This is a genomic window from Acidiferrobacter sp. (assembly GCF_054609335.1).
This window is the reverse complement of record NZ_JBTRWP010000007.1, coordinates 1-57671: the sequence shown is the minus strand read 5'-3', so window position 1 is coordinate 57671 and position 57671 is coordinate 1. Positions and strand designations below refer to the sequence as shown.

The 57671-nt window shown below is 57.9% G+C and carries 38 protein-coding genes, 1 tRNA gene and 2 pseudogenes (1 of these 41 running past the window's edge); 19 read left to right on the top strand and 22 right to left on the bottom strand.

Annotation, left to right across the window (positions count from 1 at the left end; all coding sequences use genetic code 11):
- From ACYCTF_RS03015 to ACYCTF_RS03005, 3 genes are all read left to right on the top strand, one after another.
- A protein-coding gene (locus ACYCTF_RS03015) for an AAA domain-containing protein (protein ID WP_461284532.1) crosses the window boundary here: on the top strand, window positions 1-4281 show its 3' portion. It extends 261 nt beyond the left edge of the window; only the last 4281 of its 4542 coding nucleotides appear in the window; the start codon falls outside the window, past its left edge; its stop codon occupies window positions 4279-4281.
- Window positions 4282-4339: 58 nt separating this feature from the next.
- Complete coding sequence (locus ACYCTF_RS03010; protein ID WP_461284531.1) at window positions 4340-4489, top strand: EAL domain-containing protein; 150 nt, start codon at window positions 4340-4342, stop codon at window positions 4487-4489.
- 660 nt (window positions 4490-5149) lie between these two features.
- Entirely contained in the window at window positions 5150-5716 is a 567-nt protein-coding gene (locus ACYCTF_RS03005) for a hypothetical protein (protein ID WP_461284530.1), read from the top strand.
- Window positions 5717-5785: 69 nt separating this feature from the next.
- Here the strand turns inward: ACYCTF_RS03005 and ACYCTF_RS03000 are convergent, their stop codons facing one another.
- The 7 genes from ACYCTF_RS03000 to ACYCTF_RS02970 all read right to left on the bottom strand — a co-directional run bounded on the left by ACYCTF_RS03000 (window position 5786) and on the right by ACYCTF_RS02970 (window position 9534).
- Window positions 5786-6010 (bottom strand): hypothetical protein, encoded by a 225-nt coding sequence (locus ACYCTF_RS03000; RefSeq protein WP_461284529.1) that lies wholly within the window; start codon window positions 6008-6010, stop codon window positions 5786-5788.
- Between the two features lies 1 nt (window position 6011).
- Window positions 6012-6434, bottom strand: a complete 423-nt coding sequence (locus ACYCTF_RS02995; RefSeq protein WP_461284528.1) for a hypothetical protein — start codon at window positions 6432-6434, stop codon at window positions 6012-6014.
- Window positions 6431-6595 carry a hypothetical protein gene (locus ACYCTF_RS02990; protein ID WP_461284527.1) on the bottom strand — a complete coding sequence of 55 codons (165 nt, stop codon included), beginning with the start codon at window positions 6593-6595 and terminating at the stop codon, window positions 6431-6433. Before ACYCTF_RS02990 ends, ACYCTF_RS02995 begins: the two co-directional genes overlap by 4 nt.
- A 411-nt stretch (window positions 6596-7006) precedes the next feature.
- On the bottom strand, window positions 7007-7411 hold the full coding sequence (locus tag ACYCTF_RS02985) for a type II toxin-antitoxin system MqsA family antitoxin (protein ID WP_461284551.1): 405 nt from the start codon (window positions 7409-7411) through the stop codon (window positions 7007-7009).
- 2 nt (window positions 7412-7413) lie between these two features.
- Complete coding sequence (locus tag ACYCTF_RS02980) at window positions 7414-7710, bottom strand: type II toxin-antitoxin system MqsR family toxin (RefSeq protein WP_461284526.1); 297 nt, start codon at window positions 7708-7710, stop codon at window positions 7414-7416.
- A gap of 238 nt (window positions 7711-7948) precedes the next feature.
- Window positions 7949-8191 carry a 3'-5' exonuclease gene (locus tag ACYCTF_RS02975; protein ID WP_461284550.1) on the bottom strand — a complete coding sequence of 81 codons (243 nt, stop codon included), beginning with the start codon at window positions 8189-8191 and terminating at the stop codon, window positions 7949-7951.
- Window positions 8149-9534 carry an ATP-dependent helicase gene (locus tag ACYCTF_RS02970; protein WP_461284525.1) on the bottom strand — a complete coding sequence of 462 codons (1386 nt, stop codon included), beginning with the start codon at window positions 9532-9534 and terminating at the stop codon, window positions 8149-8151. Before ACYCTF_RS02970 ends, ACYCTF_RS02975 begins: the two co-directional genes overlap by 43 nt.
- 6 nt (window positions 9535-9540) lie before the next feature.
- Between ACYCTF_RS02970 and ACYCTF_RS02965 the strand changes: the two genes are divergently transcribed.
- The 12 genes and pseudogenes from ACYCTF_RS02965 to ACYCTF_RS02910 all read left to right on the top strand — a co-directional run bounded on the left by ACYCTF_RS02965 (window position 9541) and on the right by ACYCTF_RS02910 (window position 26952).
- The gene (locus tag ACYCTF_RS02965; protein ID WP_461284524.1) at window positions 9541-9825 is read left to right on the top strand and encodes a hypothetical protein; all 285 of its coding nucleotides are present in this window, start codon (window positions 9541-9543) and stop codon (window positions 9823-9825) included.
- 180 nt (window positions 9826-10005) lie between these two features.
- On the top strand, window positions 10006-10203 hold the full coding sequence (locus tag ACYCTF_RS02960) for a hypothetical protein (protein WP_461284523.1): 198 nt from the start codon (window positions 10006-10008) through the stop codon (window positions 10201-10203).
- A 52-nt stretch (window positions 10204-10255) separates the two neighbouring features.
- Window positions 10256-10696 carry a hypothetical protein gene (locus ACYCTF_RS02955; RefSeq protein ID WP_461284522.1) on the top strand — a complete coding sequence of 147 codons (441 nt, stop codon included), beginning with the start codon at window positions 10256-10258 and terminating at the stop codon, window positions 10694-10696.
- Between the two features lie 32 nt (window positions 10697-10728).
- The gene (locus tag ACYCTF_RS02950; protein WP_461284521.1) at window positions 10729-10896 is read left to right on the top strand and encodes a hypothetical protein; all 168 of its coding nucleotides are present in this window, start codon (window positions 10729-10731) and stop codon (window positions 10894-10896) included.
- Between the two features lie 746 nt (window positions 10897-11642).
- Window positions 11643-12592, top strand: a pseudogene (locus ACYCTF_RS02945) (IS110 family RNA-guided transposase).
- A gap of 143 nt (window positions 12593-12735) precedes the next feature.
- The gene (locus ACYCTF_RS02940) at window positions 12736-13965 is read left to right on the top strand and encodes a hypothetical protein (RefSeq protein ID WP_461284520.1); all 1230 of its coding nucleotides are present in this window, start codon (window positions 12736-12738) and stop codon (window positions 13963-13965) included.
- Between the two features lie 24 nt (window positions 13966-13989).
- The gene (locus tag ACYCTF_RS02935) at window positions 13990-15492 is read left to right on the top strand and encodes a DUF2779 domain-containing protein (RefSeq protein WP_461282703.1); all 1503 of its coding nucleotides are present in this window, start codon (window positions 13990-13992) and stop codon (window positions 15490-15492) included.
- A gap of 177 nt (window positions 15493-15669) precedes the next feature.
- Window positions 15670-16986: a hypothetical protein gene (locus ACYCTF_RS02930; RefSeq protein WP_461282702.1), complete on the top strand. Its 1317-nt coding sequence runs from the start codon at window positions 15670-15672 to the stop codon at window positions 16984-16986.
- Between the two features lie 176 nt (window positions 16987-17162).
- Complete coding sequence (locus ACYCTF_RS02925) at window positions 17163-18983, top strand: hypothetical protein (RefSeq protein ID WP_461282701.1); 1821 nt, start codon at window positions 17163-17165, stop codon at window positions 18981-18983.
- On the top strand, window positions 18944-21628 hold the full coding sequence (locus ACYCTF_RS02920) for a helicase-related protein (RefSeq protein WP_461282700.1): 2685 nt from the start codon (window positions 18944-18946) through the stop codon (window positions 21626-21628). The genes ACYCTF_RS02925 and ACYCTF_RS02920 overlap by 40 nt, the downstream gene beginning before the upstream one ends.
- Window positions 21629-22201: 573 nt before the next feature.
- Window positions 22202-23470, top strand: a complete 1269-nt coding sequence (locus ACYCTF_RS02915; RefSeq protein WP_461282699.1) for a metallophosphoesterase family protein — start codon at window positions 22202-22204, stop codon at window positions 23468-23470.
- The gene (locus ACYCTF_RS02910) at window positions 23467-26952 is read left to right on the top strand and encodes an AAA family ATPase (protein ID WP_461284519.1); all 3486 of its coding nucleotides are present in this window, start codon (window positions 23467-23469) and stop codon (window positions 26950-26952) included. The genes ACYCTF_RS02915 and ACYCTF_RS02910 overlap by 4 nt, the downstream gene beginning before the upstream one ends.
- A gap of 817 nt (window positions 26953-27769) precedes the next feature.
- Here the strand turns inward: ACYCTF_RS02910 and brxL are convergent.
- From brxL to ACYCTF_RS02855, 11 genes are all read right to left on the bottom strand, one after another.
- Window positions 27770-29860, bottom strand: a complete 2091-nt coding sequence (gene brxL / locus ACYCTF_RS02905; protein WP_461282696.1) for a BREX system Lon protease-like protein BrxL — start codon at window positions 29858-29860, stop codon at window positions 27770-27772.
- Between the two features lie 5 nt (window positions 29861-29865).
- A complete protein-coding gene (locus tag ACYCTF_RS02900; protein WP_461282695.1) occupies window positions 29866-32394 on the bottom strand; it encodes a PglZ domain-containing protein in 2529 nt (842 codons plus the stop codon).
- 13 nt (window positions 32395-32407) lie between these two features.
- Complete coding sequence (locus tag ACYCTF_RS02895) at window positions 32408-34018, bottom strand: coiled-coil domain-containing protein (protein WP_461282694.1); 1611 nt, start codon at window positions 34016-34018, stop codon at window positions 32408-32410.
- 3 nt (window positions 34019-34021) lie between these two features.
- Window positions 34022-35830 (bottom strand): DUF262 domain-containing protein, encoded by a 1809-nt coding sequence (locus ACYCTF_RS02890; RefSeq protein WP_461282693.1) that lies wholly within the window; start codon window positions 35828-35830, stop codon window positions 34022-34024.
- A 3-nt stretch (window positions 35831-35833) separates the two neighbouring features.
- Complete coding sequence (pglX, locus tag ACYCTF_RS02885; RefSeq protein ID WP_461282692.1) at window positions 35834-39841, bottom strand: BREX-1 system adenine-specific DNA-methyltransferase PglX; 4008 nt, start codon at window positions 39839-39841, stop codon at window positions 35834-35836.
- 10 nt (window positions 39842-39851) lie between these two features.
- Entirely contained in the window at window positions 39852-42572 is a 2721-nt protein-coding gene (locus tag ACYCTF_RS02880) for an ATP-binding domain-containing protein (RefSeq protein WP_461282691.1), read from the bottom strand.
- A gap of 2 nt (window positions 42573-42574) precedes the next feature.
- Complete coding sequence (gene brxC, locus ACYCTF_RS02875) at window positions 42575-46216, bottom strand: BREX system P-loop protein BrxC (protein WP_461282690.1); 3642 nt, start codon at window positions 46214-46216, stop codon at window positions 42575-42577.
- 28 nt (window positions 46217-46244) lie between these two features.
- Window positions 46245-46820: a BREX protein BrxB domain-containing protein gene (locus tag ACYCTF_RS02870; RefSeq protein ID WP_461282689.1), complete on the bottom strand. Its 576-nt coding sequence runs from the start codon at window positions 46818-46820 to the stop codon at window positions 46245-46247.
- Window positions 46801-47589, bottom strand: coding sequence for a BrxA family protein (locus ACYCTF_RS02865; protein ID WP_461282688.1), 789 nt, complete (start codon window positions 47587-47589; stop codon window positions 46801-46803). The genes ACYCTF_RS02870 and ACYCTF_RS02865 overlap by 20 nt, the downstream gene beginning before the upstream one ends.
- Window positions 47590-47591: 2 nt before the next feature.
- Window positions 47592-48092, bottom strand: a complete 501-nt coding sequence (locus tag ACYCTF_RS02860; protein WP_461282687.1) for a BrxE family protein — start codon at window positions 48090-48092, stop codon at window positions 47592-47594.
- Window positions 48093-48154: 62 nt separating this feature from the next.
- Window positions 48155-49069 carry a WYL domain-containing protein gene (locus ACYCTF_RS02855; RefSeq protein WP_461282686.1) on the bottom strand — a complete coding sequence of 305 codons (915 nt, stop codon included), beginning with the start codon at window positions 49067-49069 and terminating at the stop codon, window positions 48155-48157.
- Window positions 49070-49255: 186 nt separating this feature from the next.
- On the opposite strand from ACYCTF_RS02855, the gene ACYCTF_RS02850 reads away from it, so the two are divergent.
- Window positions 49256-49477 carry a hypothetical protein gene (locus ACYCTF_RS02850; RefSeq protein WP_461282685.1) on the top strand — a complete coding sequence of 74 codons (222 nt, stop codon included), beginning with the start codon at window positions 49256-49258 and terminating at the stop codon, window positions 49475-49477.
- Window positions 49478-49526: 49 nt separating this feature from the next.
- Here the strand turns inward: ACYCTF_RS02850 and ACYCTF_RS02845 are convergent.
- From ACYCTF_RS02845 to ACYCTF_RS02835, 3 genes and pseudogenes are all read right to left on the bottom strand, one after another.
- Window positions 49527-50058: pseudogene (locus ACYCTF_RS02845) on the bottom strand (transposase).
- Window positions 50051-50311: a transposase gene (locus ACYCTF_RS02840; RefSeq protein WP_461282684.1), complete on the bottom strand. Its 261-nt coding sequence runs from the start codon at window positions 50309-50311 to the stop codon at window positions 50051-50053. The pseudogene ACYCTF_RS02845 and the gene ACYCTF_RS02840 overlap by 8 nt, the downstream one beginning before the upstream one ends.
- Before the next feature lie 18 nt (window positions 50312-50329).
- Window positions 50330-50596 carry a hypothetical protein gene (locus ACYCTF_RS02835; RefSeq protein WP_461282683.1) on the bottom strand — a complete coding sequence of 89 codons (267 nt, stop codon included), beginning with the start codon at window positions 50594-50596 and terminating at the stop codon, window positions 50330-50332.
- 752 nt (window positions 50597-51348) lie between these two features.
- Between ACYCTF_RS02835 and ACYCTF_RS02830 the strand changes: the two genes are divergently transcribed.
- The 3 genes from ACYCTF_RS02830 (at window position 51349) to ACYCTF_RS02820 (ending at window position 56708) form a co-directional block, all read left to right on the top strand.
- A complete protein-coding gene (locus ACYCTF_RS02830) occupies window positions 51349-54369 on the top strand; it encodes a RelA/SpoT domain-containing protein (protein WP_461282682.1) in 3021 nt (1006 codons plus the stop codon).
- A gap of 299 nt (window positions 54370-54668) precedes the next feature.
- On the top strand, window positions 54669-55499 hold the full coding sequence (locus ACYCTF_RS02825) for an HNH endonuclease (RefSeq protein WP_461282681.1): 831 nt from the start codon (window positions 54669-54671) through the stop codon (window positions 55497-55499).
- Window positions 55500-55575: 76 nt separating this feature from the next.
- Window positions 55576-56708, top strand: a protein-coding gene (locus tag ACYCTF_RS02820; protein ID WP_461282680.1) for an IS3 family transposase whose coding sequence is annotated in 2 segments (ribosomal slippage) — window positions 55576-55837 and window positions 55837-56708 — 1134 coding nt in all. Because the reading frame shifts where the segments join, the coding sequence is not laid out codon by codon here.
- Window positions 56709-57549: 841 nt separating this feature from the next.
- On the opposite strand, the gene ACYCTF_RS02815 is transcribed toward ACYCTF_RS02820, so the two are convergent.
- A tRNA-Asn gene (locus tag ACYCTF_RS02815) sits at window positions 57550-57625 on the bottom strand.
- Between the last annotated feature and the right edge of the window lie 46 nt (window positions 57626-57671).

Here is a 57671-nt window from a genome sequence, read left to right as displayed (position 1 = left end):
CCCAATGGCCCCCTTCCGCATGTTGATGAGGTGGTTTTTGGGCACCAGATTACGCAAATCACGCAGGGGAAGACATCCGCTGAGTGCCTTGCGCTTGAGGTGCGGTTGCGAGGTACCGTCAGTCGCAGTTTGGAGACCTACGCGCAAATTTGGTCAGCTTGGGCTGAAGGAGAGAAACCATGCCGCAAGACCATTGGGCTCTATGGCGACCTCTTTGCCATCAAGCACCAACTTGAGTCGGCGGAAACCGCCAAGCCGCACGAGATGGTGTGGGGTGTGGGTGTGTCCTCTTGGAAACTTCCCTATACCGAGAAGTCTAGTCCAACCGTCATCCCATTTCAGTATCCTCTGCTGACTCAGGCAGTCGAGTTGACACTAGAAGCCGAGAGCCTCGCTCTTGTACTTAGGCCCAGGACAGTCGGTGGCCCTCGGCTTGAGTTCGATGCGTTTTCCGCAAGCCAGGTGCTCGGTACCGCAGACGTCGAAAAGGTGGCCCGAGACGCTCTCACTAACGGTTCGGACCGGCCAGTGAGCCCCTTTGACCCGGGCAGTTATGAGCACCTACTCAAACTCATTGCAGGGAACATGCACGAAAGGGGCCGCTATGTGGCAGGTGCGGAGAGTTTTCCGGAAGCAGGAGATGACTTGGTAGTATCCGACGCGTGGGTGCTCCTAGTCCGACCACGCTCGAACAATTATCTGCACGAGGATATTGAGCGCCTTAAGGAAAAATTAGTCTCCGGTGTTGAGATTCCCGTCGGCCCCCTGGCTCTTGTGACACCACCCTCAGACGAAATATCCACTTACGAGCCTGTGCACTTCCGCGGTTTGTCTGGAGGGTACGGTAGTCACGGGAGAGGTAATGTCAAAGAACTCTTCTTCCCGCTGCCCTACAACCATGAGCAGGTGACTATCGTCGAGCAACTCGAGCGGTCTTCTGGTGTCGCGGTCCAGGGCCCGCCAGGGACGGGTAAGACTCATACGATTGCGAACATCGTTTGCCACTATCTGGCTACTGGGAAAAAGGTTCTCGTCACAGCCAAGGGTGAACAGGCGCTGAAGGTGCTGCAGTCAAAGATTCCAGAAGGCGTACGTCCCTTGACCGTCGCATTACTCGCAGGCGATCGGGAGGGTATGCGACAGTTCCAGGCTGCGGTAGAGGCCATTATCCATGACGTGTCTCAGCTAAACCCCGAAGTCGTCCGCTCGAATATTGAGAGGGAAAGCAGCGCCATCGACAGGGCCCATACAGAACTCTCGGCCATTGACCGTCGTGTAGACGAGATTGCCCTATCACAGCTCTCGGAAGTGGAAGTTGACGGCATACCCATGCGGGCTCAAAAGATGGCCGGGCTGGTCATATCGGGTGCCGAGCGGTATGCGTGGTTCGACGATGAAGTATTTTTGGACGCGGCGTTCGCGCCACCGTTGTCTGGCGCTGACGTGGTGGCCCTGCGCGGAAGTCGACGAAGTTTGGGGCAAGACATCGTTTATGTCTCGGCGCGCATCCCGTCAAGTTCAGCCTTACTCACCGCGACCGATATTGGACAGCTGCATCAGGTTCTTGTGGATATGCACGCCATCAAGAGCGAAGAAGAAGCGGGTAGCTTGCTGGCGCTTCGTACGACTTCGCCGGAAGTGCTTACGGACGTCAAAGCATTACTAGCCGCTATCGAAATTGCGGTGGTTCTGGTTCGGGAACTGGAGGATACGGGTGAAGCCTGGACGGCCAAGCTACGCAGAAAATGTGGACAAGCCACATTCGCAAGCGAGCGACAGGCTCTGGAAGCTCTATTTGCTGAAATTGATGTTCTTATCAAGGCTCGGGGCGAATTCCTGAAGCGACCCGTCCAGGCCCCTAAGGCCACGCTCGATATGGCGAAGGCGCGGGAGGCTATTGAGCGTGGTGCGGAATTGGGAAAACCCTTTGGCCTGTTCGATATCGGAGCCGGGAATGCCAGGAGGTGTCTCGACGCGATACGCGTTGTCGGGCGCCCCCCCATTTCAGCAGATGACTGGAAGCATGTTAAGCGCTACATCGACCTGCACGAGCAGGCGCTTTCGCTTAGTGTGCGCTGGAACGAATTGTCTGAGCTGCTTTCGGTGCCACAATTCGCGGGCGGCGTGTCGGCGTTACGGCAAATCGAGTTGATTTCGGCTGATGCACAGAAGGCCCATTTGTTGGGAACTTACTATGATGTACACCTCCCTGTTTTGGCAGAAAAGGTTTTTGCTAAACCCCCGATGCAACAGCTCAAGGGCACGAGTGCTGACTTGCGCGAGGTACGAGATCACTTACGCCGCCATCTGATGCGCGCGGACTTGGGTCTCGCCGCGACACAGCTTGCCATACTGCAAGAAAAACTCGCGGGTACTTCTGGGCCGATTTCAGAGGCGTTGCGGATTTTTGCAGATGAGGAGCTTGGCAGCTCGACATTACCGGTCGAGCGGATTGTTGCCAAGTATTCAGAACTTGTCAGAGAGGTACGTCGGGTCGAATGTCTTACGTATGACCTCGGTGTGGTCAATGAAATGGCGACGCGCATTGAGCGGGCGGGGGCTTCGAAGCTCGGCATTCGGGTGAGAACAGAACCTGTTCATGCGTCTGGGGAGGACTATGTGTTTCCTGTGACGTGGCGCGATGCGTGGAACTGGGCGCAGGTCAGGACGTATCTCGACACCATTGAGGCACGCGAGGAACTCCGCACGTTGGCCGCGCGTCGCCAGGATCTTGAGCGCAGACTTGCCAAGCATTACGAAAGCCTAGTGTCAGAATCGGCTCGGCTTTCCACTAAGCTCGGGGCATCACCGAAAGTTCTGTCCGCCCTCGAGACTTACAGGACTGCCGTGCGGCGTATCGGTATGGGCACAGGTCCGAACGCCATTCGACACCGCCGTGATGCCCAAAGAGCGATGTTGGATGCCCAGGGCGCAGTGCCATGTTGGGTCATGAGCCATGCTAAGGTCTCTGAGACGCTACCCGCACAGCTCGGGTGCTTTGATATCGTGATTGTCGACGAAGCAAGCCAGTCGGACCTTTGGGCCTTGCCTGCTGTTCTGCGCGGCAAAAAGATTCTGGTAGTCGGCGATGACAAGCAAGTTTCCCCGGATGGCGGGTTTATTGCATCTGCTCGCATTCAGGAGCTTAAGGACAGATTCTTGAGCGAGCAGCCCTACGCGGCGGTACTTACACCGGAGAAATCGCTTTACGACCTTGCGTCGACCGTCTTCGCGGCGAATAAGGTAATGCTGCGTGAACATTTCCGATGTGTCTCCCCCATTATCGCGTTTAGCAACCGCACCTTCTATGATGGCTTTATTCAACCCCTACGCATTCCTAAGGCATCCGAGCGGATCGACCCGCCGCTGGTGGACGTTTACGTCGAGGACGGTATTCGTGGTGTCAAGGACGTAAATCGACCGGAGGCCGATTTTATCGCCAAGGAAATCGAAGCCATCCTCAAGGACCCCCACTTAGCTGGACGCACCCTGGGCGTGGTGTCCCTTCTTGGGCCAGACCAAGCAAAACACATCGACACCGTTGTACGCCAGTGCTGCGACGCGGCGGAACTTCTGCATCGCCAGTTCGAATGCGGAGACGCGCGGTTTTTTCAGGGTAGTGAACGGGATATTATGTTTCTTTCAATGGTGGTCGGCCCTACGAACTGCAAGGCAGTGTCCGGGAACATGTTCGAACAGCGCTACAATGTTGCGGCGAGTCGCGCTCGCGACCGTATGTACTTGGTCCGGTCGGTCCAACTATCGGAGCTGTCTCACGCGGACAACCTCCGCCGCAGTCTTTTGGAGCACTTCAGCAAACCGCTCGACCCGCCAGACCCGCCCGAAGAATCGTCCAGCCTCATTGACCTGTGCGAATCTGGCTTTGAAAAGGAGGTCTATTCTGAGCTCTTCCAGCGGGGTTACCGGGTCGTGCCACAGGTCAAGGCGGGCTCATTTCGTATCGACATGGTTGTCGAAGGGGCCAATGATGTGCGTCTTGCGATTGAATGTGATGGGGACGAGTTCCATGGACCCGACCGTTGGGCCGCCGACATGAGTCGCCAGCGCGTTCTGGAGCGGGCGGGCTGGATATTTTGGCGCTGCTTTGCATCCACTTGGTCCATGCGTAAAGACGAGGTGCTGCAAGAACTGCTGGGCCACCTGACGAGAATGGGCATCGAGCCGCTTGGGAGTTTGGAGCAGATACCGTCGCTAGTGGAGTACCGCACTTGGAATTCTCTCGTCACAAAGGAGCAGGCGAACTATGCTACAGGCGCTTGATGAGGCGATTGGGTTCTCATAATTATGATGGCGTTTCAGGTTTTCGTGTGGGTAAAGGGTGGTCGAGGCCATCGCCCGCATGGCCGCCGATCTCCATATCATCACCATTGCCGAGAGCATAGAGAGCGCTGCAACGGCCGCTTCAGTGGCCGCCCTCGGCATCTCCTGGGGGCAGGGCTATCATTTCGGGCGGCCGGGGTGGGAGTGAAGAGGGGGCGGACCGGCTCGTAGTCCTCGCTGGTCACTGGTCGATACCGATCCTTGTTGCGGTCCTGCGCAATGAAGGCCTTCGGCACAAGACCACGTCATCGCTTCTGAAATTGGCCCAAACGCTGTCCACCGAAGACCGACCGACTCGGCGATGTGCGAAGACCGCCGCTCCGCCCATTACGGGTAAGGGCGCGGCCACGGAATAAGGGCATAGGATTGACGATTGGGTTGTCCACAAATTCTGTGGATAGGTCTGGGGACAAAGATCGGCCGGCCCGGTCACGACGCTGTCATGGCCACCTGATCAAAAAAGCAGCACGGGATCAGGCATCCGTCTCGACGACGTAGGGAATCACCTCCAGGATGCCCCGCCGCAGCAACCCCAGGAACGTCGCCGCATCGTAAACCAGAACGCCATCTTCGTCCCCGGGCGACGCGCCCAGATAACGGAGCCGTACATGGCGCCCGTCTTACCCGGCCCAAAGCAGCACATCACCCGTGCGGGTGTCGCGATACAGTTCCAGAAAAGGGGGTTCCATAGGGGTATTGTGGGCCCCGCGGGCTTTTTGGCAACCCCGGATTTAGGAGGGCCATCGGCCGTGAGGCCCGGGCGTCCAAGTGATATTATCAGGCTAACGAAACACTCCATCCGGATACCGTGAACGAATCCGACCTTTTTGCTCTCCCATTCCCGGGCCTCTGGGTCCTGGCCTATGAGGACGAGGATCCCTTGGCGCTCTCCGTGCTCGAGCGGCGCGTGGCTCTCATGCAGGCCCATGACCCCGCCATACCGGATCATGACCGGTGCGGCAAGCGGGCCCATAAAGAAGAACTGATGGCGATGCCGCTGTTTTCTCTTGTGGCCCGCAGCGAACGAGACTCGCTGGCGGCCTCTGTCTTTACGCGGCGCATCTTCAGCCTCAAGAACCTATGTTTTACGGAAGCCCTGAATCTCGGCAAGACCGAAGCCGAGGCCAAGATCCTGGTCCGCACGGTCGTCGGTGGCAGCGCCGAGGAAATTCAAGAGAAGGCGGCGTGCGGCGAGCTTGAGCGGGCCGTGGATCGTCTTCATGCCTTGGCGGAGCGCTCGCCGGCCCGTCCTGCGCAAAAGCGTACCCCCAAGCACGCCCACAAGGGTGCCCACCCCTTTCGAAGGCGGAAACGACAGAAAGAGAAAGGCGACGGCGACGAAGCGCTTGACCAGGAAATCAACGGCAACCGGTGATCACCAACACGAGGAGGCGTGCGATCTCTATGCCCCTTATCGCCTATCGTGGGAAGGAAGGGCGGCGCACTAAAACCACGCTGGCCCGACGTCCGCCAGTAGCAGGCACATATTGCCGATAAAGAAAGCCAGCGCCGAGGCCTCGGCGCTGGCCAGCAGTTTATGCGAGATGCGCAACACACGGCTGTGAGTGCGCTTCTCCTGCCTCAGAAGAGACAGCCCCTCCAAAAGCAGGCCACCGCTCCCAAAAACATTCAGGGCCGCGCCGACAACGCGGACAAAGTGCCAGGACATGCTATGCGTCCTCGTGCGTGTCCGGCTGCGCGGCTGGCACGGGTGTCGTAGACGCGGGCGTCAATCCGTGAGGAGAAAGGGACGGCGCGGCGTCGGGCTGTGCGCTTGTTCCCTTCCGAGGCCGGCCAGCGCGAGACCCGGGCGCCTTTTTGGGCTTCTTGCTCAGTTTGGTGCCGGGCATCATGGCCTTGATGTCGTGGTCGAGCAGCACCGAGCAGGTATCGCCGTCCTCGTTCCGTAACACGCACTCATAGCGCTCCCGTATCGCAGTGACGCGCAGCTCGTCTTTGCGCCAGTGGCCGTCCGGGTTACGATAGAGCACCTTATCATTCACCTTGATGTCGCCGGGCAGGGCAAACGACTTGACCGCGACGATGTCGTTCAGCGTTACCACCAGGGGTGCATCGGTATTCCCTTCGCTCACCAGGTGATAGTCGCGGCGCGGGACCACAGTCTGAAGGCGTAGGGGCTCTGGCTTTCGCCATCGACCTCCACGACCGTGTGGGGTACGGGACCGTCGGGCTCGAGAATCGTGTGCACGCGCCCGGCGTGTGTAAGAACAATCAAAGCGACATCGTCCAGCATCAATGGCCCCTGTCGAAAAATGAGAAAGGGTAGCGGTACAAACCCAGCATAAAGGATTGCCGGGAAACGCAAGCGGCGAATGGCGCCCAATAATGTTGGTCATTCGCCGGATCATGATCATTTTCGCGAAAAGGTCCGCTGATACCCCGGTCAACGTTGGGGGAAATCCTGGGATCCCGACGGCGTACCGGGATACGGAAATACGCAAGTCGGCGCGGGAATTGTCGCGAGTCGAGGTCTTCCGGGCAGTGCGGTCAGGCCGTTGCGGCATACCATCTCTCCTATACCCTCCAAGAGGGGGGCTTCAGGAGTATCGGCGTCGGGGGAAATTGAGCGCATTTCAGTTTTCTTCGGGCATAAAAAAGGCCCCCAAAACATCGGGGGCCATAGGCCATTCGGCCTATAAGAGAGCTAAGTCTTGTCCCGGACCTCACCTAAAAGGTCCGGGTGATGGTCCAAGACCTTCAAGAGTTTCACTAGCGCCAAGGATGGTTTGGTCTTGCCGTTTTCGTAACGCGAAAACGCATTGACACCGCCGCCAAAGATTTCCGCCGCTTCTCGTTGACCCAGCGCCAGCTTCTTGCGTACGCTAACAATAAAGGCCGGATCCACGATCGCGGCATTGACCTGTTTTGCGAAGATACGCATCTCTTGCATGACGCGCTCCGATTCCGTCACACCCAGAATCGATTCCGCGCATGCGGGGCAAAAATCCCCCTCCACGTCGGGAATGACGGTCGATTCCCCCTTGTACGTATAGGGCAAGTCCCGCGTGTCGTGGATCAGTTCGGCCGCCCCACATACCGGACATTTCATCGTCATAGCTCCTTGAAGGACACGATCAGCACATCATCAATGACCGTCAGTTTCAGATACACATCGCCCACCGTAGTCTTCGGTCGATAGACGTCCTGCCAAATGCGATGATCCGCATGCGTCGTCATGCTCTTGTGAAAGTCGGCAGGCGTAAGCGCCCTCACCACCGCCAGCATGCCGGCCAAATCCAACCCCAAATCACCGGCTCCCGATCGGGCCGCGTACGTGGTGCTCACCTTGCCCGCCTCCAGTAAGGTTTTTACGACGGAGAGCGGGCAGTGTGGGCTGCGTTTTTCCATGGGCTAACACTAACCTAATGGGTTTCAATTGGCAAGTAGGTTATAAACCGTGCGCCCCGACCACCCCGGCCCCCATCCGTATAGAAGACATACCTTACAGGGCCAGACGCGTCCGCTACGCTACCGCCACGGGTGCCCACGCTGCGCGGGGTAACGGGCGCGAAAGGGTGGCTTTATCCGCGCTGCGGGCGTGCCAGCCACTCGCGCCCTTAGGGTTCGGTACGACGAGGGGAGGAGGTCAATCACTTCCTAGGGCTTCGCGTATGGCCAATAGCACCGCCTCGAACCGGCTCTCGACCTCGAGAAAAAACGGCGAGCGCCGACGAACCTTGATCTGGCCGTAGAGGTGTCGCTCCTGGGCAAACGTGACGACGAGCCGCTGGCGCGCCCGGGTCATCGCGACATAGAACACGCGCCGCTCTTCGTTCGGGTCATCGGCTAGGAGATCCCGGGTATCGCAATCGCGCCGCCCAAATACCAGACCGTATCGAACCCCAGTCCCTTGGCGGCATGCACGGTCATGAGCCGCACCACGTCCCTGTCCGCGGTGTGCACGTCCGTCTGCAGGGCCAGGTCATCAAGAACCGCCTGCCAACTGGCCGCCTGCTGGCGTAAGTCGTCGACGAGATCAGCCAAAAGCCGCACCCGCAAGGCGCATTGCTCGAGATCGTCTTCGAGGAGCTTCTGGCGCTGGGCGGCCCCGCCTGAGTTGGTCGCGAACTTACGGGCCAGTGCCCGCTCCTTGTCGGCCGTCAGCGGCGGCAGGAGAAATCGCTCCCACAACGCTACCAGGTATTCCCGGGTATCGCGGGGCGGAATGCCGCCCCAAGGACCGCGTGTAACTAGACGCGCCTCATCCAAGGACTGAGGGAGCCCGCACGTCCCGAAATATTCCACGCGGAACAAGAGATCCCGCAGGGCGGTAGCCTTCGGTTTCCTCCCGGCCAGACGCGAGACCGTCTCCCAGGCGCCATCCGGGCCGAGCGTCTCCATAAACGCCTTGTCCGAAACCCCCCAGCCGCCGGCCGATAGAATCCGCTTCCAGGCGGTCGTGTGGTCGCGGTCGCACAGCACCCGCGCGAGCGCCAACGCGTCAGCCACGTCCCGATGCTCAAAGAATCCGAGGTCACCCACGACGGCGTAAGGGACACGGGCGCGGACGAGCGTATCCTCGAGGAGGTTCTTCAGGGTGCGCTTGCGGTACAGCACCGCCATCGTCCTCCACTCCGCGCCGGTGTCGTGGGTCTTGGTGATCTCAGCCGCTACGTCGCGTGCCTCGTCATAATCATCCAGGTATTCCCGCCCTTCGGGACGGAAGGTCCCACCGCCGGCCTTCGCAGCCACCATGTCGGAGACCGAGAGACGTTCCGGCATCGCCCGAGCGCAGCCGTTCGCGGCGTCCACGATGGCCGGTGTCGACCGGTAGTTGCGAATGAGATCCACGACCGTGGTCTCGGGGTCGCGTTTCGAAAATGCGCGCATCATGCGGATATCGGAGCCCCGAAAACCATAAATGGGCTGTCGATCGTCCCCACAGACCGCGAGATTGCGGTGGCGCGCGGCCAGGATGTCGAGGATGGCGTTCTGTACGCTGTTGGTGTCCTGGAACTCGTCGACCTCGAGGTGGGTGAAACGCCCGGCGCGTTGACGGGCAAAGTCGGGGTAATCGTGCAGCAGTCGCGCGCCCACGGTGAGGAGGCCGTCGAAGTCCACGGTATTCAGCGCCAGGCACGCATCGTGGTAATGGTCCCAGAGCGCCAGGATGTAGGCGGCTGTGGTGCCAGGGTCTGGGGACCAACGCCGCGCCTGTATCTCGAGACGCAAGGCCTCTTGGCCGCGGGCAGGTTGCGCTACCGGAAGGCCGACGAGACGCGGGTCGGCGAGGACTCGGACGGCACGGTCGCGCCTTTCGGGCAAAGGGAGATCATCGATTCCGTGATCCAGGGGATCCATCCGCGCATCTATGGTCAGCTCATGAAAGCGGCCGCCCGGATGCCGCAGGATCTGGAAGACTTCTGGGAAGAACCATACGACAACTATCCTGACACAGGGGGGCTACGTACTGGCTCCTTATCCGGGATATGGGATATGCATGCCAAAGAGCGCCTCCTGTGACGCCCGCAGTACCCACCACGACGCCTATTTGCTGGCGCTGGCAGACGCTGCTGGGTTGGAGCTACAATACATCGGCAACGAAGGCTGGCCACGCTGCTTTCCCGGGTACGAAACTGAAGCGCGTTATTTGAAGCTTAGAAAGAGTCGATTGAAAGTTCGCTGTGTCGAACGGGGTTGGCTGTGGATATAACGGGCTTGAAGGATGCTGCACAACTGGACTCTTTCACACGGACCGTTAGTCAATACGGTACCCAGGCCATTCCGAGCAACCCTTCTGAATGGATAACCGCGATTGCACAGCAAAACGGCATCGATACGGAGGATCGTATCGCCAAAGGGGCTTTGCTCATAAAGGCATTAATCGATAAAGGCATGTGACCAACTGACGATGTTCTCCGAAAACGATCCTCACCTTAATTGGCTTCTACGTATGCAGACCAATGCTGATTATTTGAGCATCGAGCTCATGCAAGCGGGGATGGCCTACGCGATTTGGGCGCGTAACGCCTATGTCGGTATCTGGCTCCCGGAGGCTCAAGGCTTTTTGATCTCGCGCTACAAGATGGACCCAACGCCGTTTCTGTTCGTTGAATACCATTGGGACACTGGCGAACCATTTGGCACCGCCAAGCCATTGCGCGCACTTGAAATCTGCCCGTTACCGCTGCCGCCGGAGACTGCATACTATGACGAAGGACAGAATGCGGTCGTGTGCGCTTGGCTCGACGCACTAGAAGAACGTCATCCGCCACTTCCAGGCTGGGATTCGGTCGGCCAACGTCGTCAGGGTGCGGTAAGGTGGGCGCAACGGCAAGAGGAAAACCGGATGAAACGGAGGCGGGTCACACGTCGATCATCGGAGCAGAAGTAACCTCAAAATCGGACGAGGCCTATAATCACTTCATGGCCATCAAATCGACCACATTCGGATGTATTGAACTCTCCGGCAAGGAAGCCAAGTGGCTTCCACGTCACATGATTGAAGACAAGCTTAACTTGGCCGCGAAGGCTTCGCTCGCTCACGGTCAGGCGGTACTGGCTCGTATTGCCTCAGTTTATTCAAGCCTTTAATCGCCAGTAACTCGGTCGTCTCTTCAAGTGCATAACGGCGTTAATTTGAATCTTCTGATCGTGAGCCACGTTCCCGGTCTTCGGGATTTGCAAACGATGGTCAGATCGACCGCGCATTAGTGAACAGGTTTAATGCCGCGTTGCGTTCGAAAAATTGTGACTCAAGAGATCGGAGCTGATTCTGTATTCTCCATGCCCAATCCATATTGTCATAGTCGAGCCATGTTCCGGGATAACTGTCTCAAATACGACCATGGGTGTATCTCAACGCATAAAGTCCAAGGTTATAATCACGGCGCTGCTTTTTAGGGCGGCTTCCCCTGGACCGCAGGGCTAGCCCACTCTCGAATGTACAGAAAATGGCTGTACCTATTGGTTCGAAGGACACGCTTTATCTTGGCAATGCCGCATAAATCTCTCGATGTCGGCTTGTTTCGCCCTACATCCGAAGAATACGTCGCGCAAACATTCCCGCTTGACCGCCAAAGTGCGACTCCCGAGCATTAATAATGCGAACCGCATCATCGTATTGCCATAACTGGGCATTTGTTCGCTGCGCGCCAGGGAGATGGTATGAACGCCTTCCGTTCTGATGCCAAGGGGGCGCGGGCTACAGGATAAGGGCCCTCGCTATTCCGAACGGCATCCCTGTGCCAAAGTCGTGTGCATGTTGTCATCGCGACAGGTGGAGGGCCCCGAGGAATCGTATAACCTACGGACTGGATGTGGCCAAACAGGTCTTTCACATGTACTGGGTAGAGCCTGACACGGGTAAGATATGTAACCGGCGATTCAGTTGCCCCCAGCTGATAGAGTTTCTCTCCCACGCTGCCCCAGCGCAAGTGGCGCTTAAGGCGTGCTGGCCGAGGCACTTCTGGGCACGCAAACTCAAGGCCATGGGTCACGAAGCGGTGTTGCTACACGCCAAATGCATCCGTTCGTGCAGAACAACAAGACCGATACCACGGACGCGCGCGCCATCTGGACGCCTGTCCAGCAGCCAGGGATGCGCACCGTAGCCGTGAAGACAGAGGACCAACAGGCGGGCTTATGCACCGCATGCGCTCGCAGCTCCACAAGTTTCGTACGGCGCAGATCAATCAGCTGCGCGGGTTGCTTTACGAGTATGGCATTACGATCAAGGGCGGACGCCGGGCCGGACTCGCGGACACCTGCGCGCATCAGGCGGAATGTGAAAACATCGTACCGGCCTTCTTGTGGGAAGCGGTCAACGAGCCGCTGGCGCGATGGAAGACACTCGATCAGGAGAGGCGACCGATCGAGCACCGGATCAAGCGCTCAACAGCAGAATGAGGGCGCCCGCGTGATTGGCGATATCCCGGGTGTCGGTCTGCTCACCCAGACGGCATGGGTCGCCACGATGGGTGATCCCAAGACCTTTAAGTCGGGTCGCGAATTCGCAGCGTTTCTTGGGCTCGTGTCCCGTCAGCAAGGGACTAGTGGCCATCTTCAGTGGGGCCACTCTAGCCAACGCGGCGATACCACTCCGCGGGGGCTGGTGATCCCGGGTGCGCGTTCGGTGCTGGTCAATGCCGAGGAAAAGGGCACTTAAGTTGGGGAACTTGCTAGGCGGCGGCCTGACCATGTCGCGGTCGTCGCGCGGGCCTTCAAGATTGCACGCACGGCTTGGGCGATGCTCTCGTGTGGGCCAATCCATGCCCATATCGGGGTATGACGCGCCTTTGGGCCACCGTGGTCCGGGCCTTCCCATGCGACATGGCTTGTCGCAGCTAGGGCCTATGATGGGTCGTATCTAGGGACGCGGAAAGCCATCGCGGCCGGATGATCCAATCATGGCGATTGCAAAAGGGGGGACCTATGACGTGCGAAGTGGTGGTCATGAACAAACGGGGTATTGCGCTCGCCGCGGACAGCGCGGTGACGTTGACAGACGGCGACAGCAACAGGAATAAGGTCTATTACACGGCCGAGAAGCTTTTTTGTCTGTCCCCGGATCTGCCGGTGGCTATCATGACATACGGTCCGGCCGACATCATGGGCGTGCCGTGGGAGACGGTCGTCAAGGTCTATGCGCAAAAGCTCGAGGGGCGGCGCTTCGATACCTTGGCCGAGTATGCGCAGGATTTCCTCGCGTTCATCGAGGGTGCCGACTGGCTCTTCCCCCTACAGACGCAGACGCGCTGGCTGCAGAGCCTCGTCTACAACTTCTGGAAAGACTTCTATGTAGATGAACTGGAACGGGTGCTGGCGGAAGAAGAAAAAGTCAGCCCTAAGAGCAAGCTCAAAAAGCTCGCGGCGATCATCAAGGAAGACCATGAGGACTGGGAGCGCTTTCCGGATCTAGTGGGTCTGGACCCGGGCTATGGCCAGCGTGTGCGGGAAACCTTTGCCGAGGCCCTGAACGAGGCCGAGGCGGATCTCTTCGAAGACTTCTCCTTGACGCCAGCCCTGGAAGATGCGTTGCGTAAAACCGTAGCGTTCATGTATCAGAAGCAGTGGTTTCATCGGAAAGATCATGGCCGCGTCGTGATCGCCGGCATGGGGGAGACCGAACCGTTCCCCGTCTTGCTCGAGTACGACATTGGGACCTTGGCCGCGGGCAGGTTGCGCTACCGGAAGGCCGACGAGACGCGGGTCGGCGAGGACTCGGACGGCACGGTCGCGCCTTTCGGGCAAAGGGAGATCATCGATTCCGTGATCCAGGGGATCCATCCGCGCATCTATGGTCAGCTCATGAGAGCGGCCGCCCGGATGCCGCAGGATCTGGAGGATTACGACGACGAAGACGAACCCGAAGAGCTCGAGGAGAGGGTAAAAGCGTTCTCCCAGTTGGCGCACGAGGAGGTTCTGCGGCCCTATGCGAAGCCTCTTCTTTCGGCGGTGAGCGCGCTCCCGCGCCAGGATCTGGCCAAGATGGCCGAGTCACTCGTGAATCTAACCGCGTTTTTTATGCGCATGTCAGTCGATGAGGAGCAGACGGTTTCAGAGCCGGTGGACGTGGCCCTGCTCTCGAAGGGCGATGGGTTCATCTGGGTCAAGCACAAGGATGTGCGGGGCCTTGCCTACGATCGATCCATTTGCGCCTGAAGGGTGCGAGAAGAGGGGGAGGGTATGACGCGCGTCTTCGGCTTGTCCAAATCGAAGTTGATGGCGTTCCGGCAATGCCCGCGTAGGCTCTGGTTGTCTGTCCATAGGCCGGACTGCGTGCCGGCCGATGACACGAACGAGGCGGTTCTGGCGACGGGCACAGACGTGGGCGTCATCGCCCGCCAAGGCTGGCCGGACGGCCTCCTGATTGCCCCCGACGGGCCGCTGACCGAGGCCTTGAGTCAGACGCAGACAGCGCTTGCGGCGCGCAAGCCCTTGTTCGAGGCTACCGTGCAGCGGCACGGGGTGCTGGTGCGGGCCGATGTCCTGGTGCCAACGCCGCGGGGCCCGGCCTTTGATCTCATCGAGGTGAAGTCGTCGACCCGCGTCAAAGACTACCAGCTCGAGGACGTCGCCATTCAATCGCAGATTTTCGCGGCGGCGGGCGTGCCCTTGAGGCGCCGGGTGTTGCAGTACATCAACAACGCGTTCGTCTATCCCGGGGGTGGGCGTTACCACGAGGTCCGGCCGGATGGAAGTCGCAATAGCCTCTTTGCCGCGGAGGACGTGACCGAGGCCGTGGAGTCTATCCAGGCCGAGGTCCCGGGGTGGATCGACGTGGCCCGGCGGACGCTTGCGGGCGCCATGCCGGATGAAACGGATGGATGCAACGATCCCTATCCCTGTCCCTATCAGGCCTTCTGTCACGCGCAGGCGCCGGAATACCCGCTCTCCTGTCTGCCCCGGATCCGGGCGGAGGCGATCGCCGCCTTGGCTGAAAAAGGCTACAAGGATGTGCGGGACATCCCGGCGGGGGTGCTCACCGTCCCCGCTCACGAGTGGGTGCGGCAGGTGACCTGCTCCGGTCAACCCGAGCTGCGCCCCGGGGCTCGGGCCGCCCTGGCGGTCCTCGATTACCCCCGCTATTACCTGGATTTCGAGACGATCCAGTTCGCCGTGCCGATCTGGCCGGGCACGCGTCCCTATGAGCAGCTGCCCTTTCAGTGGTCCTGCCATGTCGAGAAAAAGGATAAAACACTCACCCATCAGGAATTCTTGGATCTCTCGGGTGAGGCACCGATGCGGACCTTTGCGGAATCCTTATTGACGACCCTCAAAACTGCGGGCCCCATTCTTGTTTATAACCAAGCCTTCGAGGGCCGCATTATTCGGGAATTGGCGGCGCGGTTTCCTGATCTTGGCGCAGCGCTGACGGCGCTCCTCCCGCGCTTAGTGGATCTCTTACCCTTGACTCGCGCGCACTACTACCATCCGGATATGAAAGGGTCTTGGTCGATTAAAGCGGTGTTGCCCACTATTGCGCCTGATCTCGATTATGCGACACTGGATGGCGTGCAAGATGGCGGTCAAGCGCAGCAAGCGTATTTGGAAGCGATTACGTCCGAGACACCCACGATCCGCAAAAACGCCATTGAACGTTCGCTGAAGGCTTATTGCGAACGGGATACCGAGGCTATGGTGCGGTTGGTGAGGTTTTTGCGGGCAAGGCCGGGCGTCGCACCATGACAAGTCCTGAAAATCGATTGAGAGGCTCATCTGAGCCGGGTTTTTGATGAGAGGCATGAGGATTGTGCTTCCCAACAGCCATATAGAGGAAGCGCTGGCGCGGAGCGTGTCCGTCGTGATTGTTCGTTGTGGCTGCGGCTTTTGGAATAACTCACACAGATTCATAGAGGGGGTAAGTTGACAGAACCAATGTGGGGCCTGATGGCACCGGCGACAGTTGCAAGCGAACGGCGTACGCGCACCCTGGGCGTTGGTGAATGTATCCGATCATTCAATGATCTGGCTGTGCCAGGCATGGGTGGCGTTTGGTTCGGCAAGCAACTATTACTGGCCACTCTGGGTATTGCCGTTACGGAGCGCGTACGAGCAAAAGGAAAGTCGGTACACAATATCGAGACCGCCAATGCGGTTGAAGCCCTTGCTTGTCGGCTAGCGTTAGACCGCAATGGGTGGCAATCCGACAGCCGTCTGCGCGGTGTTACTAAAATGCGCGGCAAGAACGATCTCGCTTTTTCTGCGGTCCGCAAGCCCAGTTTTTATGTCACACAGCCTATGCGCATGGCTACCGGGCAAGCGCTGCTGGCGCTGGGCCTAGTTGAGAGCAACGGAAGGCGCTTTAATTCTTTTATTTGTTCTGGCCCTGGCAATGAGTTCCTTGAAGCGGCGTGCGCCGGTTACAATCCTTGCCATTATAGTAAAAGTATTCTCGACTATCTCGTTGACTGGAGCTTTGGCAACTTTGCCGTCGCTAGCCACAACCATAATCTCGCGAAAGCACTATCTCCACTCGAGCCGTTAGCTAAGGAAGCTCGCGATATTTTGAGGGAGCGGCTGATCCAGGGCGACGAGCGGGGCAGTCAGATAGATAGTCGACGTCGCGCCACCCTATCTTGGGTCGAGTCTGTGCGTAATGCGCCACACCAAAGGCTTACCTGGAAGAAGAAACCGGTGTCCATTGACGAAGATCACTGGCGCGATCTAGAAGCCGGTGCCTTGTTCTTCCAGGTCCGCGATACCACGATCAGTATATTGGACCTGCTTGAGGAGCACATTGGAAGCCTAAACCAACAAGTTCTGCGTTTAGTTGGCCCCTTACCAGTCATTATTAAGTCTAGCATTATGGTTTTGCGCGATTACGCCAAACGGTTTCTAGAGAAGCAGCATCCAGACGAACTGGCGAACGCTTTTTGCAGGGAATGCACAGACACTGAAGATCGGCGCTTGGTTGCCTGTCTAGTGGCCCGTGATGAACGAGTGCTTCGTCTCCGGGATCATGTTGTGTTGCCTGGACCTGCCTTTCGAGGCAGGTCAGCTCCGAAGTCTGGGGGGGAGCCATCGACGGTCGAGGAAAGCCCGATAAACAGCGCTGGCACCATAAGTTGGCCAGACGGGATTTCCTACCGCGTGCATAACCTATTCCTTCTCAACAAAGATCTATGTGGTGAGCTTTCCACATGGCTTGATGCCACGTCTGTTATTGCAGGAGGTGAGTGATGGACTCACCTCTCTCGTTAAGTCAACACTTTGAGCCGCCAGAGGGCTTTAGAGGCTGTTTTGGATGGATGTGTGGTTACTCCGCCGATAGTACGTTTCTAGACGATGCGGCCGAGCGGTTCACGCGGCTAACCCGTGCGCACCGCGCCCATGGTGGCCAGGCTGCATTGGCGCTTATGCTGGATCCAGGAAATCTGCCTATCTCATTCGTTGATGTCCCCGGTGTGATGCACCTTCCTATCAAAAACCCTAACAATAAGCCATTCGTGCTCTTACATGCCAAGGTCGCGGTCTTAGGGTTTGCCCATGAAAGCGATATCGGGCGGTGGCAATTGCGCCTGATTATTTCGACGGGAAACTGGACCAGGGTGACGCTAGAGGATAGCCTTGATCTAGTCTGGAGAATTGATCTCCAGGACGAGGAGTTGAATGGTCTGAACGACTCTGTCCGACAGCGTTGCGCGGACGTTAGTGCTTCCTGGAGGTTGATTGAATGGCTCCGTGAGTACTTCGATACTCGGATTTTGCGGGCCGTGCCGCCGAAACATGAGGGTACCGAGTCAATACGCAACATGGACCTAGTGGAATCGTGGATTCAAAAGGCCGTTCAGAAAAAAGGATCCGCGAAAGCGCGAGTCTTTGATAATCGGAAGACATCTCTTCTTGCGCAATTGCCCGCATTGATCGCGGCCACTGGCGTTGTATCTAGGCGCAATTATATCGCGATGGGTTCGGGGTTCTATGAGACTGCACCGGATCAGGATGGCATGCCATCGGTGCTGGCCGAGGTCATGGATGTTCTTAGGAACGAGGAGAACGATTTCGTCGTGTTGACGGAGTCTCCGGAAATGGATGTGTTTGTAAACCCAGCGGCCTGTCAGGTCATTGCGAATTCCCGGGAAGCGTTAAGTGCCGCGGGCTTCGTCGTCCGGCCTGCCGCTATCCCATCCTTTTTTCCTGAAAAAACACCGCCGTTTTTGCACGCAAAATTTATCTTTAGTGCCCATCAACGTCAAGACTCAGCACTTTGCAATAGCGCTTGGTTGTACCTGGGTTCAGGTAATCTTACTCGTCCTGGACTGTGTAATAGGGCTTCGGCAAATGGCGGCAATCTGGAAGCCGGTGTGGTATTTGCGCCGCAAGCTCTGCGCTGGGAGCCTGAGCGAGGGCTCGATGTTGGGAAGGTGGTGACTAACCTCTTACCGATTCAGTGGACCACGGATCTTTCGGGGCCTGACGCCGTTCTAAAGGCGGGCGACGACATAGTTGAACGGGGTATTGAGTTTATCGCGGCGCCCGTGGCTTGGCTGCTGTGGTATGAGACCCTGGATATGTGTTGTTTGCGGGTGCCGGATGGGGCAGAGATAAGCTTTGATGTGCTGGGTTCCGACGGGGTGTCTTGTCAGACAGGAGCGCCTGGCCAATTTTTGTGGGCTGACGCGCGTCCGCGGGAGGTGCAGTTACGTTGGCAGACCCATGAAGGGAGCCACCAAAGCCTAGTCCCGGTGCTAGATAAATGGGGTCGTTTCGCGGCCACAGAACTTCCAAAGATTGATATCGAACAGGCGTGGTGGTTGTTGGCCAATTTTCCCATGCTGCCGGATGATGAAGACCTACCACTGAATGATGATCAAAATGTTTTTGTGGCGTCGGGTCGCGAGTCAGCCGCATCAGCACCGGCAGCGACTTATCCGATACGAGAGATGATGCGCCTAATCGAGAATGTGGCTACTAAACAAACCGCGGTCCGGCAGGTTGACTGGAGCGTCTGGTGTGTACGCCTGGAGCAGGTACTTGTTCAAGCTTCCGATAGTTTAACATTGAAAGTATTCTTGGAATCCGGTATCAACCCCTTGAGCCCACTGTGGGAGGCGCCTTTTCGTCCGGCGTTTGCTGAGAGTAACGATACGCCAGAGGGGCAACGATATGAGGCGGCACTACATATGGTAGAGCATGAATGGAATGTGATGTCATTGAAGAAAATCGGAGAGATGTGATGAGCCGAACATTTCAGGGCTGGGAGAGGGTCGCTGCGAATTTGAGGCGCTATGCTGACGAGCAAGACGCGCTGGCTAAACGACGGGGCGAAAGCGTCTGTAGACTGAACCTGGGACAGCGAGCCAGCCTTCGTGCGATAGCGGATCGCGTTCCGAAAAATGGGCTTGTTGTCGCTGATGAGGTCGGGATGGGGAAAACGCGTATTGCGGTAGAACTTGCCCGCAGCGTAATTGAAGCTGACGGCCGTGTAGCAATTCTTGTTCCACCGGGTCTGGGTTACCAATGGCGTGACGAACTCCATGATGGCAAGGTGGAAGCACCGCTGATACTGCGCAGCTTAAGGCAATATTTGGATGCCTGGAGATCAATGGAGATAGGGGGGCAGGAACCATGGTTTAAGAACTCGGTAGTCCTTATCTCCCACGCGTTCACAAATTGGCGACTCGGCCCAGATTCTGCTCCGTGGCGATGGGCACTCTTACCAGAGTTTTATGCACAATGGCGCCAAAGTACACAGGGGCGCTTGCCTCGGTCCTACCATGATAGCGAGGTGCTAGAGGACGAAGGAGTGCGTAATGCGGCGCGAAGTATCTGTAATGTCGTGCGATTGAGTGGTAGGGAAAGCTTGGCGTATCAATGGGCTGCAAAAATTGACGAGGAAACCCCTTGGCCCGGGGCTCTGGATGCGGAGGCCTATGGCCGCGAACAACAATTACGCCACCATTTGGAACGCGTGGTGGGGTTGGGGCTGGGGATATTCGATTTAGTTGTCATTGATGAGGCCCATAAGAACCGCGGCGAAGACAGTAGCCTGTCACGCTTACTGGATCGCGTAGTTTTAACCTCTGCTTGTGCTCGCAAGGTGGGCGTGACGGCAACACCTATTGAGCTGGACGTAAACCAATGGCAACACACCTTAGGACGCATCGGGATTAACGAAAGCTCGCTCGCTATCATCAAGCGGGCGACTGAGGGGTACGCTCAATCGGTTAAATATGTCCGCCAGTGCCCGAGCAGCCAAGAGACGCGAGAACGTTACAGAAATGTGGCGGCCGTTTTTCAGGCGGCACTATCGCCGTTTCTGTTGCGTCGTGACAAGCGCGAAGATCCCGTCGTCCAGCTGTTTGCGCAACGTACGGGTTTGCCCATGACAGAATATCGACGAGAAACCGCTGTTACCGTAGAAACGCTGCGCTTGCCGTTTGCGTGGAAACAGGCGGTATGCGCGGCAGAAGCGTTGTCTGCTGTCACACATCTTAAGGAAGATTCTGTTGCTAAGCGCTTACGCCTGACCCTGGCAAACGGTCACGGTCTATCGGCTTTTATGGACCAAGTGGTGGATGATGAAGCGCAGAATCTCCCCACGGGAGCCGAAGCGCCTTTAGACAAGGCGATGCCTGTAGAGACAAAGCACGGGGCGCGTGTTAACTGGTGGCTTAAGGTTATGCGAAAGCCATTTGGTAAGGGTGTGGATCCGTTATTTGACCACCCGGCCATTTTAGCGGCAGTGAACAAAATTGAACAGGTAACGGGGCGAAATGAGAAGGTCCTCGTATTCGGCCGCTTTACGCGGCCACTCCGCGCGCTGGTAGACCTCCTCAACGCAAGAGAAATGTTGCGGTGCCTAGATGCTGCCCGGCCTTGGCCGCAGGCCAAGATGCATGAGGATGATGGGCTCGGTCACCGCGAAGAAAGCGCGCTCAGGGCAGCCCTTCAGCAGTTAAACTGCAACGACTCAATTGAAGGAATTGCGAAGAAATTGGCCGCGCAGTATGGGCGAATCGAGAGCCAGAGGAGGAAAGAACGCCGGACCCTCATCGCCGATATTGGTGAGGGGTTTAGGATACAGGATCCCGGGAAGCTCATGACCGGTCTCTTTGCGGCTTTCCAGGAATCGGCAAAAAGAAGTAAGGACGAAAGTGGCCAACGGCATCCGCTGACGTTGGTAAGTAAGGCGATATCGGAATTGATAAGGGGAGTCGATGTTTCGGCGCCCTCCGATCTGGCGGGCGCCTTTACTCAGCTTGTAGAGGCATTAAGAGACCGTGAAGAAGACGACAAAAAGGCTGACGATGAATACAGTGAGGGGGATGTAAATCAATTGTGGGCTCAACTCGAAGAACGGCTGCACGAAGAGTACAACCGGCCAGAAGGCGGCTTTGCGCGTCTGATGTTCGGTGGCACAAAGGCCGAGTCGAGGAGGGTGTTACAACTCGCCTTTAATCGGCAGAACAGTTTCCCTAAAGTACTCGTTTCCCAATCGATGGTCGGCCGCGAAGGACTTAATCTTCATAAGGCTTGTCGGACTGTGATTCTGTTACATCCAGAGTGGAATCCTGGCGTAGTCGAGCAGCAAATCGGACGGGTTGATAGGGTTAGTAGTTACTGGGCCGCGCTAATGACCGCAGCTGAGAGGCATGCGTCCGCTGATGAGATACCGAGGATTGAAGTGTGCCCGGTGATATTTAAAGGGACATATGATGAGCTTCATTGGAAGGTGTTACAGGCTCGATGGGACGATCTGAGGGCACAGCTGCACGGAACGATTATTCCTGCAGGGCGGGAAAATAACGGCGTGCCCAAGGAGATTATAAACGAAATTAACAACGCAGCCCCGAGTTTCTCGCCGGTTGGTAACAGGTGAAACGTCTTGGGAATTATGGCTGGGCTGTTGTGGGCGCAAGCCATGGACGAGATGTTGCCTCCAAACAATTGGGGTGAACGTGATCCTGATAACGCTTGGAAATCAAGGAGGCAATATGATGAGAAACGAGCATCGCTTATGGATTTTGCGAAAACAATGACGTTCCGTCAAAGCGCGCGTCGTGGGTCTTTGGGAGGTTTCGTTCTTGTGGACAAAGCCCACTAATGAGCCCTGAGATGGGGGCGAAAAGGATGCGGTGTTCCCAAAAGCCAGGGCGACAAAAAGGGTAATCCGCTCGCTGCTCTGGACCACTTTTGCTGCTCGAAGCGCGGATGACATCCCAGAGCAGCTTAAACAAGTTGTCCAAGCGGCCTTCCTAAAATCAGTACAATGACAGGGGGGAATAATAGGCCTCAGTAACATGAGCCACAGTGATGTATCGGCGATGGGTTTCGATTGCGTCGAGGAGGCATACAATCAAGCAGATTCTTATTCTGCTGAAACTCATGCCGGTAGCGAATTCATCGCCATAGTAGATAGAGTGGCTGAACTTCATCGATTGAAGGAGTAAGCATGCGTTTTCTTCACTGTGCCGACCTGCACCTCGACAGCCCGCTGCGAGGCCTCGAGCAATACGAGGGGGCTCCCGCCCAGGCGATGCGCCAAGCCACGCGCCGCGCGTTCGAAAACGTCGTCGACCTTGCCATAGAGCGCGAAATCGATTTTCTCCTCATTGCTGGCGACATCTTCGATGGCGACCTTCAGGATTTCAACGCAGGCCTCTTTTTCGCGAACCAGCTGCGCCGACTAGGCGACGCCGACATCCGTGTCTTCATCGTGCGCGGCAATCACGATGCCCTCAGCAAGATCTCGAAATCCGTCCCGTACCCCGCCAACGTCCATGTTTTCAAGGCGACCCAACCCGAAACGGTGACCATTGATGTACTTGGGGTGGCTATCCATGGCCAGAGTTTTGCCACCGGTGCCGTGACCGAGGATCTCTCGGCCGCTTACCCCGATGCCGCTCCCGGCGTTCTCAATATCGGCATTTTGCACACGGCGCTCGCCGGCCGCGAGGGGCACGAGTCTTACGCACCCACGACGTCCGAACGCCTGGCGGCCAAAGGTTATCACTACTGGGCCCTCGGTCACGTCCACACCCGCGAGATCGTTCAGAAAGATCCTTGCTGGATTGCTTTTCCGGGGAATCCCCAGGGACGCCACGCTCGCGAACTGGGTCCCAAGGGATGCCTGATTGTCGAGGCAGATGAACAAGGCGTTCAGTCGGTCGAGTTTGTAGAAACCGATGTCGCCCGTTGGCAGCACGTGTCGATCGATGCCACGGATCTTACTCTGCTGGACGGTTTGCAGGCGGTCATTCAAGCCGCGGTCCAGGGTGAGTTGCGTGAGGCGGGGGATCGTGTCCTCGCTGTGCGGTTGTCTATCACGGGCCGCACACCGCTGCACGGCCATATCGTCGCGAGCCCCGAGAGTTTTCGTGCCGAGGTCTGTGCTTGGCTAAACGAAGCGTCAGGCGGCATGGCATGGCTCGAGAAGCTCAATCTCTCCGTATCGGCGCCTCTCGACCTGGCAGCGCTCGCTGAGCGCGACGATCCCTTTGGCCTCCTCGTGCGCAAATTCGATGAGCTCGGCGGGGATTCCGTTATGTTGGCGGCTTTGGCGGATCCGATCCTCGGCGATTTGTATTTGAAGATCCCGCCGGACCTTCGCGATCACGACCCTTTCTTCAATCCCTTGTCGGTCGAACTCCGGGCCCAGGCATTGGCGGCCGCGCGCGAACGGCTGCTGGCCGCCATGTCGGCGGAGGGTGGTCAGTCATGAGGATTGCCCGGCTCGACTTAAAGGCCTACGGCCACTTCACCGATAAGTCGCTTGAATTTGCCACAGCACCCGATTTCCACATCGTCTATGGCCCCAACGAAGCTGGAAAGACGATGATGTCTCGGGCCTTGCGGGCGGCATTGTTTGGCTTTCGCAAGAGCACCACGGACGATTTCAAGCACTCGTATGCCAACCTGCGCGTTGGCGTGGTGCTCGAATCGGCTGGCGGTGAGCGCTTGGCTACCATGCGTCGCAAGGCCATCAAGAAGAGTCTCGTCAAATATGACCCAGCAACGGGGGCAGAGCTGGGTGACGCAATTCCTGATGATGTACTTCCGCGATGGATGGGCGGCCTCACCGAGGGACTATGGGGATCAATGTTCGGCCTCGACCACGACGAGCTTGTAGCTGGCGGCAAGGCCCTGAGCGAAGGCGAAGGTGACGTGGGACAAAGCCTCTTTGAGGCCGGTGCCGGCTTAAGTTCGATCCGGACGCTACGCGAGCGACTCAAAGGGGAAGCCGACCGATTGTTCCGGCCCCAGGCCCGCACGCTACTCATCCACCAGACCTTGAACGAGTACGCGACAGCGAAAAAGGAAGCCAAGGACGCACAGACGCGGCCGGGGGAGTGGGAGACCCTGCGTAAGGCTGCCGAGGCGGCACGCCTTGCTTACGAGAAGGCCCGCGCGCAACAGGACGTTCTCCAACTGGAGACTCGCCGTCTCGAGCGCCTTATTGCCGTCTTGCCTGATGTCGCCGCCCGCGGTCTGGTTCTCAAGCGCCTCGACGAGTTGGGTGACGTCAAGCGCCTCGACGCGGACGCCCGGGGACAGCGCATTGCCGCAGAGACTCGGTTGCAGGAGGCTGAGAAGGCCCTCACTGAAGCCAACGACGATGCGGCACATCACTGGAAAGAGTTTGAAGACGTGCCGCGTTCGCCTGCCGTGATCAGCGAAGGCACTGCCATAGATGCCATCTATCACTCCCTTAAGTCATTTCGTGAAGCTCGTGACGCCGCCACGGCCGCCACGAGCACGATAAAGCTTACGGGCCAGAAGACTACCGAGCTCGCCAGCGGGATTGACGAGACCCTCCGCGACGATCTGCGCGCCGTGATCCCGAAAGACACCCAGCGTGCCAGGGTGCAAGGACTCGAAGTCGAGGGCCACACGATCAAGACGGAGTTGCGCACGGTTTTGGAGACGAAAGAGATCGCGCAGGCCGAGTTGCGTGATCTCACCGAAAAACTGCACGACCTCGGCGTGAGAACGATACCGACTTCGCTTCAGTCAGCACTACGGGCCTTTGATGCCGATGGCAACCCAGAAACGAAGGCCGCCGAACTCGCAGGCCAGGCGCAGACTCAACAGGCCGGCCTCAACGCGTCGGCCACGGCGTTGTCGGACAAGGGCCTCGATGCGCTCGTTGCGATGATCATGCCCTTGCCGGCGGAACTGAAGTTCTTCCGCGAGGCGCAGGGAGAACAGGATTCCCAGCGGGCGGTGCTCGGGAGCCATATCAAGACGCTCGAAAACGACCTGGGCGGCGTCGGGGGCGAAATCGAGGGGCTTATGCAGCGTGGCGAAGTGCCGACGGCCGAGCACCTAGCCGAGAAGCGCGAGTGGCGTGACGGTCTGTGGAAAAGGATCTGCCGTAAGGTGTTTCCCGATGGCAAGGAGATACAGGAACCGCTGCCGACCGCCGCCGAATACGAAATGTCTGTGCAGGCCGCAGACGGTACGGCCGATGCGCGATTTGTCGATGCGGCGCGCGTGTCACAGCATGCGGACTTGGTGAAGCGACAGGCGCAGATGCGCAATGCGCTCGATCTTGAGCTGAATCGGCTCGCGGATGCGCAACGCGCGGCTGACGAGATCAAGGAACAATGGCGGTCTCTCCTCGCCAGGCATGGCCTACCCACCTTAGGGGTCACCGAATTAACCGAATGGATTGCCAAGCGCGACGGCCTTGTCGACCGTTACCAACCCTGCGTCGACATCAAAGCCCAGGCCGCCGCAGCGACACAGACGGCGACTACAATGCGGGCCAGTCTGTCTGCGGCGCTTGTCGAGGGGGGCCTACAGCCTTGCGGTGCAACCGAGTCGCTCGGCCAAGCGATCGCTCGCGCACGCGAGCATGCGGGGGAGGCAGGGGAAGCCGCGGCTAACGAAAAACTCCTCGCCCGCCAGAAAGCTCAAGCCGAGGTCAAGCTCGCCGATGCGGAGCGCAAGATTGGCGAGCACAAGCGGGTGCTGGCCGACTGGCAAACACACTGGGGACAAGCGATGGCCGGGATTCGGCTGGCCGCCAACGCCCTCGGATCCGAGGCGACGGCGCGCCTTGCTGAGTTTGACAGACTCAATGGGGCCCTGGATGACCTCGATGATGCGCGTACGGCCCTCGAAGCCTCGCAGACCACAGTGATAGGCGCGGAAGCCGAGACGAAGCGGATATGCGCGGTGATCGGCTGCGACGTCGAGGGGCGCCCGACTGATGTCGTCATCGAGACGCTGTACGAGCGTCTGACGGCCGCCCGCAAGGCAGATCAGCTCGCGAGATCGCTGACCGAACGAATCGAAACAGCCGCTAAAGGCCGGGCTCATGCGGAAAGGGCGATCGCGGTGGCTAAGGATGAACTTGCGGCCCTAATGGCCGCTGCGGGGTGCCAGAGCCTGCCCGATCTCGTCGAGGCCGAAAATTTCAGTGTTGACCTCATCAAATTCACGCGCGATCTGGCGGAGATCGAGGCCCGTCTTGTGCAGGGCTCAGCACTCCCTTTGCAAGAGCTGCTCGCGCAGGCGGAAGGGCAGGATATCGTACAGGTACGCACTACCCTCGATCGGGCGGGAAAGGAGCTTGAGGATATGGCCGCCCAAGTCCAAGACCTGCATGCAACGTGGCTCACGGCAAAGGCCGTGCTCGACAAGGTCGATGGCACGGCGCACGCGAGCGCGGCCGAGCAGCGGGCAGCTGAGGCGGCGGCGCGCCTGTCGACGTCGATCGGCGATTACGCCTCGGCGCGGCTCGCATCAGCCATCTTGTCCGATGTCATTGAGACTTATCAGGAGCGCCATCAGGAACCTATGTTGGCGCGCGCATCAGAGCTTTTCGCCGCGATCACAGATGGCAAGTTCACCCGGGTGGCCGCGGATTTCGAAGAGGAGAAGCGGGTTCTCGTGGGTGTGCGAGACGACGGCAGACGGGAAAGGATTCCTGCCCTGAGCTCTGGCCGCCGCGACCAACTGTTTCTCGCCCTGCGCCTAGCGGCTATTGAAAGTCATGTGGCAAGCCAGGGGCCAGTACCCGTCGTCGTCGACGATATCGTGATCAACTTTGATGACGCAGCGGCGGGCGCGACGTTCAAGGTGCTGGCCGAGTTGTCGCAGAAGACTCAGGTGCTCTTCTTCACGCACCATGAGCATCTTCTTGAGCGTGCTGCAAACGTGCTGGGTGCGGAGAATTTCAACGCCCAGGGGCTCTAATCGTGCCCCGGGTCGAATCAGGGCTCCAATCGTCAGGCACCGCTGATGTTTGCATGATGTGCTACACTACCGTTTACATGCCGTAGAACTTGCGTGCCATACCGAGAATATCGCCTTTAGACGGTTAGGGGGCAGCGGTTTTTGGGAGAGTTGGGCACCCGCTGCCATTGTTTCTCTCTTAAAATCCGTGGTCGACGGATCTTGGGTTGGACTGCGCTATGCGCTCCAGTGGGCCAATGTTACCACCTCCGGGATTGATCTCCTCAAAGAGGTGTTAGCGCCCATTCCGGTTGAGGACTGGTTACGTCCTTCTCTGCTTAAGGCTCCCCCGCCATCAATATCCCGACATCCTTTAGGGGCTTTAAGAAACAAAGCCTACATGTGACAAGCACCTCATAAGATAGGCCGATGTTCCTCTGTTAAAGTGGGAAGTTTTGACACTCGCCCACGACAAAGGAAATCGGCCGATGTATCAGATTGTATCGGGTATCGCCACGCTCCACCCACATCGGGAAACGCTGTGCCCTTATCAGCCAACACGATGCCGGTGCCCGGGCTCAGAACCGTTTACACTACGTCACGTCTGCTGGCTGTGCGCAAGGCAGCAAAAAGAGATAAGGCCCGACAGTTCACGAGCCTCACGCACCACCTGACCACGCAGCGATGGGTCTAGCACAGCCCCCAAAAGGGTCTGGTCGCATAGCGCAATTTCAGCCTTCCTGATCCCGGCCAGGGTTATTCGGTTGTTTCAGGAAGTAGCGCTAGGTTATGAGAAACTCCAATCCTTGTCGACAATTCATTTCCTGGGCTTTCCAGCTCATGCCCTGAAAATATCCACTTTGGTTTCCAAACATTTACGAAGCCCCAGATCATGCGCGCCCACCTCAAACCAACCCCCTGGCTTCTGGTAGAAATCCAGCCCGCGACCGATCTTGATGATCCAGCCGTTGTCGAGGCGGATTTCGCGATCATGGATGTTGGGGTTGAGTTCCACCTCTAGCTCGACATCCAGCTCCAGCAGGCTTTGCTTGAGCTCGTCGAGCTTCTCGGCGATGTCGGCCAACTGGGTCTTGTCGTCGTCGCTTGTCATCAGGATGATCTTCTTCACGGTGCTAGCCTTCAGCACCGTCTCGCAGAAGCGCACAAAGTTCTGAATCTGGTGTTGCAGCCGGATGTACGGATCCTCGATGAAGACGGTCTTCGCTCCCTGCAGGTAGGGCCCCATGATCGATTCATAGCTGTATCCCGTAGCCCCGTACAGAATCGTGAAGTGCTGCTCCTTGAGATCGTTCAAGACAGGCACAACCACCGCGGGCGTTGAAGCAATTGAGGGCGCCTCTGACGGTGCGGTGTCGGCAATTGGCGCGGGTTGAGCGGTTTGCCGCGCCTCAACGATCCCCTTGAGCTGTTTATTTGCCTGGCTCAACTTGCGGCGCGCAGGCTGCTGCGTTGCCGCAGCATCCTTCGACTCTGGGCAGAAGACGACGATTTCTTCACCGTTCGCCTTGAAGTAGGACAGGTTGATACAAGAAAATTCGTCATCCGGCTTGCGCTTGTTCATTTGTTCCTTAACGCGGCGGCGGCACTCCGTCGCGTAGGCCACGTACTCTTCGAATTCGTCTTCGGTCGGCGGTCCGTTCGGGTGCAGGATTTTTAAGAACGCGCAAACGGTCTTCTTGATCCCTTTCTCGTCGCGTCCCTCGATTGACTTGCCAAGGCGAATGCGCTTACTGACTTCTTCATACCGGTTTGTGTGCTTGAACTGGTAGTGGAAGGCTTCGGCCAGGTAGTCGGTAATGAATCCATAGCGGTTGGTCAGGAACTCACTGCTGTTCTTAGGCATTTCCCAGCCTGGGATATAGGCCGCGAAGCGATCCATTACAGCTAGGTCGAGCTCTGGGGGCAACGGCTGAAACAAGTCGTACTCGTTGGAATTCACGACTTGCTGGACTGAGACGTCGATGTTGCCAACGAAGCTCAAACTGGCATCGGCAATGACCTCGGCGCCGCGCGAGAAGCGGCCATTGGCCATGAAGTCCTTCATGATCTGGATGGTGTCGGGATCACGCACCTTGATCCCGCCGACCTCGTCGAAAGCCACGGTATCCCAATATCCGACCAAGCCCACCTTGCGTCGCGCGTTATTGTAGAATAGCGTGGCTTTGGTCGCCTGGCCGCCCGAAACCAGCGTGGCATAGGGTGAAAATTCGCTGAAGAAATAGGACTTTCCGGTGCCGCGTGGGCCCAATTCTATGTAGTTGTAGTTGGGCTCTACCAAGGCTGCCAGCCGAGCAATGAAGTGCATCTGAACGCGCTTCGACAGCTTGCTTGGTTCTAATCCCACTGACCGTAGAACAGCTGCGATCCACTCGTCGCGCGTGAAATCCGCACGGCCTTCGGTGTAGCGCTCGAAGTCGAAGCGCGAGAGTTGAATCGGCCGCAGATCTTCGATTGAAAACGCGTAGTCGTCCTCATCAACATCGTTGTGCGCCAGGGTTACCTCGGCCCAGATGCCCCCTTCAAGAAGTCGATCGTTGTCGCGGTAGAACTTCTCACCGATCGCAATGCGCTGCGAGTTGAAGTTTTCCAGGGATGCCCAGTGGCGCTTCTCTTTCTCGACATAGCGGACATGGACCTTGTCGATGAATCGGTGCTTGCCCTTGATGGCCACCTTGGATTGAGCTGCATTGGCTTCGTCGGGGCGAACGTAGTTCTCCTGCAGAGAGGATAGCACCGCCTCCATACCGGCATCCATCTCCGCCTGGTCATTGCTGGCGCAATACTTAGCGAGCAGAAACTCCAGGACGAACGTGGGGACGTTGGTGCCTTTCTTGATTCGATGCAGCAAGTCCTTGCGCAGCACTTTTCCGTCGAAAGTCGCGTTTAGCTTTTTGTCCAGTTCGTCCATAGGGTTCATTCCGTATAGTCGGTTTCAATCGCAAGAACGCTGTATGCTGCGAGCGTGGTCGGATTCAGCGCTTTGACTGAAAACTTGCCCCTGAACTCGTCATCCATGCGCAAGGCAATTTGCTTGCGCTGGCCCGACATCAAGGTCACGGTCCGGGTCGCGGGATTCACATCGCCGCCCGGACGTGGTTCACCCACCACATTGCCCTTGCTGTCCTGCGCTTCCAGCAAAATCTCAACGCTCATGCCCTGCGAGAACATGTCGTCGGCAACCAGTATCACTTCGATGACTGGCAGTCTCGTAGTAATTCGTTTGGCGCCGTTCTTATAGCTCAGCTCCACCACCACCTTGCGCAGTTCCGCATAGGCGGCGGTATCCAAACGTGCCACCAGCACCGGCACAACGGCCTCCGCCAGGGATGCCCCGCCGTGGAAATACAGATGCCCCAAGCGATAGGGCGCCATGCTACGGGGCAGAGCCACTTGCGAGAAATCGCCTCGAATACCGACCTTCTCTGCGCTCACCACCAAGCTGTGACCGTCCGCCGAGCCATCGCCCAGCATCATGCGGTCATGTGCATTCACCGGCCATTTGCCCTGGGGTTTCACACATACATCGCCTGCCTCCGCTTGCGCGTTAAGGAAGAAGCCGTGGTCGGTCACGATGACCGCCTCCTTGAAACCCATGCCGCGCAACTTGTGCAGAGCGACGCGAATCAGTTTGAGCGTGCCGGGGATCAGACCCAACGTCGTCTCGGGGTTGCTTTCCAACTGGCTATCGATTTCCGTGGAGCGCAGTACCAGCAGGTCGACGGTCTCTGCAATCTTCGGTTTGCCGCGCACAAAATCGTTGAGCAACATCTCCGAGAAGCGATCTCCATACCGCTTGGTCAACACATTCATGCGTTGCGAGACGTTGCTCACGGACGCCCCGGCCAGCTTGGGCACGAGCGAGTCGTTCTCCAACGAGAGGGTCAAACCCGTGCGTGCGCCAGGCAACAGGCTCGCCATGCCCACGAGGGTGATGGTTGGCAGCTGCGCATAGGCAGCTTGCAGCTCGACTGGTCCATCTTCTGCCAGCAGTTTTTCAAGGGCGACACCCAATTCGTAGCGCAGGGCATCCACCATGAAGTAGGCCACCTTGCGCCCGCTTTCCTTGAGACGATCCGCCACCAACCGATCAAAGGCATCGGCGTTGGCCAGGCGTCCCGTCGGTGGCCAACCAGCGGTCTCGATGTGCTTCACAAACACGCCCTGAACCTTTTCGGCCAGACGCCGATAGCGAGCCCGCGCCTGGCTGATCACTTCATGCAGCAAGCCGTGCTGGTCGAGGAAGTCGCCTGCGGCTTGCTCAAACTCGCGCTGCAAGCGGTCTGCTTCACGCAGGCTGCCTAGGTAGAAATCGATCAGCTCCGCCTGAGAGCGGGCATGATCTGACAATTGGCGCTCAAAGTCCTCGCACGCCTCGACCAGGCTCAGGCCAGAGCGTACCAACTCCCACTGCGCCTGGCTTTCGCCCTTACCCAGCCACACGGAGCTCTTATAGCGCGTCAGCACACGGCGTGTGGCATCGGTATCTCCTGTGACGATGCCCTTGATCGCCGTGCGCAGGAAGGTCCGCTCCTCGAAGGGGAAGGTGTCACGTTCACCGAGATGTTCAATCGCCCCGCAAAGGTTGGTCAGATTGAGTTCTGCTTCGATGGCTTCTGCCCGCTCGATGTACACCGCGCGTGATTTCGGATCGCTGCGCAGACGGTCACACACATCCTCAACGATGGGCCGGGCTGCCATCGGCGCATGCGGCACTCCTTTCAGGGTTTCTGGCAGCGCCACCGGCAAATCAACCACGAACTCACTGAACAGCACGTAGCGCCACAGTTCATCCGCCAGGGCGGCCCAGGTCTTGCCGCGCGTTTTCACGCTTAGACCCAAGGTGGCACGGAGGAAGTCGCGCGCCTCTTGCATCCAGCTTTCCTGTCCCTTCAGCGCTTCGGTTTGGTTGGCGCTTGGTGCCAGTAGTGCCGCTAGGATCTCCCTCCCAGACTCCACCTGCAAGGTTGCCCGCAATTGCGGCCAGCTCACGCCGCCACCGATGGCATCGATCACCGCAAAGGTCGGCCCCGCGGGTGACCCGGCAAACACCTGGCGGATCTCGGTCATGTGGTCTGGCTTGGCCTTCAGACAAATCTGCTCATATTCATCCCCCGCACCATTTGGAAATACTTTGCCACACACCGCATACAACGCGAACGGGTCTACCTGCTTTTGCTCGTCGGTTTCAGGCCCTTTGGCCGGCACATAAATCAGCACCCCTTCCAATGAGGCCTTGGGTTGTCCCACCTCGCGCAGTGCCAGCAATGCAGCATCCCGGCTTTCGATGCTGCTTTCGGATGTGTCGATGACACGCACATTGTCGGAGGCCAGATCGAAGCACTGCTCGCGGAAGCGCTTATCGGCGTCGTACACCACCAAGCAGCCCGACTGCTTCAGAAGAGGTCGCAGTACGGACTCCCGAATGAACTCTGCAATAGTCAAAACGTCGTCCCCCTCAGAAATTCAGATGCTTGCCACAATGGCCGACGATGATCTTCTTCTCGTGAGCCAGCCATTCAAAATGCACACGCAGGGTTTCGGCCAGGCTGTCTTTCACACCGTGCTTCAAGTGCTTCTCCATCAGGAAGTCACGGCCACGGTAGCTAAAGGTGCGTCGACGCTTGCCGTCGTTGCTCAAGGCACTAGCTTCATTGGCTGCATAAGCGTTTTGCCCAAATACGGTTTTGGCCTGTTGGTCGCTCTTGCCGTCAGCAAGCTGCTGCCAATATTCGGTAGCGAGCTTCTGCAACATCTCGAATGCCTTCGCCCCCTGACGGAAGCCGCCACGATCAGACTCTTTCGCTGAACTTTTGGCAGTTTCCAAGAAAACAATCCGGTCTGAATAAAGCGTCGCGATCAGATCCACAGTCTGTTGCAGACTGTGGCTTCCCTTGAGAACGGCCGCTACAGAGTCGCGCAAGGGAACCAAGGCCTCGGCAACCTCATCCATCCCATCATAACTTGATTGCAGGCCACTCAACGCATGTTTGAGGTTGGCGATATCCGCCTCAAGCGCCCGAACCTCTTGTTCCTTTTCTTCGTAATTGGAGCGAATGCGTGCGAGTTCTTTGTCCTTGGACTGCAGTTCCTGATCGGCTGACTCCAGCAGAGCGACGTATTCCGTCAGCTCCTCTGATTGATCGCCAGCTTTGGCCCGTTCGCTCATCTGCGACAACTGGGCACGAAGGGCAGCCTGTCCCACTTTCTCTGGCGAAATATGCCGCCATGAAAATGGCAGATTAGTGCGATGCGTTATCGTGGATAACACCTCCGACTCGATCGAGTGACCGCTGTCTAGAAGGTCAGCAATCTCATCATGGCGCAACAGAACCGTTTCATAAAAGAGCCCGCGACCGCCTTGGCGGCCAGGAAACACAATATTGAGCGCCCCGCCAAAAGCCATGAAGCGGCGCCCAACAAGCTCTTCAATTGCAAACGTGTCTTCTTCTGGCGGTACGCAAACGACGTCGGCCAACCCCACCACTATCGATCGCAAGCGCTCTGGAGCAACTGGGTATTGCCCATCCCGATTCGCGCTCAGTATCGCAATCGGATAGTCACGCTCGTTGCGCTCCACTTCACGCAGGAATGCTGATGCACTTTCCATCGTTAGTCGTTTGACCTTCAAGCCAGGGGTCTGCCCGAGGGGGTCGCATGACTGAATGAGCTGCTCGATCAGTTTCGGACGGGTCACCTGAATGGGAGCGGTAACCCGTGCGCTGACCTCGTCGGTCCTCAGCAGCAAAGAGCACTCGATGGGCTTCCACTCGGCTTCCTGGTGTAGACCAATTTCGGTGATCCAGCGCCTGCCCGAGATTTTTTCGTCGCGGTGGCTAAGCTGCGCGCAGAACCAGAATGGATAGGCCCTTCCTTTGTCGTCAGACCAAGTGGCGCGCGAGGTCAACGTACTGCCGTCCTTGAGTTTCAGCTCTCGGATGCCCTCGGCAAGCCGAGCGGCATCGATATAACCCTTTGCTCGCTGCCCCACCCATTTGGCCACGAGCTGAACGATCTGGTCCGGCCCCTGCGCCGGTTCAAACAGGAAATTGTTGACGTACACGAGCATGATCTATTGCTCCTCCCGCAGGCTCAGGATGGACTTCACCTCCTTGGGCGTCTTGTCTGTTCGTGCCGCAATGGCGGCCTCGTTCCAATCATCTCGGCCGGCCAAATCAGCATTCAGGTACAAGCCATTGCGATAGCCGATGAAGTCACCCTGGTCGTTCTTGCGATCCCGCTTCTTCAAGAATTCCATCGTGCTGAGCTTGGAGTTGTAGCCACTCAGGGTCAGGTTGCCGAGCTGGTGAGCGCAGCGCTCGCGAATGGCACCAGCAGAGCCTTTCTGATCACCTTCAAGCATCGTCACCCAGCCCGGCCCCAAGTTCTCGGTCTTCGGCAGGATGTGCTCCACGGTGAAGACAGGGCGGTCATTGGCGTCATGTGCCCACAGATCCCGCCTGTTTTCGCGGGTTTGGTGCGCTTCTTCCAACTTGCATAGCATGAATCGCGTGGCCTCGTAATTTTCGAGGTACACATCACCCTTGAGACGCGACTCGCAAATGTCCTCCGGGGCCGCCTGTGCCAGCAACCGATCACTTGTCTGCTGGATGAAGCTGTCCAGGGTAGTGATCTCGCCGCTGCGGAGCTGCTTCAATAATTGTCCAACAAAATCCACGAACATTGGGTCGAGTTCGCGGGTGGGCGGCATATCGGTCAAGTTGCGCCAGAAGAACCACTTGGTCAGCAAGGCGGCCAATCGACCCAGTGCGTCGCCTTCATGCCACTTTTGGCTTTGCGCGACTTGACTTGCCCATAGCAAGAACGCATATGCAGGCGCGGCGCCCAAGCGCTGCAAATCTTGCAGGGCGACTGCTACGGTGTCTCCCCATTCACCTCGCGCAAGGGCAGGGTTGAGCAGTGCCGAATAGGTTTTTCCCTTGGCTTGCAGCGCCCCAAAGAGCCAAACCGGGCGCTTGCGCAGCAAAGTGTCGTAGATGGTGATCAGATTCGAGCGCGTGGCGCGCGTGCAGCCTTTGACCTCCACCCGCCGGAGGTACTTGAACATGTTGTACAGCTGGCGCAGGAAACGCTCTTGCACCGCCGGGTCGGGCAGCAGGTCGATCAGGTCTTTCCACTCGTCAAATGCGCGGTCGATGCCATAGTCGGGCCGCTTGTCCAATTCGGCCAGCAGGTTGTTCTTGATGATGTCGATGGCCGACAGCGGAATGCCACGGTTGTTGATCGTCTCGAACAGGACGAAAGCATCCGAGTGGCTGGGCACCTCGATTTTGACCAGCACCGCCGCCTTAAGTTTGTCCAGCAGCGTCAAGGCTTGCTCGATGCTCAAAGGCTGCAAGCGCTCACGGAAATAGCTATACGTCTTGGCGATGCGGCGGTTGCCGAAGTAGCTCAGCCCCTTGGGTGCCGCGACCAACTTAGGGAAGAGGTCGCTCAATACTTTCTGAAAATCGGCCTTGTTCTGTGCCTGCTCACTGGGTTCGAAACGCCACTGATTAGTTGATTTGATGAAGAGCCGGTTCTTCAGGTTCACCATCTCCACATTGAAGTCGTCATCCGGATCTGGGTGCGCCTTCAGCCGATCGTAAAGGGCGCAGAAAAGCAGGCTGATGGTGGTGAAACGCTGTTGACCGTCAATCAACTCCAGGCGCCCACCCGCCATCGAATCCTTCTGGTTATTCACGCAGATGATCGAGCCCAGGAAATGCCCCTTGGGCGAGTCTTCCAGGTCATTGAATAGCGCCTCCCAGGCTTTCGGCTTCCACACATACTCGCGCTGGTACTTGGGAATAAAGAACCGCTGCGCGGCATCAGGGTTGAAGTAGTGGCTGACCGGGTAATCTTGAACGCTGCTGATCATTCGTCACCCCCCAGCCTTTTTCTTACTGCGCGTCTTCCTTGGTGCTGCTTCGGGCGCTATGTACAGATCTTCCAAGCCGTGTGCGATAGCCAGGCTCTTGTCCGACCTGCACTTCTCACGCACGCGCTCCGGCCAGTAATTCATGGCTAGGTGCGCCCAGTCGTAGTCGCCTTTTTCCAGCTTGGCCCAGGTGTCCTTGAGCACCTTCTGCCAGGGCTTGTGGCGGAACAGCGGCCACAGCGGCGCGGCTGTGATCTGCACGCCGTCGTCGTGATTGGGCTTGTAGGTGGGTGCAAGTTTGAGCAAGGAGTCGCGGAGCTCGATCAGCTCCAATTCAAACGCCTGTAGCACCTCGAACTGTTTTTCGTCGTCGCGCGAGCGGGCTGCCCCCTTGTTGCGCAGCGCCGTCACATCAGCGCCGACTTGTTTGAGCTTCGGCTCGACAAAGTCGTTGATGGCGGTGTAAAGCGTTTGGCTGGTGAGGCCGGAGTAATAGACCCACAGCGTGTAGCTGCTAGAGGTTGTAGACAGTGGCCAGTAAATGGGGGCTTTGCGGCTGCTCTTGCTGTACCGCTTAAGATGGTCCGTAAAGAAGCCGCTTGAACGTCGAAAGTAATCACGAAGAGACTTACTTGCCAATTTCACGCTAGATTCTTCTTCTACACAATCGGCATGTTCCTTCCAAATCACACGCAGCGCACTTTGCGCCTGTTCAACAACGTCAAAAGAATGGCCTTCATCATCGACAAGCACACCTGACCAAGCGACGGCCAGCGGATAGCCTTCTGGCAACTCATGCTGGCGAGCTGGCAGACCTTTATCATTCTGCAGCATGCCAGGAGGGCAGACCGGAAACGGTGCGAACGGATCCGGCAATGTCTCAGGCTGACGTTCGCCGGTGGCAAAGCGAATATCCCAGCGCCCGAATGCACACCCCAATAAGTAGGATATATGCGCCTCCTCGGTAGCGTAAGGTGACGTATCCAGAACAAAATCGGCGTCCTCACATGACGACTCTTCCTCATCAGCATTAGCCGCTGCTCCATGTTGATAAGATATAGCTTCCCTTAGGTCACGCTCAACGACCTCCGCCTGCTGCGGGGTAAAGCCGTAGGCATCAGCCACCAGGCGCTCACCTTTCTCGCCGATGAGGCTGTGCCGATCAAAGTGTAGTGCCGCGCCCCCGCAGGAGTAGTCGCGAATTCTGGCGGGCAACACAAATTCGTGAAACGGCTCATAATTTTGATATGCCTGACGTCTTTTCTCAACTTCGCCTGCAATCAAGGTACTGAAGTAGTCTTTGGCATCATCGATCAATTCTGGCCAAGGTAACATCTTGACGGTCTCAACTAAGAAGTTCGGAAACTCAAACTTTTCCCCATAAAAGCGAAAAAAAGCTGATGCCAAGCGGGATGCGCAAACTCCCAATGCTTCAACTTCGCGTCCTAACTCAGGGAATGCCATATATCGGCTGACTGAAGGAATGCAGCCGCTGGGGATAACGTAAGGATAGAAACGGACTGCGCGGCGCGTCCAACTGAAGCCAGGACGATAGTAAAAACCTACATTCTGCGGCCGCGAACGAAGCTTCCCTTTGGCATCAGTAAAATTTCGGAGTTCGACTCCTTTGTCATGCCAATTAATTTTCAAAGTAATGGGCGAATACCAAGGCTGCGATGCCCCCGCCTTGACATGAAACGCCCAACGTGGAACCCCTTCCTTGCGTCGCCGCAAATATGACAGCACAACAGGATCATCAAAGCTGCAAAAGGCTCTTTCATTTGTCGGGTAGTAGCAAAATTGCGTGTCCTTGGGGGAGACCTCCCATATGGCCCTAACAAAGCGTGGGTCATCGCCCGTTTGCAATCCAACTCGCACATTTCCAACATTCGGCTCAAAGCGTTCTTCAGAATTAAACTGCTTGATCGTTTCAGCTCCCACCCAGTAGACAAAGGGCGAATCTGGCAACAGATCAAACGTTTTCTTTTCAGCCTGAAACAAGCGTTCATCAGTATTGCCCTTACGATGAATAGACACGCAATCATCCAAGGCTTGATGGCGGTTATCGTCGGCTATAGCACGAATAACATTGGTTGTTGGGTCCGTGGTGCCGCGCTCTAGCACATAAGCTGCCGCCTCCACCATGGCGTCGTCCATCACACCTTGGCCCAGATCAGCAATCACTTCGATGCCGGAAAGACCTAAAACAACCTTTTTTCTCCAATCGGTGAAACTGGTTAAAAAGAAGCAGGTTCGAGACGTGATCGCCCCCAGCCGACCTCCACGCCTTAGCAAACTTAATCCGCGATCGACAAAAATGCCGAGCAGGTCATTGAATGAATCAGGGTAGGCTTCCGTAAAATACTCTTTCACGCCTAAAGAAAGCGCACCAAAAGGCGGGTTCATCACCACCACATCAAAAACCTCACGGCACAGATCGATGAGCCGTAGACCTTGCAGGGCATCCTGGGCAAACAAACGGCCTTGATATGTGGATTTCGCTGCTTGGGCGAACTCGGTGAGCGCCGTGCGCAGCCGTGCCTCAGCTTGCTGCCAGTTCTCCTGCTCTTGCGCGGCAAACAGGCCGGTGCCTTTGCCCACATAGGCCTGGTGAATCAAGTTCGGCAGTTCCCGCTCAACTTGGAGCAACACGCCCATTTCCGGCAGCCCCTTAAGCAGTTGCAGGGTCTTCTCGAACAGCTCAGCATCGCGCTGATCGAGGTTGGCAGCAAACTGCAGGCGAAGCTCTCGCTCTGCCGGCGGCGCAATGGCTGCGACGACATGTCCCCGCCCGATCGGTGGCCGATCTTTGGCCTTGATCCCTGTATCGTGCCAGGCGCGCTGTGCCCGCAGCCACAGCGCCAGCGAGGCGATCTGTGCGGCTCGCGGGTCGATTTCCGCGCCGTAAATGTTTTGCTCGATAATCAGGCGCGGTACATCGCGCAAAAATGCCGCTTCGTCCTTATAGGTATGGTTCAGCGGTTTGAGCGCAGCGGCCGGCTGCGTGGAGACGTCTAGCGAGCCGGGGCCATGCTGCCGTTCCCAGGCCCAGGACTCGCGGTAAATCTCAGCAAACAGATCGAAGGCATACAGGCCAAAGTGCATGGAGCCGCAGGCCGGGTCCAGCAGCTTCAGGGTGCGCGGGTCGCGCAGTTTGGTCGCGGCCATTTGTGAATGAAGAGTGGCCGCTTCGTCGGGCTTGACCAGTAAATACTGGCAACGCTCGCGCAGATGGGTATTGCCCCCGGTGGCGTTGAACCACAGACGGCCCAGGGTGTTGTCCACCAGAAATTCGACCACATAGCGCGGGGTGAAGAACTGGTTGCGCACCGCCAGTTCGCGGCTGTTGCGCGGCGCCTGTGAGGCATCACGCATTGCCTTGCGCTCTTCTTTGGAGTTGAAGTACTGGTAGATCCAGCCAATGGTTTCGTCCTCGCTCCATAGCGGGGCAATGTCAGCGTCGTTGATCAGGTTGAGCACTTGCAGCAGCGCGGCTTCGCGCGGGAACAAGCGGCCCTGAGGCGAGTAGCGATCGAACAGCCCTGGCAGGTCTTGGCTCAGCTCATCGAACACACTGAACAAATAGGTACGGTAGGCATCGCCAGTTTCACCCAGTCCCATGCCAGCCAGCCGTGCGTAGAGCTGAAATCCTTTGGCCTGAAAGCCATTGTCCACCGACTCGACCAGCAGCCCACGCGCCTCAGCCATGCGCAAGGCGGCCAAGCGGTTGAGTACGGTAAAGGCCTGCTCACGGACGATACGGTCCAGCTCCTGTTTGGCATCCATGTCGCCACCGGCGCAGTAGTGCGCCAGGGTGTCGCGCAAGATGCGTGCGGATTCGCGCTGGGCATCATTGATATGGCGCAGGCTGACTAGCTCCGCCACGGTGCCCGCGTTCGGGTCCATGCCGTAGTCGTTCTGGAGTTGGCGGGTGAACTCCTCTTCCAGCACACGGCGCGCGTCATTGACGAAGCGCTGCAGGCGGTTTCTTGTTGTTTTGTCAAAGGCCATCAATCGATTCCTATTGTTCTGTGACCGCGCGTTGCGAACCTGGCGTTTCCCAGTCCTGGCCAAAGTGAGTGCGCAGACTCTCGATGGTGGCCGGCAAAGTGCTTGTACAGGTCACGCCCAGGTACGTGGCCGCCCGCGTGGTGCCCACGTACAGGTATTTGTCGAACAAAGCCGGTTGTAAAGCGGCGAGTTGATCGATGCCAACAAAGAACACTGCCTCGAACTCCAGCCCCTTGATATGCTGGATGTCGAACACGCGCACATTGCTCTCTTGCCCGACGGCCTGGCCCTCGTGGCAGGCGATGACCTGGATGTTGTGCTCAGCCAGGGCTGCGTTGAGCGCCTCAGCCACCGGGGTCACATCGTCTTCGGCGTTCACGAAGATAGCGGTGGAAGGCAGTTGACCGACGAAGCGCTCGATCTCGCGGATACGATCGGCCAGCCAACTGACAATGGTCTCTGTATCGGCCGCATGCTCCAGCAAGGCAGGCGCCACACCCGCGCTGTCCATATGCGCGGGCAAGCTAGCGTTCTGCTCGGTGCCGCTCACTGCGCGGATCATGGCGCGGGCCAAGTCGTTGAGTTGCTTGCTCTGGCGATAGGAGACGGTGATCTCCTTGATGTCGAAGTCGGCAAAAACCCACTTCAAGTCGTCAGCGGAACGGGCACCCCAGGTGGTCAATCGCTGGTTGAAGTCACCGCAGGCAAAGAATGAGCGCAGGCGTGGATGGGCCAGCGCTGCCATGCAGGCAAGTTGAATGGGCGAGAAGTCTGTCGCTTCATCCACCAGGATCTGGTTGCGGTAATGCCTGAGGATGGGCTGCAGCGATGACCAGGCCGGGCTGTCAATGTCTCGCTGGATGTTGGGCCGGCTGCTCAGATCGCCTGCAGCGCGCAAGATCGCCAGCAAGACAATATCCAGTTCTAGCGGATGGATGTCGCGGGCCTCGAAGCCTTCGTTTCGATACCAGTTGCCTGATTGCTGACGTTCACGTCGGAATGCACGGTAGCGCTTGGGGATGCCATCGAGGTAGCGTTTGACCGGGTTCACGAAGCGGTGGGCATTAGTCTGCACCAGAAGGCTCGCCCCCACTTCGGCGCGATCCGTCTCTGTCAGGCCACGAGCCGCCAGCCACTCGATAATCTTGCCGTTACGAGACGACTTGCTGCCTGTGCGCTTGGATGCCACTGCCCGGGCTTGGGCGCGCACGGCTTGCATGTAAGCGTTGAACGCGGCTGCACGACCCGTGCGTGGGGCCGTCGTGTCTTCTTCCTCGTCGGCATCGAGGTCGTCCTGCTCGTCGGCATCGGGCGCCTGGGCTTGCTGCAGGTCATCGATGAAGCGGGCCAACTCATCCTGGAACGCTCGGTTGCGGTTGAGCTGCAGGTTGAGCGCAGCTTTGATCTTGCCGTCAGATGCCTCCTTCAGACTGGTGACGAGCGCCTGCACCTTAGGGAGCTCTGCGGCCAGTGATCCGAACGTGGATGCCAAGGCACCGTCACCCGCCCGCGCCAGAATGTTTTGGATGCGTTCGCCCAGGTGCTGGACTTCTGGTGCCTTGGCTGCACGGAGCAGCGCTGCCGCTTCGTGCAGCTCTTGCACATAGGCGTTGTGCTGCCATGTATCAAAGTCGTCAAACCACTGAATGGGACGATCTAGAACCTCTGCGCTCAAGCTGGGTAGCGCGTCTTTCAAGACAAAGGTACCGCCACCAGAAGCGGTTCTGAGTACACCAAAGGTGTTTCTGGCCAACTCGCGCCGATAGTCCTGCCAGGTTCTGATTCGAAGATCAGAGGCAGGAACGCCCTCGCGTGCGAATGCTTCTTTGAGGTACTGCTTGAGCAACTCGGTGGGCGTGAACATCAGCCAACTGTTGGAGTGCGCAACACCTTGCGCTGTTCCCACCATCTCTACTAAACGTTGTTCGCCTTCTTCCAAGAAGGCGGTGTCGAGCTTTTGGCCCAGGCGGCGGATCAGGGTCGTGGTCTTGCCGGTCCCCGGAGGGCCCAGGATCAGCAGGCGTTTGTCGAGAGGAAGGCGGAAAATCTCGTCTTGGTATTGATCGAGAACGGGCTGATCGCGCAGCCCCATCTTCGTGATGACGCTGCGGCGCAAGCCATTGATTATATTTTCTTTAACGGTCTCTTCGGCCAGGAGTCGGCCCAAGAGATCTTCGGTGACTTCTTCGCCCCCGATTTCGGTCAGCAACGCTCGCAGTGATTCGATGGTGAATGGGCCGAGATGCTCGGCCTCAACCACGGTATCGCGCGAATCCCAACCGCCGGCGAGTGCGGTGGGTCTGAGCTGAGCACGCTCCAACACCTCGACCACAGTTCCATTCGGCAAGGTGAACTCGGCCCCAATCGCCAAGGAGGCCAAACGCCCGACTGGGGCGCGGTAGCTGGCCAGGTTAAGGAAGCCTGAGGCCGGGCTAGTGCGGCAGATATAGTAGGTGCGCTCTTCGCCTTCCTCATCTATCACTACGACACGGGCAATAGCGGGCTCAGCCGCCAGTACCTGATAGCTCTCTCGGTTGGCTTGACTGATCTGATCCAGCCTCTGGATGGTGGAACTGGACGTCATCGTGTTGATGCTCGCCAGGACGTCGGCGCCCTGCGTTCGCCGATCGTGAAGCTTGCTCTTGGCTACAGCAGCAATGCTTTCGAATTGCGTTAGCACCTCGTCGGCGACCTGCTCAATGTGTTGCCTAAATTCTGTTTCCACCTCCATCGTTAGCCCCCATCCTTTCCGGGCTGGTCACTGATGACAAGCGTCACTTCGATCTCCGCATAGAGACCGAGCTGCGCCTTGATTTCGTGAAGCTGCTGAATCAGTGCGTCGATGTCCGCAGCCGAGGTTATCTTCATGGGCACCGAGATCGACTTGAAGAGTTTGGCTGGGCCTTTATCGCCGGTTTTGGCGCGATCTTCTTCCATGCGCTGGCGCAGACGTTCCTGGCCCTGACGCTGGATGGAGCGTTTGAGTTCTTCGAGGGTGCTGTTGATGTCGTAGTCGCGGGCCAGGAGCTTTTTGAGTCCGGCCAGATCTTGCGTGGTTGCCAAGGCGAGTCCATCCAGTCGACTCCCGGCATTACCACGTTCCTCTCGGGTAAGTTCCTCCCATTCGGGGATGCGCTGCAGATCCTCTACGCCATCTTTCAAGCGCAGCTTCTGCTGTTCAGATAGGGTGATGACGGCATCGCGCACCCGACCCTTCAGGTGAGTGAGCTGCGAATTGAAGTCGGCGGTGTGTTTGTAGAAGTCCTCTTTGCCCAGGCGCTCTGACAGGGTTCCCAGGTCTTCTGCGAGTTCGCGGCGCAGCTCGCCCGGCACGCCGGTGTCGGGCGAGTCCTCGATGTCGCAACGATGGGCTTGAAGATCCCGCAGGGTGGCGTCGAGCCCGTTGTCGAGCACGCGCTTCACTTCGAGCGCCCACTTGAGGTTGTCATAAATGGCAGAGGTTTCAGCACCCAGGCGCTGGGGTGCGTCCGCCGCATCGGTGAACAGGACGTCAGCAATGTCCTGGTTTAGTGTGCGGATGCGGTCGCTGCCCGCCAACCCGAGGCCACTGAGCTTCTCGGCCAAGGATCCATAATCGTGCTGGAAGCGAGGGAAGTGCTTGGCTGCCGCCTTGCTGATCTCCTGCTCCAGCGGAATAACCATGTCGCCGACGAGTTCGGTGAGCCGCTCCGCCGCCCGAGCGAGGGTTTCGATGGACGACCGCTCGTCGCGCAGGGCAATGCCGGTCTGCTTGAAGGAGTTGTTGGTCTTCAGGGCATCGATCGCCTGTAGGCCAGCGGCGGTGACTTCACGCCCTGAGACCTTGAGCTTGATTTCCCCAGCCATCAACATGGCCGCCACGATGTAGCGCGTGGTGTCTTGCGACCAGCCGAACGGGTCGCCGCTGAAATCGTCGAGCAGGCGCTTGCCGTCGACCGTGCCGTGCTTGTCGATGTAGTCGCGGATGCTGATCATCGCCTTGTGATCGGTCTTGAACGAGGCGCGGCCTGCGACCGTTTGCACTAGACCGAGCGGGTCAAGGCTGCTGCCAATGGCGGCAGGGTTGGCGACTTTCAGGAATTTCTCAGCGGTATCAGTGCCGGCGCGCACCGGTGCTTCGACATAGCGGTCAAACACCTGGTTGGCCACATCGGAGAGCAGCTTCTTCGCCGCCTCCAGCAGGTTGGCATCCAGCGTCGATACCGCCGTCGCCTGGCCCCGGAAGACAAACGAACCAGCCTGCAGGGTTTGCTTGATCTTGCTCTGGAGCTGGGTCGCAAGTTTGGCGGCGCGGTCAAGCTGGCCGGTGGAGTAGTCTTTGACCTCTTGGTCGGGCTCGTTGCGGTGCAGTTCAGCGATGCGCTGGCAGCGATAGATTTCGTTGGCCAGATCGTCCAGCTCGCGGTTGGACCGGGCCAAAAGTCCGATGATGTTGCGGCCCGCACGGCTGCGGGAGTCGTCCAGCATGCGGTTCTTGGCGGCGTCGTAGTCGCTGGCAGGCACCAGCTCAACGACGGTTTGGATGATGCTGTGATCACCGGCCAGGCTGGTGATGGCGCTGCCGGCCTGGACCTTCAAACCCGTTGCGACGGCCATCGTGCCATGCAGATTGACGCGGGGCAGCGGGTCGAAGGATTCGCGAAGCGCATCGTTGAAGATGCGCTTCACATCCACGGTACGTAGCGCAATGGCACCGCGCTCTTGTTCGATGTCACGCAGCTTCTCGCTGAGGAAAACAAGGTTGCCGTCCTTCTCGCCAAGCGGTACATGCACGTCCCCCAACATGTCTTCCACGGCCTTGCGCACTGCGTCGAGCTGCGAGGATGCAGTGGCGGAGGGGTGCATCAGGCTCGCGACGTTCTGGACCGACACCGGCAAGTTGCCGAGAATCTGCAACACGGCGACGGACTTGGCGATGTCTTGGTGGAGCTGCGAGTCCGGGAAGCGAATCTGGACCTTGCCAACCGCCTGGTGAATGGAGGTAAAGGCACGGCGGATGTCCTTCTCTAGCTCGTCGTACAGCGTAACGGTGGTGGCGAGCCAGCCCACGGGCTGGTCGGCCATCGCCTTGGAGCCGCCTTCGCCTTTCAGGACGTCTTGGATGACCTTGATCGCAGAGCGCAGGCCGATGCCGCCGGTGGACTTGGCCAGTGCGCCCAGCAGGTGCAGTAGGATGTCAAAGTGAGCTGGCAGGAACGGGTAGAGATTGGTGAAGCTTTCCTTACTGAAGTCCGCGTCGTAATACTTGGCGTCTTGCAGCTTGGTGTTGTGCCGCAGCGCCTGGCCGTGGGCATCGAACAGCTTGCCAAGCTCTGTCTCGCCAGCCGGTGATTTCCCGAGCAGACGGCGGTAGCAGATCTCTTTGATGTCACTCGATTCAAGGTCGATCTGAATCGGGAAGCGATCTTTCAGTTTGTACAGCTTGTCCGAGTTTAGTGCTGCGCGAGGATCGTCTTCGGTGAGAGTCTGCTGCGCGGTGGAAATGATCCAGGCCTTGCCGTCGCCCAGCCGCTTGAGGTTCTTGGCCAGGCCATCGAGGTTGAGGATCAGGTTGTCACGCGAAGCCACGTACTGGCCGACTTCGTCGACAATGAAGATGATGTTCTGCTTACCGCTTTTCTCGCGGATGATATCGATCATCTCCTGCACGCGCTGATCTTCGAACTGGATGAAGCCCTCGGTGCTGGATGAAAAGGACTTAGGCTCCGGGAAGAGCGCCGGGTACATCTCGTGGGCGATTGCCGGGATCAACCCGTCGGTGACCAGTGGGTTGTTCTGAACGCGAGCCCAGGTCGCACCAGGCAACGCCTGGGCAGTGCGCTCATGCAGCTCGGGGGTACGGCCGTCTTTCTCAATCATGCGCTCGAAGGCGGCGACCTTGAGATTGCGCGAATAACCGGCCCACTGGAGCACTTTGAAGTAGAGGACGGTGGAGACGTCTTCCATCGTGGCGCCAGCGAGCATTTCGCTAGCGAGGTCCAGCATGACCACGGCGGCAGGGAACTTTTGTGCAACAGTGTTCAGCAGAGCCTTGGTCTGTGGCTTGTGTAGGCGGTCTTGCAGGTACTTGATGAACGGCGTGCCCTCGATGGTGCGCTGATCATCAAATGCCAGGCCGAGGTACTTGGTGAACGAGCTCTTACCTGACCCGTAGAAGCCTGAGACCCAGACGCCGACCTCATTCTCCCCGCCGGACTCCATCGCTAGCTGCATGCGATCAAGGAGCTTGCGGAACTGCTCCTCAATGCTCTCGGTGACCACATACTCGGAGATCTCAGCCTTGAGGCGACCTTCTTGCGAGGCGCCATAGGTGATGACCTTCTCGATGGTCCGGTAGATGTCCTTGCTTGGGTCGAAGAGTGATCGGATGGTCATGGGTTTGTCCCAGGGTTCTTATGTCTGTTCAGCCGCCGACGTGGACGGAGCGGTAGTTGCCATCTTCCGGGTAGAACCCGAGAAACTTCAGGCGCGTCTTGCCGGTTCGCACGCCGGGGTATAGAAAAATCGTCGGCACGTGAAACTTGCCTTGGAGCTGACTTTCGATAGCTCCGATGCGCAGAAACGGATGCAGCGCTTCAAGATCGGTCACCAAGAGCAGCGCGTTCTGCTGGCCCTCGAGCGGTTGTAGGGCATCCTCCAGACATTTCATCAAGCTATTATCCGCCGTCAGGATGTCCGCCAGTGCCTTGTTGGTACGCGGCCAGTCGAGAGGTGCTGACTTGTCCTCCATTACGCAGAGCGACCAGAACGGATCGTCTTTGAGTAGCGCCCAGATATGCTCTGCAATGGAGAAAGTGTGTACGTCCCACCCTTCCTGGTGGAGCTTGGCCACCCAAGCGGGCGTCTGTCTCTTCACCTCGAGGATCTGTTCCGGAGAAAAGACGAGGTAGTATATCGGCTCGAAGCTCGCATGACCGAGCTCACGCCCATGCCGGACACGCTCGCGCAGTTCGTCAAAGTCAGCTTTGAGTGAGGGCATCGCAGAGCGCCTCCATGTCGTGTTGTTTCCAGCTGATCCGGATCACTTCGCCAGCCGCCTGGACAATGAGCAGCCCCTTCAGCGAAAGCCGTTTGATCTCTTCCAGCACGTCTTCGTGAGCCAGACCAAATAGCTGCCAGTCCTCGTGCGTGAGCAGGGCGTTGTTGCCAACACCCGCAAAGTGCAGTTCGTACGCTAGGTATGCCGCTACTACAGGTGAGATTCGGAATGGAAGGATGCGGCGACTCGTTCGCCGGCCACGTTCGAGCATCCCGTAATCTGCACAACAACCGGTCAGGTATCCCGAGACGTTCCGAACCATAGATTCTGACCAGCGCTTGGTCGTCAAGCCATCGTCGATCGCGCGCCCAACAAACGTACGGGCATCCTCATTAGTGATCTGTGTATATCCCCCAGTGTAGCGACCCCAATAAACCTGACGGATGAAGTCACCAAGTATTGGATTGGCTCGGCTCGTAAAGACGAGCATGAGTTGCGTCAGATCGGCAGTAGAAATTGTTGCGGCCAGCTGCTTGAGGCGGGCGGCCGGAGCGCCGCCCGCCACCAAGTAGCGCGGAGCGAAGCATTCAACGACGATGTTGCGCAGCCGGCGCGCGGTGACAGTGGGGAATCGACCCGATTCCAGAGCGACCTGATGCAATTGATTTGCCGAGACACCAGGCGAGTATAACTCGAACAGTGTTTTAGTCTCGTTGACCAGGCCGAGTCCCGCCCCCAGTTGGCTCGTGTAGAGCTTATTGTCGGCCACGGTCACCCCACCAGATATGGATACATCTTGGTATCCTGTGTGAACGCCGATAGGTAGGTCGCCGCGATGGTCTTCAGGGTATCAGTCGAGTCGAGATCCTTAATGCTTCCGACCATCGTTGGTCCCGCGCTGAACGTGCTGCTCGTCGCGGCCAAGCGCTTTAATGCATCTAGAGCGGCCTCTTTGCTTTGTGGAGCCTGGCTAGCGAGTTCTTCACCCACGCTGCTTTGCACGATCCCGTGCAGGTCTTGCTCGACCTCTTCTGGCAAACGGAACAGGTGGTAGCTGCCGACACTCAGATGCTCGTCATGCAATCGTCTGGCGGCTTCCAGCACACCGTGATACTGGGCGAGGCGAGACGTTTTCGAGAAGACGGGCTCCAGGAAAAGCCGGCTTGATGCCTCATAGAACGCCGTTGGCCACCAGGCGCATTGAGCACGCTCGCCAAGAAAGCCGACGAGCATTCTCATTTGCAGCAATGCCGGTAGGTAGGATTCTTTCATCTCATCTCTCGTAGTTCGTTTGCTCTACCGCCGCGACCGGCGCAAGCAGTGGCGTCCCTTGTTTAGTCACATTCCGCTCCCGCCCGAGCGGCATCCAGGGCCGCATACCCTGGTGCCAGTATGGCGTTCTTAACGCCGTACAAGGCCAAGTGGTCCTTGAGCCACAGCCTGAACTCCGGTCCGCGAAGGCTGTGGTCTGCGGAGCAGTCGACGCTCCACTTGCGCAGGATGTAGCCAGCCGTCGCTGCACGGAGCTTCATCTTCACCGTGCCGCTGGTCATACCGTAATCCATCTCCGCGATCTCGGGGTGCGGTTGATCGGGGTGCGGCACCAGCTCCAATTCTACGATCCGGGTCCACTGGATGTCCTGGTCACTTTCTTCGTGTGGCAGAACATTGCTGTCTTTCAGTGTTACGGGGCTCTTCATACGCGTGATGACAAAGTCCCTGAAATCCTTGCTTCGCCGATCGAAAGCGCGGACATGCCAGCGCAGGCCGTTATCGATTAACGCAAAGGGGACGATCTCGCGTTCACTCTCGCCACTCGACAAGGAGTGGTAGGTGACTTTGAGGGGGTGCTCCTGATGGATGGCACGGGTGACGCGGGCGAGCGTATCGAGTCCTGGTTTTGTGAGTCGTGAGGGGGTCTCACAGGTAATCCAGGACTTGAGGGTGAGAGGCTCGCCATCACCAAAGCCCAGTGACAGCCAAGCCAAGACCCGCTCTGCTGGGAAATCAAAGACGGGTGTAAAATTTTCCGCGTAGCCATACACCTTGTTCTTGGTGTCATAGTCTAGATTGCCTGAGGCGAGATCCTTGTAGATCCCGATATCCCGGGTTGCTGCTGCTGCCTGTATGCCGAAACGCGACACTAGGTCTTGACGACGAATCTCTCCAATGAAGCGCAGGCACAACTCTATGAACGCAAGTCGGTCGCGCTGGGGCTGTGTCAAGTCTGCAAGCTGTTCGTTGGACATCCTGGCTGCCAATTCAGGTTAATGATCGCTAGTTAGCGTTCTTACGGGTACTATATGCCTCGCACAAGAGCATGTCTATGAATTTGTGGTGCGCATCAGTCCATCGCATTTTGTTACCAATAAGGGGATAAGATGAGCGGAAATCGATGGGACCAGTCCGGTGCGCCTTAAGAAGGGTAGTATTGCATGAATGTCGTCGACCTGCGGGTTGACGGCGAGCCACAAGACGAAACCGACTACATGACATGCCAGATGTGCGGCAACGAGGAGATCCGCTACGTTCACGTCATGGGCACCAGGATATGGGTGAGCATTTTGAAATCGGCTGCGTATTTCGCTGATCGTGAACGCCCCGACTGGCGAATTCAGCTGGTCAAGAACTTTTTACTCCGAGTATTTAGTGTCTGACCGAAATTGAAGGCTCTTCCGGGTTTCGTGTGGGTAGCCCATAAAAGCCTCATGACGGGCACCCCGCTGGATAGAGGTCAAGCTTCCCGCAATGAAAGAGAATCGCGATGCGGTACTGAGTGAAATTCCGATAGCCCCGCGCGTTGGCTTTGGGGAGCGGGATCTGGGCATTCATGCCTTCTGCGGCGGCGTTGGTGATGCGATGTTTCGTGGTGGCGAGCAACCCCGGCAGATGGCGCTTGAGGGTCTTCGCGCAAGCAATGATGGGCGGTAGTCGTGAGTGGGTCGCCCAGAAACCCGCGGTCGAAAAACTTGTGGGCTGATCCGGTATACCGGTAATCCCAGAAGTCGGAAAACGCCTCCTTGATGGCCCAGGCACGGCCTACCTTCAACGCATCGACTTTGATCGTCTGGAAGCGCTCCCGCGGGCGATCTGTCCCGTTCAACGGGTTCTTCAACCAAATATATCGGGTCTTCGTGAGCGTCTCCTCGCCCTGGGCTTGCAGTTCTCGGTGCTCGCGCCGACGCACCAGATCAACCGCCTTGTTCAACTCCTTCGCGCAGGGAAACTTGTCATGCACGATCAGGGCTTGCGGAGCCGCCACTCCGGGTGGCCTCCCAATAAGGCGCCCACATATCCATGGCCACTGCGGAAAGCCCTAGGCGCTGGGGCTTAAGGATCGCGGTCCAGAGCGTATGGGCGGCCTCCCGGGTGCGTTCGGGCACCACCTCAAGCACTCGTCGCCCCTCGAGGTCGTGCTGCACCGAGACGATATCATGACCCTTGCCGAAGCTCTTCTCATCGAGGCCGGCATCGCTTTGCGTGCAGAGCAAGCGCAACCCTTCCCATGATCACCGTGCCACGCCGCGTGTGACCGCCCGCTCCCCATTGTGGGCCGTATGGCCCATGACCCGGTCTACTGGGTCCCAGGAGAGCGCCGTCAGCCATTGGGCCTGTACCGGGCTTTGCACCGCCTGCAACACCTGAATGGCATAGGCTTCAAAGAGTGAGGGGTAACGGCTCCCGTCCTCGGCCCAGGCGACCGGGATCTGTTGGGCCCCACATTTCAGACAGTTGACCCGTGGGACGTCGGCCTCAATGAAGGTCTTTCCTTGCATCGTATTCAGATGGTGCCCGGTCGCGGACGGATTGTTAACCGGGTACTACAGCATCACATTCAGGGCAGTGCAGCGGCACGTCTGGCGGCCAACCCACGTGCACCGGTATCTCGCTTAAAGCCGCGTATCGCCTGAGGCAACTTGTACCGCCACTGCCGTGACTCGCCACGGCGCCGGACATCCCAAGAGCTTTTGGTACAGTTCAGTGTCATGCAGTGGGGTACCATGCTTGCCTGCGGGGGCACCTGATGCAAGCCCAATACCCACTTACCCACACGAAAGCCTGAAGACCCAAAAAACATGGCTTCCCACCGGATCTACAGGAGGAGGCCACCAAGACTGTGTTAGCGCAGGCGGAGTTGTTGTCGGCTTTGTGGGTGGCGGCCTAGGCGAAAAGGATGAGCGCGATAAGACTGACGGCAGCCCAAACGCGAACCTTACACTTGCGTGATAGGCTGTTTGAGGCTTATACCATTACGCGGAGAACGGGAAATCGGTTATTGCGCGGCAGGAACAGTCAGTCAAATTGATGGTCATGAAAGACTGCTCATCGGCCTATCCGGCCATTCGAAACTCGCCTACGGGGTGATCGGCGCCGCCGCCTTGAGCGTCCGCTTCCTGACAAGATGAGCTGGCGCTCTCGATCCTGTGCGCGGTCACATAGGGACCAGAAAGCAGGCCTTTGCTCGTCACAGTACGCCTGAACCACTAAACTCCCCCCTTAGAATACGTAACGGAAGGATCGCCAGCGGATGGACTTCGATGGATATGAGCATGTAGGGCAGGCCGCGTACGCGGCGTTCGCAACGACTGTCGCCGCGATCCTGAAGGCCGCGATCGGCGCCGGCGAAGGCTATCGACTCCAGCAGGTGGTAGAGCGTGCGAAGCAACCCGCTGCGTTGCGCAGGAAGCTTGAGCAACGTGGCATCGCACCTACGGCGACGCTCGCGGATAACATAAAAGATCTCGCCGGCTGCCGAGTCATCTTCTACACCAACAGCGATGTCACCCGGTTCATAAACTCCGGCATGATACACGAGAATTTCGAGGTGCTTGAGAGCAAGCTGCACTATCCCCGGCGCGCGGCAGAAGATGCAGCCGAGCTCTATATGTCCGATCATTACCTCGTCAGGCTTCGGCCTGAGCGACTCGCCCTGCCCGAGTATGGCCGCTTCGCGGGGATGCGGTGTGAGGTTCAGATTCAGACAATTCTTAATCATGCCTGGGCGGAGATGGCTCACGATACCATCTATAAGACGCCGCAGCTTGGCGACTTCGGCGGCAGGGCATTCGACGGCATCAAGAACCGGATGCAGAAGGTCGCTCGTAAGTATCTTCTGCCTGCGGGCTATGAGTTCCAGAAGATTGCCAGCGATTTCCAGCGGCTCATCGAAGGCAAGGCGCTGTTTGATGGCGACGCTTTGGATGCGATCGTTGAGGCGGCGAACAACAATGTTCGCGCCCAAGCGATCGAGACATTTGCGGAGAACGTCCTCCCGCTCCATGATGATCTGCAAACCGTCTATCCCGAGGTCGTCGCGCGTCTGGTCGCGGCCGCGGATCGTGCCCGGGCGACACCGCCAGCTGCGATCGAAACGCCCTATGGCACACTGTCAGGAAAGGACTACAGCGACATTCTCAAGGCCATCGCGGACCTCCTTACGCGCTATCGATATCTCGACGTCGACACCACATTCGACGCTCTGCGCACGTTATATGGCTGGGCGGCGACCGAGGCTGAACGAAAGCCCCTCCTGGATCTGGGCAAGGCGCTCGCCAAGCACCAGCTGTACGTCTGGCGCCAGTACGGCCCGATCGTGCAAAGGCTCCTGGTCCAGAACATCGAGGCGCTCGGTGCGGACGAACGCCGCAGCTTGGCTCCGCTGCTGGTCACGATGCTGGACGAGATATTAGGTACGGAGATCAGCGGCACGACGAACAGTTCCACCGCGGTGACGTTCCACGGCGGTGTCGTGGTTGTGTCCGAGGCGCTTCGTATTCTACGGACGAAGGCGATTGATCTGCTGAAGTGTCAATTCACGTTGGCCGAGAGTGACGAAGAGCGTCGCGCCGTGCTCCGAGCTCTTCACGCTGCGGCGCGGCACCCCATTCGCGGCGGGTACAGCAATGCGCTCGCGCGGGTGGTGATGGAGGACACGCGCACTATTATGGAATTCCAGGCCGGCATCGTGCCGGCGTTGAGCCACGATCTCCTGCAAAGCACCGAGCATTGGGTTCATCGCCACTACTGGATGTATGCAGATTTGCCCGAGACGATGCGTGATGAACCGGACCTTGTCGCGGGTCGCGCGCAGGTGAGGGCCGCTGCGCTCGCGTTCCGCGACCGCGCTAACTCCGATCCAGACTTCGTAATCCACAAGACGCTGGTCGGGTTCGAATCGGTGTTTCCGTCCGCCTGGGAGGACAAGGATTTCGGCTACGAACAGGCCAACACCTATAGAGCCGGGCGGGTTGATGAACTGGTCGCCTCGGTCGAAGCGGCTAACGCGGATATCTGGTTCGATCGAATAACCCGTTATGCTCGGACCGAGTCCGATGACGTCGCCACCTTTCCGGTATTCGGCAGGTTCCTCGAACTACTGGCGGTCGCGCAACCAGCTATCGTCCTCGGCTATATCGACCGGATTGAGGAGCCACTTGCAAACTTCCTGCCTGCTATGCTCGCCGGGCTGATGAAGAGTTCGGAACGTGAACAAACACTCACGAACATCGAGGCGTGGCTTCGGGCAGGCGCATATATTGGCCATATTGCTTGGCACCTGCGGTTGGCGGATCCGTTCGACGAAGGACTGCTGCGCCGTACCCTTGACCGCGCGATCGAGCTGGGCGACGGGCACGCGATGCGCAACGTACTGATCGCGGCCGTCACCCAGTTCGCTGCCCATCCTGGCACACTGATTGAGGAAGTCTTCCTTCCGGCGCTCCGTACCCTTGCGGTGGCCCAGGATTTCAGCTGGGTTCACATGTCCTGGTTCTCTTGGCTTGGGAGCCCCATCCTCCGGGCGCTCGACGAGGAACAGGCAAGTGTTGTGCTCGATGCGCTGGTCCCTTATCCCGATCTCGAATATAACGCCGAGTACATCGCGGCCGCCATCGCAGAGCGGTGGCCCGCAAGCGTAGTCGCCTTCATTGCGAAGCGGCAGAACTTTGCGCGAACGGACGCCGTGCCACTGCACTACGACGCCGTGCCCTTCCGAGTACATCAACTCCAGTCACCGCTGGCCGCGGTTCCAGATATCATGCTGGACGGCGCGCGTACCTGGTTCAACACCAACCCCCAATACTTCACCGATGAAGGTGGAAGGCTGCTCGCCTCTGTGTTTCCGGACCTGTCGAATGGAATGGAAGTGCGACTGACGACATTGATTAAGGATGGCGGAAACGCACAGGATCTGGCGTTCGTGCTTGGCGTTCTTGCCGCCTTCGAGGGTAAGCCTTGCGTCTATGCTCTCGTACGCGCGATCGTGGCCGTCGCAGATCCTGGGACCCAATTACTGGAGAAGGCCCGATCCGTGTTGCGTAAGACGGGTGTTGTATCCGGTGAGTTCGGCTTTGTAGAGATCTACACAGAGCGCAAGGTATTGCTCGACCCGTGGCTTTCCGATCCGAACGAACGAGTGCGGCTGTTCGCTGCCGAGCGGATCCGAGAGCTTGACCAGTCGATTGCAGCCGAGAGCCGGTCGGCGGAGGCCTCGATCGCCCTGCGCAAGCTTGAATATGGCGAGGAGTTGGATGGCGGTGAGGAGAGCTGATCTTGTCAGATGCTGTGAGCGCAGGAGGCTCATGAAGGAGCGGAAAGAAGCCTGCTCGGCCTCATTCTCTTGGGGGCCAGCGGCAGTGTCGCGAGAGGGGGTTCCAGTTCGACGTTTACAGCCCACAGAAGCCGCAAGTTGGCTGACCATAAATTCACAATAATCGTGCACGGGCGGAACCAAGGGGACACCTATCACAAATAGACGTTGGGGAAAGAAAAATTTCGTGTGACCATTATAGCCGGAAACGGTGCCGTACGTTCAGCGCGTTGGGCCCGCGGATCGGCAGGGGGGAGAACATGCAATCCGTCACTACAATGAAGCAAGTGCTGGCCAATATCGCAGAACTAGAACGCGGCCGAACGGCCAATTCCATGGAGTATCTTGGTCTCATCACGCGTGGAACGTGTTTCGTCCCGTATAGTTCGGACGTCGGTATTGCGTTTGCGCCGTCACGGTTTATAGGTTATGTGGGTAACAAACTTTCCTCGCATACCAGCAATCCGGATCGCGATGGTAGAGTCACAAACGCTGCTCTCACCAGGATAATCGAATCACCGCCACTGCCCGATGCAGCTCTTGAAAAGCGTTATATCGCATTTTGCCGTCAAATCGGCGTTTCAGCGTCAAAAGCAGGCGCCTTTGGCAATAAGCGCAAGTACTGGATCCCTCCCGACATAGCGGATCTGTTGGACACAGAAGCACTGGTGTCCATCGCTAACAATCCGAAGCTATCCGCTACGGATAGGATGCAGCTTGCGAAGGCCAGGCTTGGTCAAGGACGGTTCCGAGATGGTCTGCTTGATTATTGGACAAGGTGTTGTGTCACGTTGTGCCCGCTTCACATGGTCCTGCGCGCTTCACATATTAAGCCCTGGAGCAAAAGTTCGAATAGGGAGCGCTTAGACATGTTCAACGGCTTATTGTTATCTCCAAACGCCGACGTTCTCTTTGATAAGGGCCTGATCTCTTTTAAGGATTCTGGGGAGATGTTGATATCTCCTCAGGTTAGTCATGAAACGCTACAGGCGCTTATCGGTAAAACCGAAGTGAAGATAGATGTAACGGCACGACATGCGAAATATCTCGCGTATCATCGAAAGCATCGGTTTCGTGCCGCTGCCGCCTAGAAATGGACCCCAATTTTAGGACACTGGCTTAAGTGGACGTTCGCCCCTAAAGTAGCGATACAAGGAGCGGAATACCATGAGCAAAATACGTCGTAACCACGCCCCGCAATTCAAGGCTAAGGTGGCTTTAGAGGCTTTGGCGGGAGAAAAAACGATCCACGAGATCGCGGCCAAGCATCAGGTCCATCCCAATCAGGTCACCCAATGGCGCCGGCAGCTGATTGATCAAGCGGCGACCCTCTTTGGCAAGGGCGCCGCCTGCGCCGATCCCGCAGGGGATCGCGAGGCGCTGTTCGCGAAGATCGGACAGCTGACAGTCGAGAAGGATTTTTTAGCACGAGTGCTCGGCAAATGACCCATGCCGAGCGGCTCCACCGGGTCGAACCCCATCACCCCGAACTGCCCGTCACCCGCCAGTGCGAGCTTCTTGCGGTGGCCCGGTCTACGGTCTACTACCCGCGCAAGGCCACGGTCTCCGAGGACGATCTTGTCCTCATGCGCCGCCTTGATGAGGTCCATCTTCAATACCCCTTCCTCGGCTCCCGGCGATTACGGGATGCTCTAGAACAAGAGGGCCGGTTCGTGAACCGCAAGCGCATCCAGCGGCTCATGCGCCTCATGGGCTTAGAGACCCTGCATCCTAAGCGCAAGACCAGTCTTCCCGGGAAGGGTCATCGCCTTTTTCCCTATCTTTTGCGGGGTTTGGCGATCGAACGAGCTAACCACGTCTGGTGTACGGACGTGACGTATATCCCCATGCGCCAGGGCTTTTGTTACTTGGTCGCCATCATGGATTGGGCAAGCCGTGCGGTGCTCTCCTGGCGGCTCTCACCCACTATGGAGGCCGACTTCTGTGTCGCGGCTCTGGAAGAGGCCATAGCGCGCTATGGGGCACCGGAGATCTTCAACACTGACCAAGGGGCGCAATTTACCGGTGAAGCGTTCCTCAGCGTTCTAGAGCGCCACAAGATCGCTATCAGCATGGATGGCAAGGGACGGTGGCGGGACAATGTGTTCGTGGAGCGTCTCTGGCGCAGTGTCAAATACGAGGAGGTGTATCTCAAGGCCTATGAATCGATTCCCGAGGCACGAGCCTCTCTTGCCAAATACTTCGATTTCTATAATCATGACAGACGTCATCAAGGGCTGACGGACCGACAGACACCGTGGCAAGCTTATGCTGGGGTGTCTCTGGGACAGGCCGCTTGATCAACCCGGCGGATAATCCACTTAAAGATCCGGAGATTTTGTCCAAGGGTTGGGGTCCACCTCTCCTAACCCCACCACTACAGGGCTGCGCGTAAGGACGGTGCCCCTCATTGGACATGTTGAATGTCCGCGGGCGGGATACCTCGAAGAACTGCTCCAGTTCGACGTCGCCGTTTGATCACCGTTCAGTAAAGCGGACATAGATAGACCATCAACACTCCCCTGCAACTGTCGGCTATGGCCGATGGGCAGGTATTCTGCGATGCGGGTAGATTGATGGGTCGCCATGGCTCGTGGATTGCGCATTCGCATGGTTTAAAAAGAGGAAAGAAGCTGGCCAGGACTTCCGTGATGTATTACCCCAACTCCCCACCAGATCCTCTGCCCTTAAATAATGGGTATACCGCTTGAGCACGGTGCGGGCCATTCGGCCCGCAATATCTGCGGGGTCTTGTCCCGCGATCGCCGCCACCTGCATAGGGTTGAGACCCTTCTCATGTGTAGGCCATGCAACCCACAATGAACAGCCGGGAGGCCGCCTCGTGGCGTAGATCATGGCGGACCTGATCGCTAAGGCCGATCGGCGCGCGACAAAGAATAGGGATGAAGCGGCGCTTGGTAATTAGGAGTATGCGGAGTGCCTGGGCAGGTACGCAGAAGATAGGGAACCGGATTACCCGAGATATGGGGAGAACGATGGGCCAGACGTTGAGGATGACCCCAATGCTTGTGCGTTTGAGGACGAAGAGAGATATCTACCCGAAGTTGATACTCAGTTGATACCAGAGAGAAATTCGGAGATTGAGAAATACGGAAAAAACCTGTAACTCGTTGTTTTTATTGGCTCCCCGGGAAGGACTTGAACCTCCGACCCGGTGATTAACAGTCACCTGCTCTACCGACTGAGCTACCGGGGAACACAAGGCCCGCTATGCTACGAACCCAGACCCCTGGCGTCAAGGA

Coding starts and splice junctions, on each gene's coding strand:
- pglX (WP_461282692.1), bottom strand. CDS start 39,841: ATGGCCTTTGACAAAACAACAAGAAACCGCCTGCAGCGCTTCGTCAAT.
- ACYCTF_RS02895 (WP_461282694.1), bottom strand. CDS start 34,018: ATGCTCGTGTACGTCAACAATTTCCTGTTTGAACCGGCGCAGGGGCCG.
- ACYCTF_RS02825 (WP_461282681.1), top strand. CDS start 54,669: ATGCAATCCGTCACTACAATGAAGCAAGTGCTGGCCAATATCGCAGAA.
- ACYCTF_RS02920 (WP_461282700.1), top strand. CDS start 18,944: ATGGAATGTGATGTCATTGAAGAAAATCGGAGAGATGTGATGAGCCGA.
- brxL (WP_461282696.1), bottom strand. CDS start 29,860: ATGGACGAACTGGACAAAAAGCTAAACGCGACTTTCGACGGAAAAGTG.
- ACYCTF_RS02910 (WP_461284519.1), top strand. CDS start 23,467: ATGAGGATTGCCCGGCTCGACTTAAAGGCCTACGGCCACTTCACCGAT.
- ACYCTF_RS02955 (WP_461284522.1), top strand. CDS start 10,256: ATGCAGACCAATGCTGATTATTTGAGCATCGAGCTCATGCAAGCGGGG.
- ACYCTF_RS02860 (WP_461282687.1), bottom strand. CDS start 48,092: ATGAAAGAATCCTACCTACCGGCATTGCTGCAAATGAGAATGCTCGTC.
- ACYCTF_RS02950 (WP_461284521.1), top strand. CDS start 10,729: ATGGCCATCAAATCGACCACATTCGGATGTATTGAACTCTCCGGCAAG.
- brxC (WP_461282690.1), bottom strand. CDS start 46,216: ATGACCATCCGATCACTCTTCGACCCAAGCAAGGACATCTACCGGACC.
- ACYCTF_RS02880 (WP_461282691.1), bottom strand. CDS start 42,572: ATGGAGGTGGAAACAGAATTTAGGCAACACATTGAGCAGGTCGCCGAC.
- ACYCTF_RS03000 (WP_461284529.1), bottom strand. CDS start 6,010: ATGTCCTGGCACTTTGTCCGCGTTGTCGGCGCGGCCCTGAATGTTTTT.
- ACYCTF_RS02850 (WP_461282685.1), top strand. CDS start 49,256: ATGAATGTCGTCGACCTGCGGGTTGACGGCGAGCCACAAGACGAAACC.
- ACYCTF_RS02915 (WP_461282699.1), top strand. CDS start 22,202: ATGCGTTTTCTTCACTGTGCCGACCTGCACCTCGACAGCCCGCTGCGA.
- ACYCTF_RS02990 (WP_461284527.1), bottom strand. CDS start 6,595: ATGCTGGACGATGTCGCTTTGATTGTTCTTACACACGCCGGGCGCGTG.
- ACYCTF_RS02835 (WP_461282683.1), bottom strand. CDS start 50,596: ATGCAAGGAAAGACCTTCATTGAGGCCGACGTCCCACGGGTCAACTGT.
- ACYCTF_RS02925 (WP_461282701.1), top strand. CDS start 17,163: ATGCTGGATCCAGGAAATCTGCCTATCTCATTCGTTGATGTCCCCGGT.
- ACYCTF_RS02985 (WP_461284551.1), bottom strand. CDS start 7,411: ATGAAATGTCCGGTATGTGGGGCGGCCGAACTGATCCACGACACGCGG.
- ACYCTF_RS02890 (WP_461282693.1), bottom strand. CDS start 35,830: ATGATCAGCAGCGTTCAAGATTACCCGGTCAGCCACTACTTCAACCCT.
- ACYCTF_RS02980 (WP_461284526.1), bottom strand. CDS start 7,710: ATGGAAAAACGCAGCCCACACTGCCCGCTCTCCGTCGTAAAAACCTTA.
- ACYCTF_RS02940 (WP_461284520.1), top strand. CDS start 12,736: ATGACGTGCGAAGTGGTGGTCATGAACAAACGGGGTATTGCGCTCGCC.
- ACYCTF_RS02935 (WP_461282703.1), top strand. CDS start 13,990: ATGACGCGCGTCTTCGGCTTGTCCAAATCGAAGTTGATGGCGTTCCGG.
- ACYCTF_RS02870 (WP_461282689.1), bottom strand. CDS start 46,820: ATGCCCTCACTCAAAGCTGACTTTGACGAACTGCGCGAGCGTGTCCGG.
- ACYCTF_RS02830 (WP_461282682.1), top strand. CDS start 51,349: ATGGACTTCGATGGATATGAGCATGTAGGGCAGGCCGCGTACGCGGCG.
- ACYCTF_RS02855 (WP_461282686.1), bottom strand. CDS start 49,069: ATGTCCAACGAACAGCTTGCAGACTTGACACAGCCCCAGCGCGACCGA.